General features: G+C 71.1%; 55 protein-coding genes. 18 read left to right on the top strand and 37 right to left on the bottom strand.

The window, feature by feature from the left end:
• Positions 1-127 precede the first annotated feature (127 nt).
• Positions 128-1,186, top strand: a complete 1,059-nt coding sequence (locus tag AB0K12_RS47545) for a hypothetical protein (protein ID WP_364575833.1) — start codon at positions 128-130, stop codon at positions 1,184-1,186.
• Here AB0K12_RS47545 and AB0K12_RS47540 read toward each other — a convergent pair.
• From AB0K12_RS47540 to AB0K12_RS47510, 7 genes are all read right to left on the bottom strand, one after another.
• Complete coding sequence (locus AB0K12_RS47540) at positions 1,134-3,266, bottom strand: hypothetical protein (protein WP_364575831.1); 2,133 nt, start codon at positions 3,264-3,266, stop codon at positions 1,134-1,136. The two genes, AB0K12_RS47545 and AB0K12_RS47540, sit on opposite strands and share 53 nt — an antisense overlap.
• Positions 3,267-3,461: 195 nt before the next feature.
• Complete coding sequence (locus AB0K12_RS47535) at positions 3,462-3,716, bottom strand: hypothetical protein (protein WP_364575829.1); 255 nt, start codon at positions 3,714-3,716, stop codon at positions 3,462-3,464.
• A 25-nt stretch (positions 3,717-3,741) separates the two neighbouring features.
• Positions 3,742-4,995: an SGNH/GDSL hydrolase family protein gene (locus AB0K12_RS47530; protein WP_364575827.1), complete on the bottom strand. Its 1,254-nt coding sequence runs from the start codon at positions 4,993-4,995 to the stop codon at positions 3,742-3,744.
• Between the two features lie 74 nt (positions 4,996-5,069).
• Positions 5,070-6,434 carry an amino acid adenylation domain-containing protein gene (locus tag AB0K12_RS47525; protein WP_364575825.1) on the bottom strand — a complete coding sequence of 455 codons (1,365 nt, stop codon included), beginning with the start codon at positions 6,432-6,434 and terminating at the stop codon, positions 5,070-5,072.
• Entirely contained in the window at positions 6,427-7,701 is a 1,275-nt protein-coding gene (locus tag AB0K12_RS47520) for a condensation domain-containing protein (RefSeq protein WP_364575823.1), read from the bottom strand. Before AB0K12_RS47520 ends, AB0K12_RS47525 begins: the two co-directional genes overlap by 8 nt.
• Positions 7,698-8,864: a cytochrome P450 gene (locus AB0K12_RS47515; protein WP_364575821.1), complete on the bottom strand. Its 1,167-nt coding sequence runs from the start codon at positions 8,862-8,864 to the stop codon at positions 7,698-7,700. Before AB0K12_RS47515 ends, AB0K12_RS47520 begins: the two co-directional genes overlap by 4 nt.
• Entirely contained in the window at positions 8,857-9,135 is a 279-nt protein-coding gene (locus tag AB0K12_RS47510; RefSeq protein WP_364575819.1) for a phosphopantetheine-binding protein, read from the bottom strand. The genes AB0K12_RS47515 and AB0K12_RS47510 overlap by 8 nt, the downstream gene beginning before the upstream one ends.
• Positions 9,136-9,327: 192 nt before the next feature.
• Between AB0K12_RS47510 and AB0K12_RS47505 the strand changes: the two genes are divergently transcribed.
• A complete protein-coding gene (locus tag AB0K12_RS47505) occupies positions 9,328-9,777 on the top strand; it encodes a hypothetical protein (protein WP_364575817.1) in 450 nt (149 codons plus the stop codon).
• Between the two features lie 123 nt (positions 9,778-9,900).
• On the opposite strand, the gene AB0K12_RS47500 is transcribed toward AB0K12_RS47505, so the two are convergent.
• Positions 9,901-10,059: a bL28 family ribosomal protein gene (locus AB0K12_RS47500; RefSeq protein ID WP_364575815.1), complete on the bottom strand. Its 159-nt coding sequence runs from the start codon at positions 10,057-10,059 to the stop codon at positions 9,901-9,903.
• A 70-nt stretch (positions 10,060-10,129) separates the two neighbouring features.
• Between AB0K12_RS47500 and AB0K12_RS47495 the strand changes: the two genes are divergently transcribed.
• Both AB0K12_RS47495 and rpsR read left to right on the top strand, forming a co-directional pair.
• On the top strand, positions 10,130-11,254 hold the full coding sequence (locus AB0K12_RS47495) for a GTP-binding protein (RefSeq protein WP_364575813.1): 1,125 nt from the start codon (positions 10,130-10,132) through the stop codon (positions 11,252-11,254).
• Positions 11,251-11,484: a 30S ribosomal protein S18 gene (rpsR, locus tag AB0K12_RS47490; protein WP_364575811.1), complete on the top strand. Its 234-nt coding sequence runs from the start codon at positions 11,251-11,253 to the stop codon at positions 11,482-11,484. Before AB0K12_RS47495 ends, rpsR begins: the two co-directional genes overlap by 4 nt.
• A 3-nt stretch (positions 11,485-11,487) precedes the next feature.
• Here the strand turns inward: rpsR and AB0K12_RS47485 are convergent, their stop codons facing one another.
• Entirely contained in the window at positions 11,488-12,282 is a 795-nt protein-coding gene (locus tag AB0K12_RS47485; RefSeq protein WP_364575809.1) for a methyltransferase domain-containing protein, read from the bottom strand.
• Between the two features lie 67 nt (positions 12,283-12,349).
• Here AB0K12_RS47485 and AB0K12_RS47480 point away from each other — a divergent pair, with 67 nt between their 5' ends.
• Positions 12,350-12,928 carry a PadR family transcriptional regulator gene (locus AB0K12_RS47480; protein WP_364575807.1) on the top strand — a complete coding sequence of 193 codons (579 nt, stop codon included), beginning with the start codon at positions 12,350-12,352 and terminating at the stop codon, positions 12,926-12,928.
• Positions 12,925-13,719 carry an SGNH/GDSL hydrolase family protein gene (locus AB0K12_RS47475; protein ID WP_364575805.1) on the top strand — a complete coding sequence of 265 codons (795 nt, stop codon included), beginning with the start codon at positions 12,925-12,927 and terminating at the stop codon, positions 13,717-13,719. The genes AB0K12_RS47480 and AB0K12_RS47475 overlap by 4 nt, the downstream gene beginning before the upstream one ends.
• 44 nt (positions 13,720-13,763) lie before the next feature.
• Here the strand turns inward: AB0K12_RS47475 and AB0K12_RS47470 are convergent, their stop codons facing one another.
• Positions 13,764-14,459 (bottom strand): NAD(P)-binding domain-containing protein, encoded by a 696-nt coding sequence (locus tag AB0K12_RS47470; RefSeq protein ID WP_364575803.1) that lies wholly within the window; start codon positions 14,457-14,459, stop codon positions 13,764-13,766.
• Between the two features lie 91 nt (positions 14,460-14,550).
• Here AB0K12_RS47470 and AB0K12_RS47465 point away from each other — a divergent pair, with 91 nt between their 5' ends.
• Positions 14,551-15,090 carry a helix-turn-helix domain-containing protein gene (locus AB0K12_RS47465; RefSeq protein WP_364575801.1) on the top strand — a complete coding sequence of 180 codons (540 nt, stop codon included), beginning with the start codon at positions 14,551-14,553 and terminating at the stop codon, positions 15,088-15,090.
• A gap of 4 nt (positions 15,091-15,094) precedes the next feature.
• Here AB0K12_RS47465 and AB0K12_RS47460 read toward each other — a convergent pair whose 3' ends face one another.
• Positions 15,095-15,412, bottom strand: coding sequence for a helix-turn-helix domain-containing protein (locus AB0K12_RS47460; protein ID WP_364575799.1), 318 nt, complete (start codon positions 15,410-15,412; stop codon positions 15,095-15,097).
• Between the two features lie 90 nt (positions 15,413-15,502).
• Here AB0K12_RS47460 and AB0K12_RS47455 point away from each other — a divergent pair, with 90 nt between their 5' ends.
• A complete protein-coding gene (locus AB0K12_RS47455; protein WP_364575797.1) occupies positions 15,503-16,579 on the top strand; it encodes an alkene reductase in 1,077 nt (358 codons plus the stop codon).
• A 74-nt stretch (positions 16,580-16,653) separates the two neighbouring features.
• Here the strand turns inward: AB0K12_RS47455 and AB0K12_RS47450 are convergent, their stop codons facing one another.
• The 19 genes from AB0K12_RS47450 to AB0K12_RS47360 all read right to left on the bottom strand — a co-directional run bounded on the left by AB0K12_RS47450 (position 16,654) and on the right by AB0K12_RS47360 (position 31,073).
• Complete coding sequence (locus tag AB0K12_RS47450; protein ID WP_364575795.1) at positions 16,654-17,595, bottom strand: acyltransferase domain-containing protein; 942 nt, start codon at positions 17,593-17,595, stop codon at positions 16,654-16,656.
• On the bottom strand, positions 17,592-18,272 hold the full coding sequence (locus AB0K12_RS47445; protein ID WP_364575793.1) for a malonate decarboxylase holo-ACP synthase: 681 nt from the start codon (positions 18,270-18,272) through the stop codon (positions 17,592-17,594). Before AB0K12_RS47445 ends, AB0K12_RS47450 begins: the two co-directional genes overlap by 4 nt.
• A complete protein-coding gene (mdcE, locus tag AB0K12_RS47440) occupies positions 18,269-19,075 on the bottom strand; it encodes a biotin-independent malonate decarboxylase subunit gamma (protein ID WP_364575791.1) in 807 nt (268 codons plus the stop codon). The genes AB0K12_RS47445 and mdcE overlap by 4 nt, the downstream gene beginning before the upstream one ends.
• Positions 19,072-19,947 carry a biotin-independent malonate decarboxylase subunit beta gene (locus tag AB0K12_RS47435; protein ID WP_364575789.1) on the bottom strand — a complete coding sequence of 292 codons (876 nt, stop codon included), beginning with the start codon at positions 19,945-19,947 and terminating at the stop codon, positions 19,072-19,074. Before AB0K12_RS47435 ends, mdcE begins: the two co-directional genes overlap by 4 nt.
• Positions 19,944-20,234 carry a malonate decarboxylase subunit delta gene (locus AB0K12_RS47430; RefSeq protein ID WP_364575787.1) on the bottom strand — a complete coding sequence of 97 codons (291 nt, stop codon included), beginning with the start codon at positions 20,232-20,234 and terminating at the stop codon, positions 19,944-19,946. The genes AB0K12_RS47435 and AB0K12_RS47430 overlap by 4 nt, the downstream gene beginning before the upstream one ends.
• Entirely contained in the window at positions 20,222-21,094 is an 873-nt protein-coding gene (locus tag AB0K12_RS47425) for a triphosphoribosyl-dephospho-CoA synthase (RefSeq protein WP_364575785.1), read from the bottom strand. Before AB0K12_RS47425 ends, AB0K12_RS47430 begins: the two co-directional genes overlap by 13 nt.
• 7 nt (positions 21,095-21,101) lie before the next feature.
• Positions 21,102-22,754, bottom strand: coding sequence for a malonate decarboxylase subunit alpha (gene mdcA / locus AB0K12_RS47420; protein WP_364575783.1), 1,653 nt, complete (start codon positions 22,752-22,754; stop codon positions 21,102-21,104).
• A gap of 200 nt (positions 22,755-22,954) precedes the next feature.
• Positions 22,955-23,281, bottom strand: coding sequence for a DUF1048 domain-containing protein (locus AB0K12_RS47415; protein WP_364575781.1), 327 nt, complete (start codon positions 23,279-23,281; stop codon positions 22,955-22,957).
• Position 23,282: 1 nt separating this feature from the next.
• Positions 23,283-23,639, bottom strand: coding sequence for a DUF1048 domain-containing protein (locus AB0K12_RS47410; RefSeq protein WP_364575779.1), 357 nt, complete (start codon positions 23,637-23,639; stop codon positions 23,283-23,285).
• Entirely contained in the window at positions 23,636-23,962 is a 327-nt protein-coding gene (locus tag AB0K12_RS47405) for a PadR family transcriptional regulator (protein WP_364575777.1), read from the bottom strand. Before AB0K12_RS47405 ends, AB0K12_RS47410 begins: the two co-directional genes overlap by 4 nt.
• Positions 23,963-24,202: 240 nt before the next feature.
• Positions 24,203-24,991: a sulfite exporter TauE/SafE family protein gene (locus AB0K12_RS47400; RefSeq protein WP_364575775.1), complete on the bottom strand. Its 789-nt coding sequence runs from the start codon at positions 24,989-24,991 to the stop codon at positions 24,203-24,205.
• A gap of 311 nt (positions 24,992-25,302) precedes the next feature.
• Entirely contained in the window at positions 25,303-25,593 is a 291-nt protein-coding gene (locus tag AB0K12_RS47395; protein WP_364575773.1) for a hypothetical protein, read from the bottom strand.
• Entirely contained in the window at positions 25,515-26,153 is a 639-nt protein-coding gene (locus AB0K12_RS47390) for an alcohol dehydrogenase catalytic domain-containing protein (protein WP_364575771.1), read from the bottom strand. The genes AB0K12_RS47395 and AB0K12_RS47390 overlap by 79 nt, the downstream gene beginning before the upstream one ends.
• Complete coding sequence (locus tag AB0K12_RS47385) at positions 26,150-26,767, bottom strand: VOC family protein (RefSeq protein ID WP_364575769.1); 618 nt, start codon at positions 26,765-26,767, stop codon at positions 26,150-26,152. Before AB0K12_RS47385 ends, AB0K12_RS47390 begins: the two co-directional genes overlap by 4 nt.
• A gap of 22 nt (positions 26,768-26,789) precedes the next feature.
• The gene (locus AB0K12_RS47380; RefSeq protein ID WP_364575767.1) at positions 26,790-27,155 is read right to left on the bottom strand and encodes an SgcJ/EcaC family oxidoreductase; all 366 of its coding nucleotides are present in this window, start codon (positions 27,153-27,155) and stop codon (positions 26,790-26,792) included.
• A complete protein-coding gene (locus tag AB0K12_RS47375) occupies positions 27,152-27,871 on the bottom strand; it encodes an SDR family oxidoreductase (RefSeq protein ID WP_364575765.1) in 720 nt (239 codons plus the stop codon). Before AB0K12_RS47375 ends, AB0K12_RS47380 begins: the two co-directional genes overlap by 4 nt.
• 165 nt (positions 27,872-28,036) lie before the next feature.
• Complete coding sequence (locus tag AB0K12_RS47370) at positions 28,037-28,948, bottom strand: LysR family transcriptional regulator (protein ID WP_364575763.1); 912 nt, start codon at positions 28,946-28,948, stop codon at positions 28,037-28,039.
• A gap of 52 nt (positions 28,949-29,000) precedes the next feature.
• Positions 29,001-29,621: a TetR/AcrR family transcriptional regulator gene (locus AB0K12_RS47365; protein ID WP_364575761.1), complete on the bottom strand. Its 621-nt coding sequence runs from the start codon at positions 29,619-29,621 to the stop codon at positions 29,001-29,003.
• A 69-nt stretch (positions 29,622-29,690) separates the two neighbouring features.
• Positions 29,691-31,073 carry a HAMP domain-containing sensor histidine kinase gene (locus tag AB0K12_RS47360; protein ID WP_364575759.1) on the bottom strand — a complete coding sequence of 461 codons (1,383 nt, stop codon included), beginning with the start codon at positions 31,071-31,073 and terminating at the stop codon, positions 29,691-29,693.
• Between the two features lie 378 nt (positions 31,074-31,451).
• On the opposite strand from AB0K12_RS47360, the gene AB0K12_RS47355 reads away from it, so the two are divergent.
• The 5 genes from AB0K12_RS47355 (at position 31,452) to AB0K12_RS47335 (ending at position 37,041) form a co-directional block, all read left to right on the top strand.
• Positions 31,452-32,303, top strand: coding sequence for an alpha/beta hydrolase (locus AB0K12_RS47355; protein WP_364575757.1), 852 nt, complete (start codon positions 31,452-31,454; stop codon positions 32,301-32,303).
• 275 nt (positions 32,304-32,578) lie between these two features.
• Positions 32,579-32,995, top strand: a complete 417-nt coding sequence (locus AB0K12_RS47350) for a phosphotransferase (RefSeq protein ID WP_364575755.1) — start codon at positions 32,579-32,581, stop codon at positions 32,993-32,995.
• Positions 32,949-34,415, top strand: coding sequence for an MATE family efflux transporter (locus AB0K12_RS47345; RefSeq protein ID WP_364575753.1), 1,467 nt, complete (start codon positions 32,949-32,951; stop codon positions 34,413-34,415). Before AB0K12_RS47350 ends, AB0K12_RS47345 begins: the two co-directional genes overlap by 47 nt.
• A 240-nt stretch (positions 34,416-34,655) precedes the next feature.
• Positions 34,656-36,389 carry a DUF1996 domain-containing protein gene (locus AB0K12_RS47340; protein ID WP_364575835.1) on the top strand — a complete coding sequence of 578 codons (1,734 nt, stop codon included), beginning with the start codon at positions 34,656-34,658 and terminating at the stop codon, positions 36,387-36,389.
• Positions 36,390-36,699: 310 nt separating this feature from the next.
• On the top strand, positions 36,700-37,041 hold the full coding sequence (locus AB0K12_RS47335; RefSeq protein WP_364575751.1) for a hypothetical protein: 342 nt from the start codon (positions 36,700-36,702) through the stop codon (positions 37,039-37,041).
• Between the two features lie 658 nt (positions 37,042-37,699).
• Here AB0K12_RS47335 and AB0K12_RS47330 read toward each other — a convergent pair.
• Together AB0K12_RS47330 and AB0K12_RS47325 are read right to left on the bottom strand one after the other, a co-directional pair.
• The gene (locus tag AB0K12_RS47330; RefSeq protein WP_364575749.1) at positions 37,700-38,590 is read right to left on the bottom strand and encodes an NAD(P)-binding domain-containing protein; all 891 of its coding nucleotides are present in this window, start codon (positions 38,588-38,590) and stop codon (positions 37,700-37,702) included.
• A gap of 108 nt (positions 38,591-38,698) precedes the next feature.
• Positions 38,699-39,298, bottom strand: coding sequence for a TetR/AcrR family transcriptional regulator (locus AB0K12_RS47325; RefSeq protein WP_364575747.1), 600 nt, complete (start codon positions 39,296-39,298; stop codon positions 38,699-38,701).
• 121 nt (positions 39,299-39,419) lie between these two features.
• On the opposite strand from AB0K12_RS47325, the gene AB0K12_RS47320 reads away from it, so the two are divergent.
• Positions 39,420-39,812 (top strand): ester cyclase, encoded by a 393-nt coding sequence (locus tag AB0K12_RS47320; RefSeq protein WP_364575745.1) that lies wholly within the window; start codon positions 39,420-39,422, stop codon positions 39,810-39,812.
• Positions 39,813-39,994: 182 nt separating this feature from the next.
• On the opposite strand, the gene AB0K12_RS47315 is transcribed toward AB0K12_RS47320, so the two are convergent.
• Genes AB0K12_RS47315 through AB0K12_RS47305 form a run of 3 tightly spaced genes read right to left on the bottom strand, consistent with a single transcriptional unit; the run spans position 39,995 to position 43,079 of the window.
• A complete protein-coding gene (locus AB0K12_RS47315) occupies positions 39,995-40,819 on the bottom strand; it encodes a carbohydrate ABC transporter permease (protein ID WP_364575743.1) in 825 nt (274 codons plus the stop codon).
• Entirely contained in the window at positions 40,816-41,709 is an 894-nt protein-coding gene (locus AB0K12_RS47310) for a sugar ABC transporter permease (protein ID WP_364575741.1), read from the bottom strand. The genes AB0K12_RS47315 and AB0K12_RS47310 overlap by 4 nt, the downstream gene beginning before the upstream one ends.
• Before the next feature lie 8 nt (positions 41,710-41,717).
• A complete protein-coding gene (locus AB0K12_RS47305; RefSeq protein ID WP_364575739.1) occupies positions 41,718-43,079 on the bottom strand; it encodes an extracellular solute-binding protein in 1,362 nt (453 codons plus the stop codon).
• 146 nt (positions 43,080-43,225) lie between these two features.
• Here AB0K12_RS47305 and AB0K12_RS47300 point away from each other — a divergent pair, with 146 nt between their 5' ends.
• Positions 43,226-44,311, top strand: a complete 1,086-nt coding sequence (locus AB0K12_RS47300; protein WP_364575737.1) for a LacI family DNA-binding transcriptional regulator — start codon at positions 43,226-43,228, stop codon at positions 44,309-44,311.
• Here AB0K12_RS47300 and AB0K12_RS47295 read toward each other — a convergent pair whose 3' ends face one another.
• Positions 44,312-44,977, bottom strand: a complete 666-nt coding sequence (locus AB0K12_RS47295) for a TetR family transcriptional regulator (RefSeq protein ID WP_364575735.1) — start codon at positions 44,975-44,977, stop codon at positions 44,312-44,314. It abuts the gene before it with no gap.
• 105 nt (positions 44,978-45,082) lie between these two features.
• On the opposite strand from AB0K12_RS47295, the gene AB0K12_RS47290 reads away from it, so the two are divergent.
• Positions 45,083-46,006, top strand: coding sequence for an SDR family NAD(P)-dependent oxidoreductase (locus tag AB0K12_RS47290; RefSeq protein ID WP_364575733.1), 924 nt, complete (start codon positions 45,083-45,085; stop codon positions 46,004-46,006).
• On the opposite strand, the gene AB0K12_RS47285 is transcribed toward AB0K12_RS47290, so the two are convergent.
• The gene (locus tag AB0K12_RS47285) at positions 45,987-46,367 is read right to left on the bottom strand and encodes a zinc ribbon domain-containing protein (RefSeq protein WP_364575731.1); all 381 of its coding nucleotides are present in this window, start codon (positions 46,365-46,367) and stop codon (positions 45,987-45,989) included. The genes AB0K12_RS47290 and AB0K12_RS47285 overlap by 20 nt on opposite strands.
• Before the next feature lie 308 nt (positions 46,368-46,675).
• Between AB0K12_RS47285 and AB0K12_RS47280 the strand changes: the two genes are divergently transcribed.
• Both AB0K12_RS47280 and AB0K12_RS47275 read left to right on the top strand, forming a co-directional pair.
• Positions 46,676-47,773, top strand: a complete 1,098-nt coding sequence (locus AB0K12_RS47280) for an FAD-binding oxidoreductase (RefSeq protein WP_364575729.1) — start codon at positions 46,676-46,678, stop codon at positions 47,771-47,773.
• 39 nt (positions 47,774-47,812) lie between these two features.
• Positions 47,813-49,429 (top strand): thiamine pyrophosphate-dependent enzyme, encoded by a 1,617-nt coding sequence (locus tag AB0K12_RS47275; protein WP_364575727.1) that lies wholly within the window; start codon positions 47,813-47,815, stop codon positions 49,427-49,429.
• The last annotated feature ends 307 nt before the right edge of the window (positions 49,430-49,736 follow it).

The raw sequence follows: 49,736 nt of genomic DNA, 5'->3' as shown, positions 1-49,736 counted from the left end.
CTCGCCGCCCGCGGGTTCGACCCGCTCGCCCCGCACCCCCCCCTTGTACACCCGGCCGTGCCCCGGCGCGGCCGGCCGGCCCCTTCGGGGCCCCGCACGGCCCTTGACGAGACCGGAGACACGCCTGTTGACCACAAGCCGTACGCGGCGCGCCCTCGCCGCGCTGGTCGCCTTGTCGGCCGCCGTCCTGGTGGGGCCGGCGGCCGTCCTGGTGGGGCCGTCGGCCCACGCCGACGTCACCTGGTCGGTCGTACCGGCGAACACCGGCGGCCCCGACGGCCGCACCGCCATCGACCTCGAACTCGCCGGCGGCCAGCAGGTGGTCGAGCACGTGGCGGTCATCAACCGCTCCACGGAGCCGGTCGTGTTCGGCATCGACGCGGGCGACGGCTACCTGACCTCGAAGGGCTACTTCGACATGCGGCCGTCTGGGGTCGAGCCGGTCGACGGCGGCTCCTGGATCACCGTCCCCGAGACGGTGACCGTCGCCGCCGGCGCCACCTCGGTCGTCCCGGTGACGGTGTCGGTCCCGACGAACGCGACCCCGGGCGACCACCCGGCCGGCGTGACCGCGTCCCTGGAGACGGTCTCCGGCCAGGTACGCGTCCAGAACCGGGTGGGCGTCCGCCTGAACATCCGCGTCACCGGCGACTACGTGGCCAAGCTGGCCGTGACCGACGTAAGAGCGGAGTACACAGGTTCCTGGAACCCCTTCACCGCGGGAACGGTCGAGGTGACCTACACCGTCGCCAACACCGGCAACGTCCGCGCGGTCACCGGCAACCAGGTCCTGACCTCCACCCTCTTCACCAAGAACACCTGGACCGACCCATCCACAGCCAGGGCCAGAGAACTGATGCCAGGCGGCCGCCGCACCTTCACCGCCCGCCTGCCCGGCACCTGGCCGCTGGGCCCGATCGGCACGACGATCGTGGCACTCCCCTCCCCCGCGACCGGCCCCCTCCCAGGCATCGCCACCCAGCAGGCGGCGGCCACCACGAGGGTGTGGGCGCTGCCCTGGCCACAACTGGCCCTGGCCGCCCTGCTCAGCCTCGCGGTCGTGGCCCTCCGCCTGAACGCCGCCCGCCGCCGCCGGCGCGACCTGGCCTGGCGGCAACGGGCGGCTGTCACGTCTAGTGAGCCAAGGCGTACAGACGGCGGTGCTCCTGGTAGCGCGTTGTCATGATCAGCTCGGCGGGGTCGCGCACGTTCCTGGCCTCCAGCAGGGAGGCCTCGGCCCGCAGCCGAGCCACGGAATCCTCCACCGCCGCGGTGATGCGGTAGTCGGCCGACCAGCGGGTGTCGCCCTCGTACGTGAGCTCGTCCTCCAGCTCGTCGGCCACCTTCCGCAACCGCGTGACGATCCTCCTGCGCTCGCTTCGGCGCTCCTCCCGCAGGAGCTCGAGCGTCGTGCCCAGAGCCTCGGCATCGAAGGTCTGCTGCTCCGACGCGGTGAGGCTCTCGCCGTGTCCGCCCCTGTCGCCCGCATCCACCGTGGCGAACGGCAGCAGGTTGCGGAAGGTGAGGTAGGAGGCGGCGGACTCGCCCGGTGTCGCGTCGGTGAGCGTGTCGAAGGCGGCCTGGAACATCGCCTTGAGCTGGCCGCCTTCCAGCTGGGCGAGCGGCAGGTACCTGTCGAGCGTCATCAGGTCGGATTTCAGGTCGGCCTCGAGCGCCTCTTCCAGCGCCTCCAGACCCTCGGGCTCGGTGCGTCTGCGCGCGAGCAGCTGCTTGACCGCCGTGCTCTGGATCACCCAGGCCGTGGTGTGGCAGCCCATGCCCGCCACTCCGGCGGGAGCGGGCGGACGGCCGTTGACGTCGGCGCCTCGGCCTGCGACGAACGTGACCACGAGCGGGTCACCGGTCTCGTCGACGACCCAGTCCTTGACGACCTTGTCGACGGCGGGCAGCTGCGGCAGCCGGTCGAGTGCCGTTTTCAGGTCGCTCAGCAGCTTGGCGCCCGCCTCGGTGTCGAGCCTGAGCTTCCTGCGCCGCTTCGCGATGTACGCCGTCAACGCGGCGATCGCGGCCTCGGACGGGGAGGGCGACAGGAAGCCCGACATGGACACGCTCAGGGGATAGGCGAGCGAGCACAGCCGCTGATGCTCGTGCAGCAGGTACGACATGATCGTGACGAAGCGGTCGGCGGAGTCGTCGGCCTTGGTCGTCTCGCCCTGCGTCTCCTCCTTGGCCAGCCTCAGATACTTGTTGACCTGCTGCTTGTAGTAGCCGAAGTCCTCCTGATCAGCGTGCCACAGGCCGCCGGCGATGTTCGAGATGGTCTGCGCGGCCTTGAACAGGTGCTGCTGCCCCTCCGCCGCGCGCAGCCGCTCGGTCATCTCCTTGGCCTGCTGGGCGATCCCGTCCACATCCAGCGAGAAGGAGGTGCGCCGGTCGAGGTGCTTCGTCAGCTGGACGCCCAGCTTCCCCAGCTTGCGGCTGTCCTCCTGCGGCTTCATCGCCGCCTCCGGGCTGAGCGCGTAGTCCAGGCCGGTCTCGCGCAGCGCGGCGTCGAAGGAGAACAGCCGCCACAGCGCCTCCTTGACCTCCTGCGCGTCGGGCTTCCACGGCTCCTCGAAATCCTCGGGCCGGAGGATGACCGTCCCGCCCCTGGTCATCGCCGGCTTGACCTCGTCGGTCTCCATCTTCGCGGACTGGGCCGCGTAATAGCGCTCGCACCGCAGGATGATCCTGCGGTAGTGCGCCTCGGCCGAACCGATGGAACGGTCCCTGAGGTTGCGTACCGTGGCGAACGGCGTGTAGTTGACGTAGGCCAGGTGATGGGCCAGCGCGGGCCCGAGCGCCGCGGCGATGTCCTGGGCCTTGCCGTTGACCAGGGCCTTCAGCGCCGCGTTGATGTGCGTGCGCGTACGGGCGTCGGAGTCCTCCAGTCGCGGCACGCGCTCCTCGACGTCGCTCAGCCACTCGAGCATCTTCCTCTGGGCGCTGGACGGGTCGGCCATCCACTTGGTGGCGTCGTGGTGGGCCTTCTCCAGCGCCGTGACGGCCTCGGCGATCGGCTTGCCGTGCAGCTCGGCCTTGAGCGCGTCCAGGTGAACCGTCCAGGCGATCGTGTGGTCCCCCATCCTGCTGCCGAACGGCGACGGCGTACGCGGGCTCGGGCTGATCTGCACCTTCCCGACGTTCCCCCCGTTCAGCAGCACTGCCGGTCGGAGGTGGACAGCGGGCAGCCCCTCGTGCTCGCGGGCCTTCAGGCCGGTGTCCTCTGCCTCCGAGACCGGGGTGTCGTTCCTGGATCGCTTCATTGCGTCCCTCCCCATGAGTGCGAGACTTCCCTTCTCCTCCCGCATGGGGCAGCACGCAAGATTTAACGTCGAAGTTCCTCAATACAGACACAGGATCGGCCCTTTACAACGTGGCCTTGTTGTCCGTGCGCAGTGAGAGTCACCTTCGACCGGCTGTCAGCGTCCGGTGCAGCCGCCGTGCCCGCAGGTCCTCGGCTAGTCGACGATGCGCACCGGCGACGACGGCGGCGCGAGCGCGAGGAGCGGCCCGGCGTGCCGCTCGGGCAGCGTCTCCATGCCTGACTGCGCCTCGCCCGCGCGCCACAGCTCGCTGCCGTCGCCGAGATAGGTCAGCTCGTAGGGGAACTCGCCCCGCTCTTCGATCGCGTCGGCGATCGCGTTGATCTGTGCCGCCGAGTAAGTCCGGTGGAAGTCCTCACCCGGCGACACCACATGTTGTTCCACACCCATGACGCCCGACCGTACCGGGCCCGGCTCAGGAGACGGTGATCGTGCCGTTCTGGTCGCGGGCGCACGTGACGCTCGCGCGCGGCCCCGCGGCGACGGCGCCGCTCAGGCACTGGCCGAGGACCGTGTGGCCGGCGGCGTTGGGGTGCCACGACTCCTGGCAGGTCTGGAAGTAGGTGACGCAGGTGTTCGCCGCCCGCTGGATGCGGATCTTGTCCCAGCCGGACAGGCTGGTGACGGGCGTACCGGTCGGCCCGTCCTGCACGCGGACCGGCGTCGCGAGCGCGCCGGATGGGCTGCCGGAGTTCTCGCAGAGGCGGGCCCCGTCGAAGGCGCGCTGGACGTCCAGGACCCGCACGTCGGCCGCCGGGCGTTCGGCCGCCAGCGTGGCGTGCGCGTTCTTGACCAGGGTGCCGAGGTTCTCGGAGAACACGTGCCCTGGCCCGAGGCTGGCGCGGTGGATCGGGCATCCGGCGGCGTAGCGCTCGGCGCCGAGTGCGCGGAACTTGTCGCGGGTGTCCTTGCGGCCGTCCTCCTCGTGGTATGGCGTGGCGAGTTCGGGCGGCAGCGGGTTGGTGTAGGTCTGCAGGATCACCTGGTGGACGCCGTCGGCGTCGACCTGGGCGAGGGTGTCGAGGATCTGCCGCAGAGCGGCGGTGGTCTCGGTGGTGGCGGCGGCGACCTCGGCGGCGGTGGCCAGGTCGGAGGCGGAGCAGGGCTGCTGCGGCACCTCGCCCTTCAGGTACGCCCAGAACTCCCACCAGCCGGTCCAGGCGTCGGCGATGAACCGGTTGGCGCATAACGTGGCGACGTCGCCGAAGGTGAACTGGCTGTTGTTGGAGCCGAGCCCGATGAGGACGACGTCGATGTCGTGCGTCTGGGCGACGGCGCGCAGCTGGTCGAGCTGGGCGGCGACGGTGCGGCCCTCGGGGCGGGCGCTGGCGGGTGCGGTGATGTCGGCGGGCTGGGCGCCGGAGCAGGCGAGGTTGAAGCGTTGCTGGATGCCCGGCAGCGACGCCTTGAACAGCGAGGCGTTCGCCGACCGGTGGCAGAAGTAGGCGTTGCTGTTGGCCGCCGACCAGCCGGGGAAACCCTGTGCGGTGCCGGAGGAGTCGGCGACGGGCTGGTAGTCCCCCGCGCCCTCGCCGCTGACGAAGCTGTCGCCGAGCGCGACGGCGGCGGTGGGGAGAGTCGCCTGCGCCGGTCCACTGTGCACGGCCTGGACGCCCGCCGCGCTCACGAAGAGCATGACGACCGTGGCGGCACGCTGGAGGAACCTCATGACCACCCATTTCCTACTGAATCAGTACGAAATTCGTGGGTTGATCACAACATGCCGCACCGGGCTCGTCAAGATCAGCCGTCGTCGAGCGCCGTGTAGTCGACCTTGCCGTTGGGCAGGCGCGGCAGGGCGTCCACCCGCTGGAACACCGCCGGCACGGCCACCACGGGCAGCCGGTCCAGCAGGTGGGCGCGCAACGCCCGGCGGTCGATCCGCTCCTGGTCCGTGACCAGGAAGCCCTTGAGCCGCGCCACGCCCCGCGTCACGCCGACCGCGGCCTCCCGTACGCCGGGGAAACCGGCCATGGCGTGCTCGATCTCCGCGCGTTCCACCCGGGCGCCGCTCAGCTTGAGCTGGTGGTCCGCGCGACCGTGGAACAGCAGCGCCCCGTCGCCGCGCAGGGAGACCAGGTCACCGGTACGGTAGGCGTCCCCGACACCCTCGGCCAGGCCGGGACCGGAGATCACCAGCTCGCCGACGCCGTCAGGGTTCGGCTCCGCGATGGACACCCGCGCGCCCGGGATGGGGTGGCCGATGGGCACCCGCGAAGAATGGGCGTCCTCGGGGACGCAGCGGTGGACCGTGCTCCAGACGGTGCACTCGGTGGGGCCGTACTCGTTGTAGAGGACCGCCCCGGGCAGCGCCGCGTAGTGCGCGCCGACCAGCGCGGGCGGGCAGGTCTCGCCGGCGACGATCACCGTGCCGAGCGATCCGAATGCGTCCGCCAGGCCGTTGCGGAGCGCGAGCCCGTACAGCGACGGCACCATGAGCAGGTGGGAGGGCCGGTGCTCGGCGGCGAAGCGCGCGGCGGCGGCCAGGTCGGAGGGGCGCTGGCTGGGGATGACCAGGGTGCCGCCGCTGGCCAGCGTCCAGTAGATGCCGGCGACAGAGCTGTCGAACGAGATGGACGAGCACAGCAGGAACCCGGTGACCGGCGACGGGTAGTAGGTCAGCCGGGCGGAGGTGGACCAGGCGAGGGCCGCCCGGGAGATCGTGACGGGCTTGGGCGGGCCCGCCGAGCCGCTGGTGTAGCAGGTGTAGGCGAGCCGGGCCGGGCCGGCGGGGACCGGGGCGCCTGCGAGCGTGGTCATGTCGATGCGGCAGGAAGGGCCGTTCAGCGGGACGATCATGTCCGGCTCGATGAGGGCGATCCGCGCCCCGCACGCCTGGGCGACGTCCTGCTGGCGCCCGACGGGGAAGGCGGCGTCGATGGCGACGTACCGGCCGCCGGCCCGCAGGACGGCGAGCATGCCGATCACCGCCCACCGCGACAGGTGGGCGTGGATCACCACGGGCTCGTCGGGTCGCAGGCCCGCCTCCAGCAGCGCCCGCGCGAGCCCGGCGCTGCGCCGGTCCAGCTCCCGGTAGGACAGCTCGCCTTCGCGGTCGGCGATCGCCGTGGCCGGGCTGGTCAGGTGCGTTTCGATGAGCTCAAGCATCGGCCAGCCGCTCCAGCACGCTCAGGAACCCGGCGATCTTCTCCTCCACCCACTCCTGGCCGAACATCTCGGCCTCGCAGGAGACGATGCCGACCACCTCCTCGTCCACCCGCATCGACCACAGCAGGTGCAGCGGCATCACGGGCGCGGGCTGCCGCTCCTCCGGCACGGGCGTCAGCAGCAGCGCCGGGTCGTCCGCGGTGGGCGCGAACGGCGACCTCGGGATGAGCTGGAACACCGGGAACGTGCGCTCCACGACCTCCGCCGGGTCGAAGATCAGCGCGGTGAGCTCCGGCGCCTCCGGCAGGACCCGCAGCAGCGGCACGTCGTGCCGGTAGGCCGCCCGGCACACCTCGTCGGCGCGGCGGCTCAGCTCGTCCAGGTCGCCGGGGTCGTCGGTGGTGATCCGCAGCCAGAGCAGGTTGAGCATGAAGCCGGCCGTGTACCACTCCGACGGCTTGCGCCCGGCGGTGATGATCGGCACGACGGCGTCGCGGCGTCCGGCCCAGACCGACGCGGTGAACGCCGTGAGCAGCAGCGTGAACGGCGTCGTCTTGCGCCGCCGCGCCACCCGGCCGAGCCGCCGCCACAGCTCGTCGGGCACGGTGAAGCGGCACGTCCGCTGCTCGCCGCGCCTGCCGGGCGTCGGCACGGGCAGGGCGAGGTCCGCCACGCCGTCCAGCCGGTCCTTCCAGTACGGCAGCGCGTCCGTGATCGTCTTCTCCCATGAGGGCGAGAAGTCGTCGGCGGCGACCTCGGCGTACCCCAGGACCTGCGAGCCGGGCGGCGGTCCGCCCCGCACGCGGGCGGTGTAGGCGTCGGCCAGGTCGCGCGTCAGCAGCGTCAGCGACCAGGCGTCGGAGACGAGGTGGTGGGTGACGATCACCAGCAGGCTGGTGCCGTCCGCGCACCGGCCGAGGTGCACCCACAGCAGCGGCGGCTCGTCCGGCGGGTACGCCGTGGTCGTCGCCATCGCGAGGAAGACGTCCTCGTCGTCCACGTCGTGCACCAGCAGCCGGCCCGGCACGCTGTCGTGCACGTGCGCTCTGATGCTCTGGCCGGCGTCGCGGACCACGGCCGTGCGCAGCGCGTCGTGCCGGGCCACGACGTCGTCCACGGCCGCGCGCAGCACGTCTTCGTCGATCTCGTGCGCGACGCGGTAGGCCGCGCGCACGATGAACGCCGGGTTGAGCACGCTGCCCGGCACGGCCAGCTCAAGCCCGAGCAGCAGCTGCTGGGCGTAGGTGAACGGGATCTCTGTCGTCATCTGCCTCTCCTGGGCACGCCCGTGATGATCAGCTTCTTGAAGCCGGTGAGGAAGGTCGATCGCACGCGGACCGGTTCCGCGGCGAGCGCGACGTCGGCGAAGGTCGCGAAGAGCGTCTGGAAGAACAGCCGCAGCGTGAGCCGGGCCAGGTGGGAGCCGATGCAGTAGTGGTGTCCGCTGCCGAAGGCGAGGTGCCGGTTCGGCGTACGGGCCGGGTCGAACGCGTCCGGGTCAGGGAAGATCTCGGGGTCCCTGTTGGCCGCGCCGATCCAGGCCACCACCGGCTCGCCCGCCGGGAGCTCCACGCCGGACAGGCGTACCGGGCGGGTGGTGTGCCGCATGAAGTGGCTGCCGGGCGACGCCCAGCGCAGCGCCTCCTCCACCCCGCTGCGCAGCAGATCGGGGCGTGCGGCCCAGGCGCGGTAGCCGCCGTCCCCGGCCAGCTCTGCGACGGTCGAGTTGACCACGTTCGGCACAGTCACGCTCGCGCCGAGCAGCAGGCTGTAGCAGTTGGAGACCACCGTGCCGGGGCCTTCCGGCAGCATCAGGCTGATGAGGTCGTCGCCGGGTTCGCGGGCGCGCTCGCGTACCAGGTGCAGGAAGTACGCGAACAGCTCGCGGTGCGCCCGCCGCAGCGTCGTGGCCGCGTCACCGGCGACCTGGTAGCCGGGGTCGTCCTCGGCGCTGGCCGCCATGACCAGCGTGAGCAGGCGCGGCCGGTCGGCGTGCGGCAGGTCGAGCAGCGGCCCGATCAGCGCGAGCGGTAGCCCGCGCACGGCCTCGGCCAGGTCGAACGGCCGCCCGTCCAGGCCGGGGGCGAGCAGCTCGGTGATCGCCGCGACGATGGCCGGCTCGTGGGCGGCGGCCGAGCGCATGCCCATGAGCTTCTGCAACGGGGCCCGCATCCGGTCGTGCGCGGGCGGGTCGGTGGCGGCGAGCTGCCGCCCGGCGGCCGGGTCGGGGCGGCCCAGCAGGTTGAGCAAGGTGCCGCGCTCGCTGGTGAAGCACGTGTGGTCGCGCAGGACGCGGTCCACGTCGGCGTACCGGGTGACCGACCAGAAACCCCGCTCGTGCCGGTGCACCGGGTCGTTCTCGCGCAGCCACCGCCAGGCCGCGTACTGGCCGCCCGCCTCGAACAGGCCGGGGTCGGACAGGTCACGCATGGCCGATCACGGCGGCCAGCTCGGCGATGGTCGGCGACAGGAACAGCGCCCAGGCGGGCACCTCGAAGCCGAACTCGCGGTCGATCGCGAACTGCACGTCGGCCGCCAGCAGGGAGTCGCCGCCCAGCTCGAAGAAGTCGTCCTCGACGCCGACGGGCGCGACGCCCAGCTTGTCCTCCCACAGGGCGGCCAGCCGGCGTTCCGTGTCGGTGCGCGGGGGTTCGTACGGCGAGTCGAGCTCGAGGTCGTCCCGTGAGGTGACAGTGGTCATGCCGGCTCCGTGATCAGGTTCCGTGGTCAGGTGAACGCGCAGGTCCCGGCCAGTGTGTCCGCGCCGGTGTCGAGTCCGCGTTGAGGATTCGTTGATCCCGGCGTGATGCCTTCACCGCGGGCCTGCCTCACCGAGCGGGCCGGCAAGTAAGATCGCGCAAGTCTGTGATCACCCGCGCGAAAGGCCCCCCCTTTGTCTCTGCGTAGCAAGCTGTCCGCCGTCCTGGCGGCGTGCGTCCTGACCATCCCGCTGTCGGCGGTGGCGGCGCAGCCCGCCCTCGCCACCGGCGGCAGCTGCGGATCCGGGTACAACTTCCTGTCGTCGTACCCCATGCGTTACGGCGACGCCGTCGGCGGCAGCCTGGACCTCTACTACAACCCCTCGAACGGCTACAACTGCGCCATCGCCCGGGCCAAGGCCGCGTGGGACGGCGTAGCGCACCACATCAAGGTCATGCTGAGCGACGGCGGCTCCCGCATCGTCAGGGACCCGGCGCTCAACAGCAGCGCCAACTACCGCTACTACGCGGGCCCGGTCAAGCTGTACCTGAAGGACAGGTGCGTCTACGCCGACGGGCAACTGACCTACAACGGCGACTGGTACCGCACGGGCGATGCCGCGTTCGGAGTCCACTGCGGCTGACGAAAGCCGCCGGTCACCGGCACCGGGGCGGCGGCGTGCTCGCCTGCTGCCCCGGCCATCATGGGAAAGGCCGCAGGGCTCGCGCCGAGCCCCGCGGCCTTTCGTCATCTCCATCGGCCGTCATCAGCCCGCGCCGGTACGCACGGACGAGGCGCCGCCGATCTTGTCGATCGTCTTGATCGCGCGGGCGCTGAGCCTGAGCCGGACGAACCGGTCCTCTGCCGCCAGCCGGTAGCGGCGCTGCTGGATGCCGGGGTCGGGACGCACCTCGTTTCTCGCCACAGCAGTTCCTTTCGGCGTGCGGTACTGTGCCAGCATAACGATAATGATTTTCATTCCGCCACTGGGAGGCATGGTGTCAACCCCCGTCGTCCTCGTCGCCGGCCTGCATGACACGGCCCGCACCGCCGCCGTCGACGAGCTGCTGGCCCGGCATCCGGGCTCCGTCGCCGTCCACCACGATCTGGGCGGCGTCGTCAACGGCCGCGTACGACGCACCGTCCGCGACGGCGTCCGCGTGCTGGACACGACCGACGTGCGCCTCGCCCACGGCTGCGTCACCTGCACCGTCCGCGAGGACCTGCTCCCCCAGCTCGTCCTGCTGGCGCCCGGCGCGTCCCTGCTGATCGTCGATCTGTGGGACACGGTCGAGCCGCGCTCGGTCGCCGAGGCCGTCGACTGCGACGAGGCCCGCGAGCTCCTGCGGCTCACCGCCGTGCTCACCGCCCTCGACGCCACGGCCCTGCCCGACGACATCACCCGCGGCGAGCCCCTCGGTACGCTCGGCAGATCCGCGGCCGCGGGCGACCAGCGCTATCTGGCCGAGGTCCTGGCCCGGCAGCTCGAATACGCCACGGGCCTGGTGCTGCACGGCGGGGACGACGACGACCGCGACCTGTCGCGGCGGGTGCTCGCCCACCTCGCCCCGGTCACCCCCGTGCACGCCGTGGCGGCTCTGCCTGCGGTCACCGGCCCCGCCCTGTGCACGTCCGAGCTGGCCGAACGCGTGGACCCCCGCACCGCGAGCCTGCCCGCCGACGCCACGACCGAGGAGATCGTCACCACGGTCTGGCGCAGCCGCCGCCCGCTGCATCCCGGCCGCTTCTTCGAGGCCGTGGACGAGCTGGTCACCGCGTCCGTACGCTCGCGCGGCCGCTTCTGGCTGGCCACCCGCCCCGGACAGCTGCTCGCGTGGGACGCGGTCGCCGGCGTCGTCTCGGTCGAGGACGCCGGCCCCTGGCTGGCCGCGCTGCCCGAGGCCGCGTGGGACCTCCTCTCCCCCGCCCGCCGGGTGGCGGCCGCCCTCGACTGGCATCCCGAGCACGGCGACCGCGTCCAGCACCTGGTCTTCACCGGCCCCGACCTCGACGCCGGGCGCCTGCACCGCCTGCTCGACTCATGCCTGCTGGCCGAAGGCGAGCTCCCCGGCCACGACGACCCCTTCACCGCCATCCTCGACCTCAAGGAGATCGCATGAAGCCCCGCCGCGCCCCGCGCAAGAAGCCCGACCCGCTGCTCGGCGTGGACCGCATCGACTACAAGGACACCGCTCTGCTGCGCACGTTCATCTCCGACCGGGGCAAGATCCGCAGCCGTCGCGTCACCGGCGTCACCGTCCAGCAGCAGCGCCGGATCGCCCAGGCCGTCAAGACCGCCCGCGAGATGGCCCTGCTCCCCTACGCCGCCCGCGCTGAGCACCTGTCCTGACGGCTATGCGGGGCGGCGCCCCCAGGCGGAGATCAGCGGGGCGAGGGTGAGGTCGAGCTCGCCGGCGTCCACGGCGGCCAGGTGGGCGTCGATCTCGCCCTCCTCGGCCAGCCCCGCTTCCAGCAGGTCGGCGCGGAGCATGCGGACCGTCGCGCTCTCCAGGCGGGCGCAGGCCGTCCCGCCGACCGGGAAGAACGCGGAGGCCGCGACGTCGGCCAGGCCGGCCGCGCGCAGGGCGTTCGGCAGCGTACGGCCGAAGCGCAGGTCGGTGCCGCGGCGGGCCATCAGCTCGCGGACGGCGCGCCGCATCCGGTTGGCGCGCCGCTGGGCGGAGCCGGTCTCATCCAGGCAGGCCAGCGGCTGCAGCTCGGTGTCGGCGTCCTCGACCAGCAGGAAGCCGCCGGGCCGCAGCGCCGCCACCATCGTCTCCAGCGCGCGGGCCCGGTCCGACACGTGGACGAGCACGAGCCGGGCGTGCACCACGTCGAACGTGCCCGGCGGCGGGTCCGTGGCGACGTCGTGCTGGAGCACCTCGTAGCCGGCGCCCTGGGCGAGCCAGGATGTGTTGATGTCGGTGGCGAGGACGTGACCGGCCGGTCCTACGGCCGTGGCGAGCGCCTCGGGGATGCCGGGGCCTCCGGCGCCCACCTCCCAGCAGCGCGCGCCCTCCCGCACGCCGAGCCGGTCGGCGTGCCCGAGCGTGACGCCGTCGAACAGCTCGGAGATCCAGGTGAACCGCTCGCCCGCCTCCGTCCGGGCGTTGTCGAGGAGGTAGCGATGAGGCTTCGATGCGTTCATGCTCCCCATCCTCGCGGCACTCGCCTATAGTCATGTTTATGACTACTCAAATCCATGAGCACTACTGATGGCTCTCCGGCATGCGGTGCTGGCGGCGCTGCTCGACGGCGAGTACAGCGGCTACCAGCTCACCAAGATCTTCGACATCGGCGTCTCCAACTTCTGGTACGCCGCCCCCCAGCAGCTCTACGCCGAGCTGACCAAGCTGGAGGCCGACGGCCTGGTCACCGGCCGGGAGGTTGTCCAGCGGGGCCGCCCCAACAAGCGCGTGTTCAAGGTGACCCAGGCCGGGCTGGCCGAGCTGGCCGCGTTCGCCGAGGCCCCGGCCAGGCCGCTGGTGCTGCGTGACGACCTGGCCGTCAAGGTGCACGCCGTCGACCTGCTCGACGCCGGGCCGGTGATCGAGCAGCTGCACGAGCGGGCGCGGCAGGAAGAGGCCAAGCTGGAGATCTTCGAACGGATCCTCGCCGGCCTGCGCGGCGACCTGGACGAGGCGACGTTCCTGCGCGAGGGCGACCCCGTGGGCCCGTACCTGTCCTGCCAGGCCGGCTGCCGGCTGGCCCGCGAGACGCGCGACTGGTGCCTGCGTACCGCGCGGACGCTGGAGGCGCGCGCCCGCGCGCACATCGGGAAGGAGACCTCATGACCGCCTACGCGCGTTACGTCGCGCTCGGAGACAGCCAGACCGAGGGGCTCGGCGACGGCGACGACGTCAACGGCCACCGCGGTTGGGCCGACCGCCTGGCCGAGCACCTGGCCCGCGTCAGCCCCGAGCTTCGTTACGCCAACCTGGCCGTGCGCGGCCGGGTGGCGGCGCAGATCCGCGACGAGCAGCTGGGCGCCGCGCTGGCGCTGCGGCCCGACCTGGTCACGGTCATGGCGGGGATGAACGACATCATCCGCCCCGGCTTCGACGCCGCCGCGGTGGCGGGCGCGGTGGAGGAGATGTTCGCCGCGCTCACCGGGGCGGGGGCGCACGTGGTCAGCGTGACGTTCCCCGACATCGGCAAGATCGCCCCCATGGCCCGGCCGCTGGTGCCCAGGGTGCTCGACCTCAACGACCACATCCGGTCCGCCGCCGCCCGCCACGGAGTCACACTGGTGGACACCTACGGGCTGGAGTTCGCCACGGACGCGCGGATGTGGAGCGTGGACCGGTTGCACGCGAGCCCGGTCGGGCACGCCCGCATCGCCGCCGCCATGGCGCACGCGCTGGGGCTGGCCGGCAGCGACGACTCGTGGATGCTGCCCTTCCCGCCGCTGCCTCCTGCGGCGAGGTGGCGAGTGGCGGCGGACGAGGTGCGCTGGTTCGCGACCTTCGCGGGCCCCTGGATGGCCCGCCGCCTGCGCGGCCGCTCCTCAGGCGACGGCCGCACGGCCAAACGCCCGGACCTCACCCCGTGGGCGCAGCCGATCTCCGGAAGGCCGGCGCGCTGATCGAGCTGGGATCGGTTCGTTCGCTCCTGCGACCTGGCGGCGGTTCAGGGGCGCCGAGCCGCGGCCAGCGCGGCGCGGATCTGCCCGGCGTTCGCCGGGCCGCCGGGGTCGTCCGCGGTCATCTCCTGCTGGTTCTTGAAGTACACCCCCACGTACGCCGGGGTGTCGCGCTGGAAGCGCCAGCTTTCCGCGAGGGTTCCCGCGTCGTAGGTGTCGTAGCCGAGCAGGTCGATCAGCTCGCTCGCGGCGGCCTTCGCCTCGGCCGAGTCGCCGGCGATGGGCAGGACCGTACGGCCGGGCGCGCCCGGCGGGCGGGCCAGGGACAGCAGGTGGTTGACCCAGATGTTGTTGAACGCCTTGACGACCTTGCTCTCGGGCAGGTGCCGCTGGAGCAGCTCGCTGGTCGTGACCTGCTCGGCGTCCAGCTCCGGGATCGACCCGTCGCGCTCGGGATAGTAGTTGGTCGTGTCGAGGACGACCTTGCCCGCCAGCGGCGCCACCGGGACCTGGTGATGGTGCTTGAGCGGGATGGAGACCACGACCCAGTCGCCGGCGGCGCCGGCTTCGGCGGGAGTGGCGGCACGGGCCAGGGGGCCCAGCTCTTTGACCAGGCCGGCCAGGGTGTCCGGGCCGCGGGAGTTGCTGAGGACGACGTTCAGGCCGGCGTTGACGGCGAACCTGGCGATGGCGCCGCCGATGTTCCCGCTGCCGATGATTCCCAGGGTGCGCTGGTTCGACATGTGAGGACCTCCTAGAATCGGGATGGGCATCCCGCTTATTGCCGAACTATACGGGATGGCCATCCCGGTTGTCGACGGAGAGGTGCGGATCATGGCGGACGAGCGCTTGCGGGCCGACGCGCGGCGTAACAGGGCACGCGTGCTGGAGGTGGCGGCCGAGGTGTTCGCCACCGAGGGGTTCTCCGTACCGGTGGCCGAGATCGCACGGCGTGCCGGGGTGGGCACGGGCACGGTGAGCCGACATTTCCCGACAAAGGAGGATCTGGTGGCGGCGATCGTGGGCAGCCGGCTGGCCGAGCTCACCGTCAAGGCCGACGAGCTGGCCCGCCGCGAGAATCCCGGCACCGCCTTCTTCGCCCTTTTCACCGCCTTCGTACGAGCGGGCGCGGAGGACTGCGGCCTGGCCGAGGTGGCCGGGGACGATCGCCGGCTGGACGAGCTGGGCGAGCGCGCGGGCGCCGACCTGTGCGGCCGGCTGCAGGAGTTGCTCGCCGCCGCCCAGAAAGCCGGCGCCGTACGCCCCGACGTCTCTTACGCGGACGTCAGGGCGTTGATGTCGGCGTGCATGACGAGGAAGGACGGGCTGGAGCCGATCCTCGGCGTCGTCACCACCGGATTGAGCACGAACTGACGGCTCACCGGCCCTCGCGCGCCGCCCACGAGGCGACCGCGTGCACGGCCTGGATCAGGGAGCGGCCGCTGTCGGTGAGGTGGTAGAGCACCTGCACGGGCATCGAGGGCACCACCTCGCGGCGCATCAGCCCGTGCTCCTCCAGCTCCCGGAGCCGCAGCGTCAGCATGCGGTCGGAGATGCCGCCGACCATGCGCCGGTAGTCGCCGAAGCGGCGTGCGCCCCTCGCTCCGGCGAGCATGATCGCCGACGTCCACCGGCGGCTCATGAACACCATCATGTCGCTCGCGCCCTCGCACCGCGCGGCGTCGATCACGGGCACCTTCACTTCTGTAGAACTAGTCACTCCAGAAAATAAAGCAGCTAACCGGCGCTTTGGCAAGACACATCCGGTGCACCGAGGCTGGACGTCATGACAGACACCGACCTCTTCCGCCCGCTCAAGGTGGGCGTGACCACGATCGCCAACCGTCTCGCCATGGCGCCGATGACCCGCAGCCGCGCCACCGCCGACGGCCTGGCCACGGACGCCATGGCCGCGTACTACCGGCAGCGCGCCGGCGCCGGACTGATCGTCACCGAGGCGACGCAGACCAGCCTGCGGGCGCAGTCGTACCCGACCACTCCAGGTATCCACAGTGCGGAGCAGGCCGAGAGCTGGCGCCGGGTCACCGAGGCCGTCCACGACGAGGGCGGGGCCATCTACCTGCAGCTCTTCCACGGCGGACGGACCGGAGACCCGAGCATGCGGGGCGGGCTGGACGCGCACGCGCCCTCGGCGGTCGCCGCGCCCGGCCAGACGTACACGCCGGACGGCCTGGTGGACAACCCGGTGCCCCAGGCCATGACCGGCGACGACATCCGCGCCACCCTGCGCGAGTTCGCCGACGCCGCGCGGCTGGCGATCAGCGCCGGGTTCGACGGCGTCCAGCTGCACGGCGCGAACGGCTACCTGCCGCAGCAGTTCCTGTGCCGGCAGGCCAACGTGCGCACCGACGAGTGGGGCGGCGACACGCGGGGGCGGATCCGGTTCACGGTGGAGGCGATGCGGGCCATCGCCGAGGCCGTCGGAGCGGAGCGCGCCTCGCTGCGCATCTCGCCCGCGACCACCGTCCAGGGCATCGACGAGGCGGACACCGAGCAGCTGTACTCCGCCATGCTCGCCGAGCTCGCCGGCGACGGGTACGCGTTCCTGGACGTCATCGAGCAGCCGGGCCGGAGGGAGCTGACGGCGCTGCTGCGCGAGCTGTGGCCGGGCGTGTTCGTGCTCAACCCGCACCGGGACGCCGAGCCGCTGCCGCCGCACGAGGCGGTCGCGGACGGCCTGTCCTCGGGTGCCGACGTCGTCGCGCTCGGCGCGGCCTGGCTCGCCAACCCCGATCTGCTGCGACGGATCGCCCGGGGCGGCCCGTACAACGAGCCCGACGGCAGCACGTACTACGGCGGGGACGAGCGCGGCTACCTCGACTATCCGCCGCTGGAGGGCTGATGGCCGCGTGAAGCAGGCCCCGCGCGCTGCTCGCCACGACGCAGGCGTGACTGTGGCTCTTCCCGGTTCCGTCGTCATGCTTCTGCCGGACGGTGCGGCGCGGCGCGGCGGGCCAGTTCCACCGCGTCGGCGAGGGCCGTTCCGGCCAGGGTGATGGCGCGGGCGCCGGGGTTCGCGGCGCCCGCGAGCCGCGCGACCACGTTCCCGGGCGGAGCCTGGACGAACAGCGTCGTGCCGAGCTCGCCGAGCAGGGCGACGACGTCCCGCCAGCGCAGTGTGGCGGCGACGCCGCGGGCCAGGTCGTCGAGGACGGCGTCCGCGTCCTGGAGTGCGCGGCCGGTACGGCCGCCGAGGTAGGGGACGGTGAGGGGGCGCCTGGGCACCGTGCCGAGGTGGCCGGCCATGGCGTCGGCGACGCCGGCGAGCAGCGGGCAGTGCGAGGGGACGGCGATGGGCAGCCGGTGCACGCGCCGCGCGCCGGCCTGCTCCGCCGCCGCTTCGAGGCGGTTCAGCGCGCGGACGCTGCCGGCGGCCACGACCTGCTGGTCGGCGTCGATGACGGCCAGGTAAGCCGGGTCGTCATCGATCGTGATCGACTCGATCAGGGCGCGGGCCCTGGGCACGCCGAGCCCGAGCACGGCGGCCATGCCGTACCCGGACGGGTAGGCGTCGCGCATGAGCTCGGCGCGGTGGCGCACGGCCGCGAGGGCTTCGGCGAAGGTCAGGACCCCGGCGGTGACGGCGGCCGGGAACGCGCCGGCGGAGTGGCCGGCCACGGCGTCGGGCGCCGCGCCTTCGGCGGCGAGCGCCCTGGTGGCGGCCACTCCGGCGACGCAGAGCGCGATCTGCGTGGTGACGGTCGAGGCCAGTGCCCGCGCGTCGTCCTGCCTGGACGAGCCGGGCAGGATGTCTTCGGCTTCCGCGAGGGTCGCGGCGACGGCCGGGTGGCCGGGCAGGTCGTGCAGCATCCCAGGCCGCTGGGTGCCCTGGCCGGGGTAGAGGAAGGCGACCGTCATGGGCGTGCCCAGGGGTCGTCGACCAGCTCGGGGCCGTGCGCGGTGCGGGCCAGGACCGGTCCGCCGGTACGGGCCCACTCGGCCAGAGCGACCCCGCCGCGCGGGGTCTCCAGCTGGCAGTCCACCCTGCTGGGAAGGGCGGCGAAGGCGATCACCAGCCGTGCGGCCGTGGCCGGGGGCAGCCGGTGTGGTGTGCGTACGAGCAGGTCGAGGTCGCTCGCGGGATGGGTGACCTGCTGTCCGGTGGCCAGCTCGAAGCCCACGCTGCCGACCGGGCCCCAGACGGCCTCGCACCCCAGCTCCTCGGCCAGCCGCAGACCGACGGCGGACAGGGTGTCCCAGAGAGCGGCAGGCAGCGCAGCGGAAGCGGGCACGGACATGGCAGCGCGTCGAGCGATGGGCAGGGCGGTGGGCGGGTCGGGTTCGTGCGGGGGCCGGTGGGTCAGCTCCTCCGGGCGCACGCGGCCGATCACCTCCCCTCGCGGCACGAAGGCGGCGTGGCGCTGCGACCGCTGGGGCCCGCGTACGCCGATGGGGATCAGCCCGGGCGGGTGCGGCGCCCGCCGCACGACGGCCCAGCCGCAGGCCGACAGCGACGCGGCGGCCCAGCCGGGCAGTCCGGCGCCGGCCGGTGCGCCGTCCGCGAGCCGCAGCAGGTCGTGCGGGCGCGCCGTCATCCCCATTGCCTCGCCAGTTCCTCGTGGATGCGGCGGGAGGCCGCCCTGGTCTTCATGGCGCCCGGCGCGTCGAGGCGGTTGCTCAGGTCGCGGGGGCCCTGGCGGGCGCGTACGACGGCGGCGGCCAGCGCGTGGCGCACCTTCGTGGCGTCCCCCTCTGCCGGTTCGCCGGCGTTCTCCACGCGCAGGAGCTCGTCGCACAGGCCGAGCCTCGCCCAGTCGCCGACGTCGTACGACAGCGGCGGGAACCGCCTGGCCAGTTCGTCGAGCTCGGCCACCGTACGGCGGGTCACTCTGGCCGCCGCCTGCTTGTGCATGGCGTGGATCACCACGCCGGGATCGTCGAGCGCCAGGATCTGGTTCGCCTGCAGGCCGTGCGCGAGCAGCCCGCCGGACAGGGCGTTTCCGACGATGAGCGAGATGACGGGATGCCCGGCCGTCCGGGCGGTGGCGTAGGCGTCCACGGCGGCGGCCAGCGCGTGGTGGATGCCGAGCAGTTCCTCGACGCGGCCGTAGGCCTGGCTGGGCAGGTCGACCACGGCGACGATCGGGCGGCGGCGGCCGTCGGGCAGGTGCTCGTCCGCGGCGATCACGCCGGTCACCGCCTCGGCGATGGCGAGCCCTTCCCGCAGCCCGACCTCGCCCTCGCGAGCTCGGTGGTAGGGGCTTTCCGGGTCGGGCACGACGGTGACGAGGCGGGCGGTGTCGTCGCCCAGCGTGCAGTCGGCCGTGATCACGGACGGCACGACGTCGTTCACGGCCCCGTCCGCGAGCGCGTGCGTCCAGTTCCGCCCGCGGCTCATGACGGGTCTCCCTTCGGCGGCGCGGATCTCCCCCAGACGTCCGCGAGCGCGGACGGCGCGGGCGGATGCTCAGGGTCGACGGCTTCCAGTCGGGCCCGCAGCTCGCCGACCCGCCGCGAGCGGTGCTGCGCTGGCACGCCCAGCCGCACGGCCTCGACCACCGCGGTACGCAGCGCGGCGACGTCGTCGAGGACCAGCGCGTCGGCCAAGCCGGTCCTGACGCGCTGCGTTCCGCCGTCGATCGACCAGATCAGCGGGTGGTCGGAGGCGTCGAACTCGGCGATCCCGGCCTCGGACTCGATCACCTCGGGACCGTCGAGCCCGAGCCGGCCTTCGGCGGTCGTGATCAGCTTCGTGCACAGGCCGGCGGCGATGCTCATGCCGCCGAAGCAGCCCAGCGCCCCGGCGATGACGCCGACGACGGGCTGGAGGGCGCGCAGCTCCAGTACGGCCGCGCACACCTCGGCGACCGTGGCCAGGCCCAGGTTGGCCTCCTGCAGGCGGACGCCGCCGGTCTCCAGCAGCAGCACCGCGGCGGTCGGAGTGCCGTCGCGGCTGTCGCGTGCCGCCAGGGACAGCGCGGCGGTGATCTTCGCGCCGGAGACCTCGCCGATGCCGCCGCCCTGGAAGGCCTGTTCGATGCCGACCACGACCGCGTGCCGCCCGTCCAGGCCGCCCTTGACAACGACCACGCCGTCGTCGGACTGCGGGACGACGCCCTGCGGCTCCAGCCATGGCGACTCGATGCGGTCGAAGGGGCCGCACAGTTCGCGGGCCGTGCCCTCGTCCAGCAGGGCTTCGGCCCGTTCCCGGGCGTTCAGCTCGATGAAGCTGGTGCGGTCGAGCAACGACTCCCACCCGGTGTCCGTCATGCGTTGCCCTCCTCGATGGCCTGCCGCAGGCGCAGGGTCACCACGCCCGGTGTCGCGCCGAAGTCGTTGAGCTCGAAGGCGGCGGCTATGCGGTGCCGGGCGAAGAACCGCTCCAGCACGGTCCGCCACACCGTGTCGAACCCCTCGACGCTGGTCCGCACCCGCACGCGGGCGGTGCCGTTCGCCGGGGTCATCAGGACCTCCAGGTCCCCCGAGCCCACGACCCCGACGTGGCTGGGCCGGGCGGCCGGACGGTCGGCGGGGAACTCGTACCTCAGCGTCTGCATGCGAGCACCTCCTGCTCACGGCGTTCCGGCCAGGGCACCATGTCGAGGAAGAGCGCGGCGGCCAGCAGGTCGCCGCTCCCGCCGGGTGACAGGCGCCGCTCGCGGAGCGCGTCGTCCAGTTCCATGAGCGCGGCACGGCCGGAGGCGGTGCCCGCGCCTCCCTCGGCCAGGACCCGCCGGGCGCCGAGCCGTACGGCGCGCAGGCCGTCGGGGCCGCCGCGGTGCAGGACGCAGGTGTCGTCGAGCAGGCTCATCACCGCCAGCAACGCGTCGAGCCGGGCCGTCTCCTCGCCGAGACCGGCCGCCCTGCCGTCTCGCAGGCGCGGCAGCGCGACCTCCGTGACGTGCGGAAAGGCGTTCTCCGCCTCCCCGCGGGCGCCGCCCGCCCCATACCGCCGCCGGGCCCGCTCGCCGTGGGACGGCTCCCCCTCCGGGACCCGCCGGTCGGGCAGGCCGGCCAGCCGGGCGGCGGCGCGGGCGGCCGCGCGTTCGCCGGCCGCGCCACCGGCGACGGCGGCGACCAGCAGCCCGAGTGCCCACAGGGCTCCGCGATGGGTGTTGATCCCGCCGGTGGCCCGCACCATGGCCTGCTCGCCCCGGCGGCCGAGCACGCCCAGCTCCTCCCGGAGCGCGACGCCGGCGGGAGTCCGCCCGGCGGCCTGCGCGATCTGTGCGAACGTGGGGTGCAGCGCTTGCGCGGAGGCCAGCATGAGCGGCAGGTCCATGTCGTCGTGGCCGCCGCCGCCGCGGCGGTCGACCAGCCCGGGTTTGGGGCTGAGCCGGGCCTCGGCGCCCAGCGACCGGACCGCCGCGTCGGCGAGCAGGGCCGCGGACGGCCTGGCGGGCTCGATCATGGTCATCGGCGGATCACCAGGTCCTGAACCGGGCGGGCGGGTCGTAGAGCCCGCCGGACCAGGCCACGAGATCCTCGATGCTGCGGGCCGCCAGCAGGGACCGTTTGGCCTTGCGGACGTCCACCTTGAGGTCCGCCGGCAGCGCGACCAGCCCGTCCCTGCGCAGCTCCTCGACGCGCCGCTCGTCGATCTCCCGGCCGATCGACGTGGCGCCCGCGACCGCGGCCACCGCCTCGCGCCGTTCGGCCGGCCCGGACGCCTTGTAGAGGTAGGCGACGCCCTCCTCGGTCACCACGTGGCTGACGTCGTCCCCGTAGATCATGATCGGCGGGACGGGCATGGACGCGTCCTTGCCCACCGGGACCGCGTCGAGCGTCTCCACGAACGCCGGATCGCCGCCCGAGCGGAAGGTCTGCGTGATCTGCGCGACGAGTTTGCGTCCCCGCAGCGCCGGGGCCTGCCCCGTCAGCAGGCTCAGCCAGGCGGGAGAGGCGTGCCTGCGACCGTGCGGGTCGTGTCCCATGTTGGGCGCTCCGCCGAAACCGCTCAGCCGGCCCTCCGTGACCGTCGAGGAGTTCGCGCTGCCGTCGATCTGCAGCGACGACCCGATGAACAGGTCCACCGCGTACTGGCCGGCGAGCTGGCACAGCACCCGGTTCGAGCGCAGCGAGCCGTCACGACCGGTGAAGAACACGTCAGGGCGGGCGGCGACATAGCGTTCCGTGCCCGGCTCCCCGCCGAAGCAGTGCACCGACTCGACCCAGCCGCTCTCGATGGCGGGAATGAGGGTCGGATGGGGGTTGAGCGCCCAGTGCCGGCAGATCTTCCCGCGCAGCCCCAGCTCTTCGCCGTAGGTGGGCAGGAGGAGCTCGATCGCCGCGGTGTCGTAGCCGATCCCGTGGTTCAGGGTGGTCACCCCGTGCCGCTCGTAGATGCCGCGCAGCGTCATCATCGCCATCAGGATCTCCACCTGGCCGATGTGGCGAGGGTCACGGGTGAACAGCGGCTCCAGCGCGAACGGCCGCGGGCTGCGCACGATCAGGTCCACCCAGTCGCCGGGGATGTCCACCCGCGGCACCTCGTCCACGATCTCGTTGACCTGGACGACGGTCACGCCGTCGGAGAAGGCCACCGCCTCGGCGATGGTCGGGGTGTCCTCGGTGCCGGGGCCGGTGAAGAGGTTCCCGTCGCGGTCGGCCTGCTCGGCGCAGAGCAGCGCGACGTTCGGAGTGAGGTCGATGAACATCCGCGCGTACAGCTCGACGTAGGTGTGGATCGCCCCGACCTCGACCTTGCCGTCGGCCAGCAGCTGCGCCATGCGCACGCTCTGCGGACCGGCGTAGGCGAAGTCGAGACGGCGGGCCACCCCGCGCTCGAAGACGTCGAGGTGCTCCCGGAGGCTGATCGAGGAGATCAGCAGGTGCAGGTCGTGCACCACTTCCGGATCGCACCCGGCGAGCGCCTCGGCCAGGAAGTCCGCCTGCTTCTGGTTGTCGCCTTCCAGCGCCACTCGGTCCCCGGGGCGCAGCAACGCCTCCAGGGCCGCACGCATCCGCCCGGCGTCCAGCACCCTGCCGGTGACGAAGGGACGGACCTTCTCCAAGCGGTCCCGTTTGGCGGTCCGCCGCCGTGTCCAGTCCTGAGGGGCCACCTTGCTGCGTACCATCACTCGCCCCCATCCAGCGTTGACCCGGATGAGCTGCACGCAAAGAGTCCGCGACTAACCAAAGGCGCGATAAAACCTCGTCCCTCACTGATCGCCGGACAGCAGCTCGGGACGGGTCCTTCCCGTGCAGGTCCGAGCCGCCGCGTCCGGGGAGGAGGCCGCGTCCGGACGGGCCGGTGCGGATCTCCTCGGCCAGGGTGTCACTTCTCGGCCGTGCCGAGCCTCCTGCCGACGGACTCCTGATGGATCTCCGCGAAGGTGCGCGAGTCCTTGATCAGGTCGTCGGCGAAGGCGGCGACGTCCTCGCCGATGAGTTCCAGGACGCCCTTGCCGTCCGCGACGCCCCCCTCGAAGAAGTCGAGGAGGTCTGCGAGCAGCGACCCGTTGAGCAGGTCGATCGGTCCGACCTTGAAGTAGTACTTCTGAATCTCCTTGTAGACGATCTCGTAGTCGGGAGGGAGCGCCTTGACCCGTGCCATGTGCGCCCGCCACTGCTTCTTGCCCTCGATGATGTCCCGCACGCCCACGTCAGCCTCCCAGCCGGCCCAGTTTCCTGGCGACGTTCCTGTTCAGCTGCTCCCGCCACCGGTCGCGGAAGTTTCCAGCCCCTTCTTCGCCCGCCAGCGCCGCGCAGAAGCCGGCGATGTCGTCACCCAGTACGTCGTGAATGCTCTGCCCGTCGGCCGCCGTCTCCTCCAGCAGGCCCAGGGCGCCGTCGAGAATCGGCATCAGGTTGCGGCCGGTGAAGTCCCCGTAGAGGAACAGGTGGCCCTTCATCTGTTCCCATGCCGCCCGGTGATCGGCCGGCAGGACCGCCGCCCTGGCTTCGAACGCCTTCCATTCTCTGGTGAGATCGCTGCCCGTGATGGTCTCCCAGAAGCTCATCTTCCGCCCTCCTTGAGCTTGTCGATACGCGTGGTGACGTACTCCCACTTCGCCCAGAACGTCGCCAGCTCCTCGCGGCCCGCGTCGTTGAGCGCGTAGAACTTCCGCGGCGGACCCTGCTCGGACGGTCGCTTCGTCACCTGAACGAGACCCTTCTTCTCCAGGCGCAGCACGATGGTGTAGACCGTCCCCTCGACGACCTCTGCGAAGCCGAGCTCGTTCAGCCGGCGCGTGATGGCGTACCCGTAGGTCTCCTCACTGCCGATGATGTCGAGCACGCAGCCTTCGAGCGTGCCCTTCAGCATCTCTGTCAGGTCGTCCATCGAGGAAGGCCCTCCTCGGTACTCTGTAGCGCCGAGTACCACTATAAAGTATCACAAAGTAGTGGTCCAACCTTATCCGGATCCCCCGCCCGGCTGTGTCATGGGCTTCGGTGGTCACTCCGGCGTAGTCCGCGAGCTGCCCGATCGTGAGCACCTGGTCTGGCAGAAGGGCGAGGAGCTGCGCCGACATGTGGTTGAGCTCGGCGATGCGCATGAGAGAGGCAGCCGGTGCCGGAGATGTCAGCTGTGACGGGCCATCTTGCAGGCTGAGATCAGCAAGACGACGGCCAAGATGGGGATGAGCACCAGGTCCGGGATGACACCCAGCAGCAAGCCACCGAGCAGAGCGCTGGCGATGGAGCCGACGACCATGACGGCGACGAAGCGCAGATTGGCGCCCAGGACGGCGACCCCGCCGTCGCGGCTGTAGCGGGTGAAAGCGACCAGCATGGTCGGCAGCGAGACCAGGAGCGAGAGGCTTCCGGCGGTCCTGATGTCGACGGAGTAGAGCACAACGATGGTGGGGATCAGCAGTTCGCCGCCGGCCACTCCCATGATGGCCGCCACCACGCCGATGCCGAACCCGGCCGCGACCCCGGCGATGGCCTGCGCCGGGTCGGGCAGGGCCGGCGAGCCCAAGGCGGTGGTGTGGGTGAGGACCAGGGCGGCGGCCATGACCACCATCAGCGCCGCGAGCACCCTGTAGAGGGTGGCGGTGCGCATCCGGACCGCCCAGGAGGCGCCTGCCCAGGCCCCGAGCAGGCTTCCGGCCAGCAGGTTGGCCGCGACGCTCCAGTGCGCGGCCAGCTCGGCGAAGGAGGCGACGGCCAGACGTGCGGGCAGCGCGGTGACCACCACGATCAGGCTCATCGCCTTGTTCAAGATGACCGCCGCCAGAGCGGCGAACCCGAACAGGCCGATCAGCAGCGGGAGCCGGAACTCGGCGCCGCCCAGGCCGATCATGCCGCCCAACACGCCGACCGCCGCGCCGGCGACGAATGCTAGCGGCAGCGAGCGTGTCACAGTCACGCGCGCGAGGACGGCAGCGCCTTCTTGGGTCACGCTGATCAGCTTAGGTTGGGGGTGAACCGGTGTGGTCCTGGCCAGGCGCTGAACGCAGCCCCACCGCCGCGTCGGCGCATTCGGGATTGGTGATGTCGGCCGTGACCGCGACCGCTTGGCCACCCCGCTTCGCGATGTCGTTCCCGATCTGGAACAGGCGGTCGCGGCGGCCGGCGATCAGGGCGACCGCCGCGCCCTCGCGAGCCAGACGGCGCGCGGTGGCGGGCCGATGCCGCCTGCTGGGCCCGTGACGAACGCCATGGCTCCATCCAGCGGCTTCATGACTGCTCCATTCCGAGGACGACGCGGAAGCGGGCGTCGCCGTTGAGCATGCGCTGGTACGCCTTGGGCGCCTCGCTCAGCGGGAACACTTCGTTGCGGGAGCGGATGCCGAGGGCGAGGGCGAAGCGCAGGTTGTCCTCGTTCTCGATCGCGGTGCCGGTCAGGCTGCCCCGCACCGTCCGGCCGCCGAAGATGAGGTCGCTCGTCGTCACCTGGATCGGGTCGGGGGCGGCTCCGACGACGACCAACTGGCCTCGTGGGCCGAGTCCCTGGACCAGCGGCGACATCGATGCCCCGGAGGCGGCGGTGGCGATGATGACCGCTGCCCCGCCGAGTCGTCGCAGGGCGGCTCCGGGGTGTACATGGTGAGGCCCGCGCACAGCAGAGGTGCGTCGGCGAGTGGGTCGAGGCCGGGCGGGATCCGCACCAGGCCGGTCGCCCGCGCGTAGGTCACTTCGGCGTAGCCGCCGTCCACGGCGGTGCCGGTCTGCGGCTGGCCGGAACAGTTGACGTAGTCGCCGCGCCGGCACGACTCGCACGTGTTGTCCTGCCCGCCGAGGAATCCGACGCCGACACGGTCGCCGACCTGCCAGGCCGGGCCGGCGCCCTCGCCGATGGCCTCGATCACGCCGATGATCTCGTGACCGGGCACGATCGGCGCCGACGGGTCCGGCCGCAGCCCTTCCACGGCGAGGACGTCGGTGTGGCAGATGCCGCAGGCTTCGACCCGGATCCGCACCTGTCCGGGCTGTGGGGGACGCCGCACGCGTTCGACCAGCTCGAACCGCTGCCGGCCGGTGACGGTGAAGGCCCGGTAGGTGGAGGCGTGGTGGGCGGGGTTGTTCATATCGGGAGATCGCTTCCGGTTCGTTCGCGTACCAGGTAGTCGGCGTACCAGTCGGGCCAGTCGGGGTCCTCGGCGCCGGTGCGGGCCTCGTGCTCGCCGTGTGCGGCTGCGGCGCGGCGTAGCGCCGCGGCGAGGTCCGAGGCTGAGGCGAAGGTGGTGACGGAGGGGTCCAGTCGCCCGGGGAGCCGGGTGGTGACCTCCTGCAGCACCCAGCCGTTGCCGTCGGGGTCGTTGAACGACAGGAAGGAACCGTAGCTGCGGCGCTGCGGGTCCGGGCCGGGGATGCGGGCGTCGGTGCCGGCGTGGTGGAAGATGCCGCCGGCGTCGTGGAAGACCTCGCTGGGGTTCGCGCCGAGGCGTTCGAGCTCGTCATGGGCGGCGGCGATGTCGTCGACGATCAGGTGCAGGCCCTGTGCCGAGCCCGGGGTCTGGGACGTGACCGAGGTGCCGAAGATGACCGAGGCGGATGAGCCGGGCGGGGTCACCTGCACCACCCGGAAGTCCTCGCCGGTGGCGAGGTCGGCGTCCAGCCGCCATCCCAGCCCTGTGTAGAAGCTCTTGGCCAGGTCGACGTCCGTGACCGGCACGACGATCACTTCGAGTCTCATGTCCATGCGCGTCTCCTGTTCTTGGTTCTCAGTCGAGGTGGGAGACCTGGTAGTGGGTGATCTGCCAGCCCTCTTCTGTTCCTTTCACGAGCACGCTGAGCCACACGTGGAGGGTGGGCCGGTCGGTGAAGGTGAAGTCGACGGCGAGGTAGCCGAGGATGAGGTCGTCGGCGACGGTCCGGGTCTCGACGATGCGATAGTGGGCGGCCAGGCCGGGCGGCTGGGAGTCGTAGTAGGCGGCGATGGCGGGCCGGCCGACGCTGTAGGGGCGCAGCCCCTGGAAGATCGCGTCTTCGGTGAACAGGTCGGCGATCTGCTGCGGCCGGTGTGCGTCGATGCCGGCTTTCCACCGGTCCAGGATGTCCTGGAGCGCTGCCTCGGTGCCGGTGTTCATGATCGGTGTCCGGCGCTCATGCCGCCGTCGACGTGCAGGATTTCGCCGGTGATGAAGGGCGCGTTCTCCAGGAACAGGACGGCGTCGGTGATGTCGCTCAGCTCGCCCATCCGGCCGATGGGGTGCAGCTCGGCCAGCGTCTCGTGGTTCTCCTGCGGGTGCATCGGGGTCTTGATGGTGCCGGGTGAGACGGCGTTGATCCGGATGCCGCGGGTGGCGTATTCGACGGCCAGGGACTTGGTGGCCGATTGCAGGCCGCCCTTGGTCAGCGAGGCCAGCACGGATGGGACGCGCGTGTCGGCGTTGTCGACCAGGCTGGTGGTGATCGTGACGATGTGGCCGCCGCCTTGCTCCAGCATCTGGGCGATGGCCAGTTGGGTGATGTGGAAGAAGCCGTCGAGGTTCACTCCGCGTGCGGCGGTGTAGTCGTCGAGCGTGTAGTCGGTGAACGGCTTGGCGATGAAGATTCCCGCGTTGTTGATGAGGCTGTCCAGGCGGCCGAACCGCTCCACGGCCGCGGTGACCGCGCGTTCGGCGGTGGCCCGGTCGGCCACATCGCCCTGGACGGTCACGATGTGGGGATCGGTGGAGGGGGCGATGGTGCGGGAGACCGCGACGACCGCGTAACCCAGCTTGCGGTAGCCCTCCACCACTCCGGCACCGATGCCCTGCGACGCACCCGTCACCACAGCGACCCTCTGCTGCTGCATGCTCATGATGAACCCTTCTCCTACGGCCGATCATCGGAGATAGACGATCGGTCGTCTATTCGTGTACCGACGTAGGCTGCTAACGCAGGGAAGACCAAGCCTCATGCCCGTGGAGCCAGGACCGGCGTCCTCTCAGCTGAGAGGTTCAGGCTCCTACAGGGGTCAGGCCAGTCAGCGCCGGTGCGGGTCGTCCTCGGGCAGCCAGGCGCCAGGGTCGTGAATGCCGAAGTGGCCGTCGGCGCGCAGGGCCTCCACGACGTCGAGCACCGAGGTGCGATCCTCTCCTCGCCGCCACACCAGCGACCACGTCCAGTAGACCTCCGGCGCGACGATCTGCCGCCGCACCAGATCCGGCGGCAGCGGCGCGGTCTGGCCCTTGGGCGAGTTGATCACCGGGTGGCGGCAGCGGCGTACGTGGTCGAAGAAGGCCGGACCGGTGATCCCGCCGTCGGAGATGCGTACGGCGCGCGCTCCGGTCCGGGCGGCCAGTTCCGCGGCGTAGACGTTCCACGACGACCAGGAGGTGGCGTCGTCATCGAGCAGGATCGCGGTCTCCCGGGCGGAGACGTCGCCGGTGTCGTGACCGGTGGCCACCGCATACAGCCGATCGGCGCCGATGAGTTGCGCACGCAGCCCGCGTTCCGCCAGGTCGGCGGCGCGCACCCAGCAAACCGCCAGATCAAGACCACCGTCGGCGACACGGGCCGCCTGCGTGTGGGACGGCGCCACCCACGCGTCGAGGTGCACCTGCGCCACCGCCGCGGTGCGGGCGCCCAGGTCCGGCGGCAGCCAGTTCACGTAGCCGAGCCGGACCGGCTCGGAGCCGGACAGCCGCCGGGCCCGGTGACGCAGCTCGTCGGCACGCTCCAGCAGAGCCCGCGCGTCCGCGAGCAGCGTGGCCCCGGCCGGGGTGAGTGACACCGAACGACGATCCCGGTCGAACAGGCGCACACCCAGATCTCGTTCCAGCGCCTTGATCTGCTGGGACAGCGAAGGCCCGGCGATCAGCAGCCGCCCGGCGGCGCGGCCGAAATTCAGCTCCTCGGCGACCGCGACGAAGTATCGCAGCTGACGCAGCTCCACTCCGTCATGCTACTGGGCCAGCTGGGAGGCTGCGCCTACCAGCGAACGCGCGTCAGAGCCCGACGGCCGCCTCGCCGGGCGCGCCGGCGCCGAGCAGCGCCAGGCAGCCGGCCCACAGGGCGCCCATCCGCTGCGGGTCGTTGTACAGCTTGGCGAACATGACCTGTCCCTCCAGCTGCGCCACCACCGACCGTGCGGCCTGCCGGGCATCGGACACACCGGCCTCCCCCCGCGCGACGGCCTCGGCGATGACCGCCTCGATCATCTCGACCTGCACGGCGAAGATCTCCTGGAGCCGTACGCGGATGGCCTCTGTCTGGTTGCTCAGCTCCAGCGTCAGGTTGCCGAACAGGCACCCGGCGACGCTGCCGCAGCTGCGCTGCCCGGTACGCATGGTGGCCTCCGTCGCCTCGAACAGCTGCCGCAACCGCTGCAACGGCGGCGCCTGACCGCTCAGGATCCGCTTCCAGTCGCGTTCCTGGGCGGCCCAGTGCTCGTCGATGACCGCCAGGGCGAGGGCCTCCTTGGACGCGAAGAAGTAGTAGAAGCTGCCCTTGGGCACGCCGGCCGCCTTGCAGATCTCCGCTACGCCCAGGGCGGAGTAGCCGCGCAGTTCGATGAGCGTGCGCGCGGCGTCGAGGATCTTCTCCCTGGCATCGCTGGTCCGTCCCATGTCACCAGCGTACGACCCGACGGCTCCCGAATACCTGACCGGTCGGCTAGCAGGTGGCGCATGAGTGTCTCACGCCATGGGCAGGCGCAGGACGATGCGCGCGCCCTGAGCGCTGTCCTCTATGCCCAGAGAGCCGCCGTGCTGCTCAGCGATCTGCCGTGCTATGGGCAGGCCGAGACCGGTTCCCCCGGCGAGCCTGCCACGGGCGCTGTCCAGCCGGGCGAAGCGCTGGAAGACGAGTTCGCGCTTGTCCGCATCGATGCCGGGTCCGTCGTCGATCACCTCCAGGATCGCGACCCCGCGCGGGAATCGCTGCAGGTCGCGCTTGGAGCTGGGGGCCTGCCGTACCTGGATGGTGATGGCGCGGTCGGCGTGCCGCTCGGCGTTGTCGAGCAGGTTCGACAACAGCCGCGCCAGCCGCTGCCGGTTGCCCATGACCATGACCATGACAGAGGGTTCGAGGATGATCTCGACGCTCTTGTCGGTTTCCGCGCGCCGTTCGTGTTCCGTGGTCACGAGTTGGGCGAGGTCGATCTGCTGGGGTTCGCGCTGAACGTCTTCCTGGTGCTGCCGGGCCAGGGTCAGCAGATCTGCCACGATGCGCTCAAGCCGGTCAACGCTGGGCAAGATGGCGTTGCCCACGTTGCTGACGCTGGTGTCCTCGGGCGCGTACAGCGCGTCCTCGACCTCGGCGCGAATCGCGGCGATAGGGGTGCGCAACTCGTGAGAGGCGTCGGTGGTGAAGGTGCGCTGCTGCTCCATCGCGGCCTGGAGACGAGCGAGCGTCTGGTTGACGCTGCCGGCCAGGTCACAGATCTCGTCCTGGCTCTGCGGCATGGCGACACGTCGCTCGGGACAGGTCTCCGTGATCTTGTCGAGCTCCGCCCTGACGGCGCTGACCGGCCTGAGCGACGCGATGACGATCCCCCGTCCGAGCCCGATGATGGCCAGCGCCAGCAACGCCGCTCCCCCGACCACCGTTGCGGCCAGCCACGGCTCGACGTACCAGGGAACCGACGGCCGGGATGTATAGATCGCCCAATTCTGCCCGTCTCGGTAGGCCGGCTGCGCCACCACCTGCTGGCACCGGCCGGGAGGAAATACGCCGCCGCAGACTTCGCCGATGGCGATCTCCATGCGCTCGGGGATGAAGGCTGCCATGACCGGCTTGCCCGCGAGCGTCGGCGTCGACGTGGCGACCGAACCCGTGGGGGTGACCACCTGGACGTTACGGCCCTCATGCTCGACCAGCGGTTCGGACCATCCGTCGTTCTCGACCTTGTACGCCATCTTGCCGCCGGCTGCGGCCAGTTCCGCCACGAGATGCTCGGTGGCGTACCGATGGATGGCGATCATCACCGTGACGGCCAGAAGCGCGCACAACAACGCCGCCGCGGTCGCCGTGAACAAGGTGACGCGCGTGGTGATCGAGAAGTGGTTCCAGGCGCTCATGATCGTCCCCCTATCAGATAAACACACCCGCCAGGAGGGCCCCGGACCCGACAAGCATCCATTCGGTATGCGGCGTCCAAAGGTATCCCTGATGACGGACCACGGGTGGCCCGAAACACCCGTACCCCTGACGGTGACGTGCGCCGACACCGGCGATCCCGGCTGATGCTCGTCGGTTCACTCCATGTGACCTCGGTTCACTTGAAGTTACCGACGGCCGGCGTGTACTCAGTAGTCGGTCGCTGAGACCGACGGCGAGCCCTGCTCCAAGCCGTCGCGCGCCGCCGTCATCGGCGCGCATGACGAGCAGACCCACCCTCGCGGCGAAGACGTGCACCGGTCACGCCTGTTGCCATGACTGTCGAAAGGATGAAACCCATGATGTCTTCCTCCAGCCTCCGCTCCGACCGGCGTCCCCGGCTGAGGACGGCGGCGTTGGCGGGACTTGTGGCCGTGGGCGCGCTCGGTGCGCTCGCGCTGAGCGGGCCCGCCGCCGGTGCGAGCGCACCGGCGGGTGCGAAGCCGACCGTCGTGCTGGAGCATGGCGCGTTCGCCGAGACCTCCAGCTGGAACCGTGTGATCGAGCGCTTGCGCAAGGACGGTTACCGGGTGATCGCCGCTGCCAACCCGCTGCGCGGGCCCGCCGCCGACGCGGCGGCACTGCGCAGCCTCCTGGACCATGTGGACGGCCCGGTGGTCCTCGTGGGTCACTCCTACGGAGGATCGGTCATCAGCACCGCGGCCGCGGGTGACACAAAGGTCAAGGCGCTGGTGTACGTCGCCGCGTTCCTGCCGGACGTCGGGGAGTCCGCACTGGAGCTGACCGGCAAGTTCCCCGGCAGCACCCTGCCCGACACGCTCGACCCCGTCCCGTACCGGCTGCCGGACGGCACCACCGGCACCGACCTCTACATCAAGGCCGGCAAGTACCACCACCAGTTCGCGGCGGACGTACCCGCGAGCGCCGCCGCCCTGATGGCCGCCACGCAACGGCCCATCGCTCAGGCAGCGCTGGAGGAGAGGGCCGCCGTCGCGGCCTGGAAGGCCATTCCGAGCTGGGCGGTGATCGCGACCGAGGACCTCAACATCCCGCCCGCGGCGCAGCGCTTCATGGCCAAGCGCGCGCATTCACGCATCACCGAGGTGCGCGCCTCGCACTCGGTCGCCGTCTCCCACCCCGACGTCGTAGCCCGCGTCATCGAACAGGCCGCCCTCCGTTCGCGATCCTGAGCCGCCACCGGCAGGCTTCAACTCCTCGCCGTCTGCACGATCGCGTGCTTCGCCGCTCCTGCCGCGGCCGCCCTGATCCCCACCAGCCGCTCCTTCTCCCGCCGTTCACGAGATCCCCGGCCGACGTGATGCTCCCACCGGGCACGCGCATGGACGAATCACCGCTGCATGCGCCTGGCACCGCCAGATTCCGTCGCCTATGTCGGCTTTCTGTAGAATCCCCCGGCGGGCGATCGAGCCGAGGCACGGCAAGGGGCGGCCGGACGGGAGTTGCGATGGAGAGCATCACGAAGAACCGGCAGCCGCTCGAGACGCTCCAGGCGATGATCGAGCGAGCCTATGGGAGCACCCAGGTGCCCGGCGGCGACGACTTCGCCGAGGAGATCACGCACGGCTGGTTCAACGTGATCTACCGGATCCGGCTCCGGGACGGGCGCCAGGTCGTGCTGAAGATCGCCCCTCCCGGTCATGTGGCGGTGCTGACCCGCGAGCAGGACATGATGCGCACCGAGCTCGCCGCGATGGCCCTGGTGCGCCGGCCCACCGCGGTTCCGGTGCCGCGGGTCGATCACGCGGATCTGTCGCGGGAGCTCATCGACGCCGGCTACTTCTTCATGGACTACGTCGACGCCGACAACTTCGGCCGTGCGCAGCTGGACCCGCTGGTGGCGCGGTTCGGCCGCACCCGGTGACAGGCTGATGGGCCGGCGCGGCCCGGCAGTGCGTGATCACGCGCAGTCGCTGGGCAGCCGCCCGATCGGGCCGCTGCTGTGGTGGACCTGCTCCCAGACGACGCTCTCGGTGGGCGTCTACGGCATCTACGCGCTCACCAACGCCTGGTTCGTCGCCCGAGGCGTCGGCGAGACGGCCCTGGCGGCGGTCAACCTCGTCGCGCCGATCCTCCTGATCCTGGGCGCGGTCTCGACGACCGTCGGCGTCGGCGGCGCGTCGGTGGTCTCGCGCAGCCTCGGCGCCGGCCGGCCCGATCAGGCCGCACGCGCCGCGGGGAACGCGTTCGTCGTGTTCTGGCTCGTGGCGTCGTCCGTCACCGTGGCAGGTCTGCTCGCGCTCGACCCGCTGCTGGCCGTACTGGGCGGATCCGGCCCGACGTCGGCGTACGCGCGGCCCTACGCGGCAGTGATCATCGCAGGGTCGATCTTCTCGACCGGGTTCTCGGCTCTGGTGCGCGCGGAAGGACGGCTGCGCTTCTCCACGATGTTGTGGGTGCTGCCGGTGCTGGCGCAGATCGTTCTGGATCCGCTGCTGATCTTCGTCTGCGGCCTGGGGGTCACCGGCGCGGCTCTGGGCACGGTCGGCGGCCAGGCGGTGTCGGCCGGCATGGCGCTGTGGTTCTTCTTCGTCCAGCGCGAGCGTCCGTACCGGATCCGGCCGGCCGATCTGCGCCCGCACCCGGCGACGATCGCGGCGGTGCTCGCGGTGGGCGCCCCCTCCTTCCTCGCCGGCTTCGGCGCCACGCTGCTGGCGGCGCTGATCAACACGACTCTGGCCGCGACCGGCGCGGTCGCGCTTACCGCGTACGCGGTGTGCGCGCGGGTGCAGACCTTCGTGTTCACCCCGCAGATCGGCATCACCCAGGGGATCCAGCCGATCGTCGGCTTCAACGCCGGCCGGGGCCTGACCGGCCGCGTCCAGCGCACCCTCACGCTGGCCCTGCGAGCCACCGTCCTGTACGGAGCGACCACCGCGGCACTCGCCGCCCTGCTCGCGCGGCCGCTCACAGGGCTGTTCGTCAGCGATCCGGCGACCACGGCCGTCACGGTCGATGCGATGCGGGTCATCGCGATCGCGTTCGTCTTCGCCGGTGTCCCGCCTCTCATCTCCGCCTACTTCCAGTCCCTCGGCAGAGCCGCGCCGTCGTACCTGATCTCGATCGGCACGCTCGTGATCATCAAGGCGCCGCTCGTCCTGGCGCTCGGGACGCGCGGCCCGTCAGGACTCTGGCTCAGCCTGCCGATCGGTGAGGCGATCTCGGCCCTGGCCGCCGCCGGCCTGCTGTGGAGGTTCGGCCGGCCCAGGACGCGGCCGGCGTCGGGAGCCCGGCCGGGGCAACCGCCGTGGTGCCGGATCTCCGCCCGAGCACGCGCCCGCTGACCTGCGATCCTGGGCCGTCGCGGCACCCAGTGGTGCGGAGCGGAGCAAGTGACATCGAACCTAAGCCGCCGTGCCCCCGTATCCCGTGATGACGATCGGCCGCAACCCTTCCGTTCTGGTGCCTGATGCGTGCGCAGGCCGGGCCGCAGCTACAGAGGGGAGAGAGGGATTGTGATGAGAGTTCGACATAGGTCCCGGATCCGCCGCCGAACCGCGGGCATGCTCACGGCCTTGGCCGTCGTGGGCGGCAGTCTGGCGGTCGGCGCCACGGGCGCGGCGGCGAACGCGACATCCGGCGCGGCCTTCGCGCCGGCCGTCTCCTGCCCCGCCGTGGCCGACAGGGTGGGTGACGTTCCCGCTCGGGCCCAGGCGGAGGTGCAGCGCAACCTGCAGCAGCTGGAGACCCAGATCGCCGAGGCGAACCGGCGGCTGGCGTCCTCTCAGGGACAGGGCGGGCCCAACTTCGTACGGAACGCGATTCTCAGCCCGCTGAAGGACAAACGAACGGCCGCGCTGCAGCGGATCGAGATCGCCTTCCGGCGCGCCGGCGCCCAGGCCCCGAACGGCCTGGACGCTCTGGCCACCTGCTCCGTGCGGGACGACGGCACCGGCAATGGCAACGACGACGGCAACGGCACCGGAAACGACAACGGCCAGCAGGACGACGGCCAGCAGGACGACGGCCAGGACAACGGCGGCGAGACCGGCGCTACCGGTGGGATCACCTGTCCCTCCGTGGCGGACCGGCTGGGTCAGATTCCCGCCCGTGCCCGGGCGGAGGTGCAGCGCAACCTGCGCCAGCTGGAGACCCAGATCGCCGAGGCGAACCGGCGGCTGGAGCGCGCGGCAGGACAAGGCGGCCCCAACTTCGTCCGCAACGCCATCCTCGGACCGCTGAAGGGCAAGCGGACGGCCACCCTTCAGCGCATCGCGCTCGCCTTCCAGCGAGCCGGTGCCCGTGCGCCGGCCGATCTGCGCACCCTGGCGACCTGCGAGGTGGGCAACCCGGGAAATGGCGGCAACAACGGAAACGACGGTAACAACGGAAACGACGGAAACGACGGAAACGACGGAGGTGATGGCGACAACAACGGCGGGCAGGCCAGAGGGCCCGTTGCCGAGGACTTCGTCGACATCCGTTCGGTACGCCCCAACGTGAGAACCCCCCGCACCCAGCGAAACGGCTCCCGAGGCACCTTCAGCGTCGACTGCGGCCGTAACGAGGGGCGGATCTTCAACTCCGACAACGTCATCGTGGCACCGGGCGTGTCCAACGGCGCCCAGCACACCCACGACTACGTGGGCAACGAGTCCACCAACAACCAGTCCACCAACGAGAGCCTGCTCGCCGCCGGCACCACCTGCCGCAACGGCGACAAGTCCACGCACTACTGGCCTGTGCTGAGGGCCCTGGGCCAGGAGGAGTTCGACGCCGACCAGCGCGGCGGCGGTCTCGACCTGAACGTCGGCAAGATCCTCACCCCGGTCCAGGTGCAGATCACGTTCAAGGGCAACCCGGCCGCGAAGGTGGTGCCGGCGCCGCAGTTCCTGCGCATCATCACCGGCAACGCCCGGGTCAACGGAGCCGAGCACAACGCCGGATGGACCTGCACCGGGTTCGAGAACCGCCAGCTGACCGACAAGTACCCGCTCTGCCCGCGCGGCAGCAGGCTCGTCCGGGTCTTCGACTTCCAGAGCTGCTGGGACGGCCAGAACATCGACAGCGCCAACCACCGTACCCACGTCACCTTCCCCGAGGCGGACGGGAGCTGCCCGCAGGGCTTCCAGCCGATCCCGGCGCTGGAGCACCGGCTCGTCTACAACGTGCCGCGCGGCCCCAACTTCGCCGTCGACGGCTTCCCGGAAGAGCTGCACAAACCGATCACCGACCACAGCGACTTCATCAACCTGATGAACGAGCAGCAGATGCAGCGAGTCGTCACCTGCATCAACAGCGGCAGGCGCTGCCGCTGATCCTCGCCGGCAGCGACCGGCGGCCAGGAGCGGGGCGCGGTGTGGCCAGGCGAGCGGCCACACCGGCCTCGTCGCTCCGCGTAGGACCGCGATCAGCGCGAGAAAGGTCAAGAGCATGATGGACGTCCCCCGCCCGCGAGACGTGCGAGATGCCGCGCCGGCGGACACGGTGCGGGCGACCGGCATCGCCAGGAGGCCTCGCCGTGCCGGCACCGTCCTGTCCCTGGCCGTTGCCTCGGCGCTCATGCTCGCCGGGTGCGGCGGTCAAGCCGAGACGGGCAAAGGTACCGGGCCGGCACCCGGGAAGGAGGTGTCACGCACGTACACCATCGAGCAACTGGCCGCCGCGGTCGGCTGCACCGCCACGATCACCCTCAAGGCCATGGACTACCGGCAGGGCGAATGCACCAGCGACGGAATCCCGTACGTGTTCCTCGACTTCGCCACGGCCACGGGCCAGCGCGAGTGGCTCGACTACGCCGAGATGTACGGCGGCCTCTACCTCAGAGGTGATCGATGGGTGCTGTCGGCCAAGTCCAAGTCCTTCATGCGGGAGCTGAGCGGAAAGCTCGGAGGCACGGTCGAGGAGAACGGCGGCCACAGCGGCCACAGCGGCCACGGCGCCTCCGCCTCGCCGTCCAGCACTCACTGATCCGGCCGCCTGGGCCCGCGACAACGCCTGATGAGAGCGAGCCCGCCCTGCCGACCAGGCCGGGCCGGTTCGCGTGATGGACGTGGACGTGCCGTCCAGGGTTAGCGTGGGGGCGAGGGTCCCGCCGAAGCCGGCGTCCGGCTGGGAGCGGGTCTGGGATGCCGCCGCCTCGCGTGCCGCGCGGCCTGCGGTGACCTCGATGAAGGTGCCCGCGGCCCGGGGGGAGCGCGCCTCCCCCCGGCACGCCCGGCCACCGCGACGGGGTCGAGCTCACCCGCCGCGGCCCGCTCGCCGATGGCGACTCCGTCGTCGGTCGAGGTGGCCCTGATCGGGGCCTGTGACGTCAACGTGGACCATCCTCGGTTCGGGCTGTGCGGCTCACGGCTTCAGCAAAACAGCAGGGCGCCTGGTGATGGAATGGAGGAAGTCACAAGGAGTCACGGCGTCATCGGGCTGGTGACGGGCATCGCCAGGGCCGTCGTCCCGGCGGAGTGCAAGTGGCGGAGCCGGACGGCACCAGTCTCCTGGCGATGATCTCGGGCACGGCAGGCGCGCGGCCGGCCCGGCTGCCGTGCTCCTGATCAGGTGATGCGGCGATCCCTGCTGAAGAAGTCTTGGCGACTTCCGCAAGATTCCCTATGGGGGTGTCCGGCCCCTCTCACGCACTGGTCCGGTTGGTCATCGTGGCGATCGTGGCGGTCAGCCCTTCGCCATCACGCCCCTGTGCGAGGAGCGCTTCGATTCTGGCCGCCACCACCGGCAGTCCGCCGTCGCCGAGCGTTTGGCCGCCGCGCAGTTTGATGAGGTGGCGGATGACGGTGAGGTGCTCGGCGAGGGTGGCGGGCCCTGCCGGATAGGTGGCCTGCAGCAGTTCCGAGGCCGTGCCAGGAGCCTCCGTGACCACGTGCCCGAGCTGTTTGACCGCGGTGTCGACGAACTCTGTGACGTCGATGCCCGTTTCCCGCACGGTGTCGAGGGCTCGCAACAAGCCGAGTTGGGCGTCGTACCAGAGACCGAACAGGGTGAGATCCCAGATCGCGGCCGCTTGTGGTGCATCTCCGACGAAGCGCGGCGTGCTCAGCAGCCCGAGGACCGCGCGGTGTCGCTGGAACGCCGACCGAGAGCCGCTGTACAGGATGGTCGCCGCGTCGGTGCCGATCATCTCGGGTGAGGTCTGGATGCCCGCATCAAGATAGGACGCCCCCAAATCAGCCACCCGCTGGGCGGCATGGTGCGCGTCGTCGGCGGTGCCGGTGCACATCGCGATGATCGTTCGCCCGGACAGGTCTCCGTCCAGTTCGGCAAGGCACTGCTGGACGGCGACGTAGTCGGTAAGGGTGAGCAGGACCAGCGTGGCGGAGGATGCCGCTTCCTTGACCGATCCCGCTGGCAGTGCCCCGGCCTTGACCAACGCGGCGGTGCGGCCGGCGGTACGGTTCCACACCACCACGTCATGGTCGTCCGCGAGCAGACGACGTGCTACGGCAGCGCCAATGGCGCCTGCGCCGATCACGGCAATCCGGTGCTCAGAAGCCTTGATTTTCGTCACGTGGCGATCCTGCAATCTCAACCTCACTTGAGGTCAAGACGCCGGTTGCACCCCTACCCGCTTTGCCCCATGCCGCAGCGCGCCCTACGTGTTTCGGGGCCTGTGTCGTCAGGCGGGTGGCCAGTTCCGCAAGGCTGCATCGGCCACCTGCTGGAGGTCCTCGCATGCCGCGCCGCCGGCTGCCTGTACGGCAATGCCGTTCGCGATCGTCATGACATAGCGGGCGATTTTCTCCGGGTCTGCGCTGTCGGGCAGGTCGCCCGTCTGGACGGCCTGCCGGAACCTGTCCCGGAGCAGTGTCTGGCCGTGGGCGCGCCACTCGGTCAGGATGTCGCGGGCGGTCCGTCCGGCCCCGCCGGCGGCCAGTGCGCCTTGGACGCCCATGCAGCCGGCGGGGAGTCCTGGCATGGTGCCGGAGCGGGCGGCGCCGGCGAGGAAGGCCGCGGCGACCTCTCGAGCGGTGGGTTGCCGCAGCGCCTCGGCGACGTAGGCGCCGGGGCCTTCCGCATAGCGCCGCAACGCCTTGCGGAAGAGGTCCTCCTTGTTGCCGTAGGCCGCGTACAGGCTCTTACGGGAGATGCCCATGGCCTCGGTCAGGTCGGTGAGGCTGGCACCTTCGTAGCCCTGCGCCCAGAAGACCGTCATCGCCTTCTCGAGCGCCGCCTCGGCGTCGAATGCCCGGGGACGGCCGATCTGTGACGCGTGCACCTTCCGATCCTACCGTTTTGACACCGTCCGGTGCCGAACTGGTACCGTCCTATTATGCACCGATCGGTGCGGAAATTTCTGCAGCTCACCGCTCCTTGCGGCACAAGAGAAGAGGATCGCCATGTCCGAGAGTGATCTGCGTGACTGGTACATGCGCTACGCCGAGGCGCTCAACGCCCACGAGTTCGACCGCATGGACGAGTTCATCAACGACCAGGTACTGCTCGGCGGTCAGCCCGGCACCCGCGAGGACGTCGTCACGGTCCTGAAGGGGATCGCCGACGCCGTCCCGGACATCCACTGGGACGTCGATGAACTGCTGATCGACCGGGACGGCATCGCCGTCCGCGCCATCAACACCGGCACCCCGGTGAAGGAATGGCTCGGCGTCCCGCCCACCGGCGCCTCGTTCGAGATCGTCGAGTACGCCATCTACAAGGTCCAGGACGGCCGGTTCGCCCAGATGACGAACCTGCACGACTCCGCCGAGATGCTCCGGCAACTGACCGCATGACCAACGAGAGGCTCTGATCGGCCGCCAGCCGTTGTGAGCCGTCCAGTCCCGCTGGTTGTCCACCAGTTCCCCGCAGAAGCGCGCACACCGCCGACCAACCCTTCGGGCAGGTTCCGGGCTTCTTCCTGCGCTCGGTCACCCGTCGTGGACCATGACGCCGGTGGCAGCGCGACGCTCATCGGTCAGCCCTTCAGGGAGCCCTGGAGCAGGGCCTTGACGAAGTGACGCTGGAAGACGAGGAAGATCACGAGCGTGGGCGTCAGGATCAGCAGCGATCCCGCGCACAGCAGCGGGATGTCGGTGCCCCACTGCCCCTGGAAGGCGCCGAGCGCGCCGGACATCGTGCGCTTGGCCGGGTCGTCGACCAGGACGATGGCCAGCAGGAACTGGTTCCAGGTCCACAGGAACAGCAGGATGGCCAGGGACGAGATCGCCGGCATGGCCAGGGGCACGTGGATGCGCCGGAACAACTGCCACACGTTGGCGCCGTCCATGCGGGCGCTTTCCGACAGCTCCCCCGGCATGTTGACGAAGTGCGCCCGCATCCAGAAGACGGAGAACGGCATGAACAGGCCGATGAGCGGCAGGATGATGGCCCAGCGGGTGTTCAGCAGTCCCATGTCGCGGATCTGGTAGTACAGCGGCGTGATGATGCCCTCGAAGGGGAGGGTCAGGCCGAGCACGAACAGCAGGAAGACGATGCGTCCGCCGATCACGCGCAGGTGACCGATGGCGAAGCCGGCCATGGTGCCCAGCAGGATCGAGATCGGCACCACGCCCAGCACGATGAGGACGCTCGACTTCAGCAGCTCGGCCATGTTCGCTGCCTCGAAGGCCCGCAGGAAGTTGCTCCACTGCGGGTCCTGCGGCCACGCCAGCCCGGCCGGATAGGTGCCCGAGGGGTGCAGGGCGGTGACGAACAGGCTGAGGAACGGCAGGAGCGTGACCGCCATCATGGCGATGAGCAGCAGCCGGCCGGTCCAGGCCTCCCGGCCCGCGATGATCATCGGTTGTCGTCCTTTGTGAACCACTGGATGGGAAGGGCGCAGGCGATCACGAGAAGCATGAGCACGACGGCCAGGGCCGAGGCGGTGCCCACCTCGCGTTCGGTGAAGGCGAGGTAGAAGATCTGCAGGCCCGGCACCATGGTCGTGTTGCCGGGACCGCCCTGAGTCGCGATGTAGACGATGTCGAAGCTGGCCAGGGCGGCGATCACGGTCACGGTGACGCAGACCGCGATCTCCTGTCGCAGGCTGGGCACCGTGATGGAGACGAACTCCCGCCACGCCCCGGCTCCGTCGAGGCGCGCGGCCTCGTACAGCGCCGGGTCGATCTTGCTCATGCCGGCCAGGAGCAGCAGCGTGCAGAGGCCGAGCAGCACCCACGCGCCGATCATGCCGACCGCCGGCAGGGCGGTGGCGAAGTCGCCCAGCCAGGCCCTGGTCACCCCGCCGAGGCCGACGAGCGAGAGCAGCTGGTTGACCACTCCGGTGGAGGCCAGCAGCCAGCTCCACGCGATGCCCGCGGCCACCAGCGGGATGACCTGTGGCAGGAACAGCACGGTCCGCGCCACGAGGGCGAGCCTGCTCGCGGCGATCCGGCGGATCGTGGCGGCGATCGCGAGGCCCAGCACGACCGGGATCACGCTGAAGAACACGATCAGCTGGAAGGCGTTGATCAGCGAGTCGAGCAGGTCGGGGTCGGTGAAGACCGTGCCGTAGTTCGCCAGCCCCACCCAGGTGGAGGCGCCGATGCCGTTCCACTCGTACAGCGAGTACTGGACGGTCAGGGCGATCGGGCGCAGGACGAACACCGCGTAGAAGGCGAGCGCCGGGACGACGAACAGCCAGCCGGCCACGCCGCGGGCGCCGCGCGGCCGGCGCGCGGGCCGGGCCATCAATGTGATCAGTTCCCTTCGAGCTGGCCGGCGTAGTCGGCCTGGACCGTCTTCAGCAGGTCCTGCGGCGTCTGCTGGCCGGCCACCAGCTTCTGCAGGTTCGGCGTCCAGCTCTTGGCGTAGATGGCGCCGGTGGCGTTGGCGATGAAGTCCATCGCGCCGTCGTCCTCGGCGATGTCCGCCCCGGCCGCCAGGGTCGCGGCGGTGACCTTGTCCTCGCTGACGGCCGGCATGTACGCGTCGGCGGGCCCCATCGGGCGCGACCCCCCGACCTCGACGCCGATGTCGCGGGCGCGCTTGTCGGTGGCCACCCAGTTGAGGAAGAAGGCGGCGCAGTCGGCGTTCTTCGCGCCGGCGGCGATGCCGAAGGTGAGCGGGGCCGACATGGCGGCGCGCTTGCCGCCCTCCTCGGCCGGCGGCATCAGGGTGAAGCCGACGTCGCCCGCCATCTGCTTGTCGAGGTTGCCCGACTCCCAGTCGCCGTTGAACATGAACAGGCCCTGGCCGTCGATGAAGCGGCTCATCATGGTCGCGTAGTCGACCGCGTTGACGTCCTTCTGGAAGTAGCCGGCCTTGATCCAGCGCTCCAGGTGCTGGACGGCCTGGAGGTTGGACGGGGTGTCGATCGTGGCGCCCGGCTTCTGATAGATCCAGTCGTTGATCGGCGCCGCGGGGCCGTAGGAGGCCATGAGGTTCTGCAGCGGGAAGGCCAGGCCGCCGGTGGCGCCGCCGTTGAACTGCACGATGGGCGTGATGCCGGCGTCCTTGGCCTTCTTCAGCGCCTGGTCGAGCTCCGCCAGGGTGGCGGGCGGCGTGGACATGCCGATCTGGGCGGCGAGCTTCTTGTTGTAGAAGAGCCCGGTCATGCTCATGTTGAGCCCGAGTGCGTACAGCGAGCCCTCGCCGCGCGGTCGCCCGCCGGGTCCGAGGCGCAGTTGTTCGAGCTGCGAGGCCGGCCAGGTGTCCCAGCCGAACGCGGTGGCGTAGCCGTCGAGGTTCTTCAGCAGGTCGTCCTTGACCAGCTCGGAGACCTGGGGCAGGCGCATCAGGTCGGGCGGGTTGTCCGCGAGCACCCGGGGCGCGTTCTGCGTGATGACCGCGAACTGGTCCTCGCGGATGTTCCACGTGACGTTCGGATGTTGCTTGGTGAACTCCGTGGTCAGCGCCTTCGGCAGCGGGAAACCCGTCTCGAAGTAGGCGTTCAGCGTGATCGGCGCGGTGCCGCAGGTGGGCGCGGCGGACTGCGGCGCCGCGCTGGTGGCCGCGGGCCGCGGGCTGTCGCTGCCGGGGGCCGCGCAGGCGGCGGCGAGCGTCCCCATGGCGATCACCAGCGCGGCGCCGGCCCTGCCGGGGCGAACTCGACGAGCCATGTGCATCTCCTTGGCCGCTGGGGACGACGGCACCCCGGCCGGCCTCCGGAGTCCGTTGCTAAATCGGGTTAGCGCCCGATAGTCTCACCACGCGCGTCGTAGCATGTCAACCCCTCGTCACACACTCTTGACGATCGGAGATCTGGGTGAGCCCACGACGGGTCACGCTGGCCGATGTGGCCAAGGCTGCGGGCGTCTCCCGCACGACCGCCTCGCTCGTGCTGTCCGGCCGCGGCCGCGAGCTGCGGATCTCCCAGGACGTCGAGCAGCGCGTGCTGCGCGCCGCCGAGGAGTTGCAGTACCGGCCCAACATCGTCTCCGTGGGCCTGCGCACGGGCATCAGCAGGACGATCGGTTTCGTCTCCGACACCGTCGCCACCTCACGGCTGGCGGGCGACATGATCAAAGGAGCCCTCGAGGCCGCCCGCGAGCGCGGCTTCATGCTGTTCATCGGCGAGACCGAGGGCGACGCCGAGCTCGAACGCCTCCTGCTGCAGGCCATGCAGGACCGCCAGGTCGACGGGCTCGTCCTGGCCTCGATGTTCACGCGCACCATCACGGTGCCGAAGGCCGTCACCGCCGCGCCCACCCCCCTGCCCGCCGTCCTGCTCAACGCGCTGCCCGACCGGCCCACTCCCCTGCCCGCCGTCCTGCCCGACGAGATCGAGGCCGGCCGCCACGCCGCCCGCGTCCTGCTGGACGCCGGTCACCGCGACGGCGTCTACCTGATCGGCGCCGGCCCCGGCCCGGGCGACGTCCCCCAGCAGAGCGTCGCGGCGGCGGAGCGGCTGGCCGGCATCCACGAGGCGCTCGGCGAGGCCGGGGTCAAGGTGGCGGGCGCGCGTACCTGCCCCGACTGGCTGCCGGAGTACGGGCTCGCCGCGACGCGCGACCTGCTGCGGACGGTCCGGCCGCGCGCCCTGATCTGCTTCAACGACCGGATCGCGATGGGCGCCTACCAGGCGCTCGACGACTTCGGGCTCAAGGTGCCCGCTGACGTCTCCGTCGTCTCCTTCGACGACCATCCCATCGCCTCCTGGGTGCGGCCCCAGCTGACGACCGTGGCGCTGCCCCACTACGAGCTGGGCCGCAAGGCGGTGGACGTGCTGTTCGCCGAGATCGAGCGCGACCGCGCGGACGCCGGGCGGCCGGGCCGGGTGCATCGGGTGCCGATGCCCGTCCGCGCGCGCGAGTCCGTCGCCCGGCCGCCCGCCGCAGAGCCCCTCGGCTGATCAGGGGCGGGGCAGCACGCCGAGGAGTGTCGCGGTGAGGGCCATGTTCAGGGCGTCGCGCAGCTGCGGGTGGAAGCGGGCCAGGTCGGGCTCGGCCTGGTAGGCGGCCTGCAGGCTGGGCGGGGGCGTGTCGTACGGCGACAGCGCGCCCGCCAGCACCATGGCCTGCAGGCTGAACAGGGTCGCGTTCGCGCCCAGCTCCGGCAGGTGTCTCCGGGCGAGGGCGGTCAAGGTCTCCAGGCGCTGCAGGGAGGCGCGCTTGTAGCGGGTGACGACCTCGACGGAGACGTTGCGTTCCAGGACGCTGCCCTGCGCGCCGAACAGGTCGCACAGCACCGTGCGGCTCGCGAGCGAGCGGCTGAGGATGCCGGCCACCGCCGTCGCCCGCTCGGGCATGGGCAGGTCGTCGCCGACCCCGGCGGCCAGCTCGCCCTCCAGCTCCACCAGCCATTCCCGCAGGAAACGGTCGAGGAGTTCGAGCAGCACGGCCTCGCGGGACTCGAAGTAGCGCAGCACGTTGGGCTTGGCCAGGCCCGCGCGGCGGCTCAGCTCGTTGAGGGTGACGTCGGCGACGGGCATCTCGTCGAGCATCGCCGACGCCGCGTCGAGGATCGCCCGCCGGCGGATCTCCCGCTGCTCTTCCGTCCGGGCCCGCTGGAAACTCACGTTCGCCAGCCTAACTTAAGTACCGTTGGTACGTTGACACCGTACCAACGGTACTTTACCGTCATGTGCGGAAGATACCTTCGGTACGTTAGATGGGAGCCCGGCATGGGCGCGAAATGGACGACGGCTGACATCCCCGACCAGCACGGGCGCGTCGCCGTGGTGACCGGAGCCAACACCGGACTGGGCTACGAGACCGCCAAGGCACTGGCCGAGCGCGGGGCTTCGGTGGTCCTCGCCGTACGCGACACCGCCAAGGGCGCGCAGGCGGCGGCTCGTATGCGCGGAGACGTGACCGTCCAGGAGCTGGACCTGACCTCGCTCGACTCCGTACGCACCGCCGCCGCCGCGCTGAGGTCCCGGCTCGGCCACATCGACCTGCTGATCAACAACGCGGGCGTCATGTACACCCCTCGCCGGACCACCCGCGACGGCTTCGAGCTGCAGTTCGGCACGAACCACCTCGGCCACTTCGCGCTCACCGGGCTGCTGCTCGACCTGATGCTGCCGGTGCCCGGCTCCCGCGTGGTGACGGTCAGCAGCACCGGTCACCGCATCAGGGCCGCGATCCACTTCGACGACCTGCAGTGGGAGCGCTCGTACAGCAGGGTCGGGGCCTACGGCCAGTCCAAGCTGGCCAACCTGCTGTTCACGTACGAGCTGCAGCGCCGGCTCGCCCCGCACGGCACCACCGTCGCGGTGGCCGCGCACCCCGGCGCGTCCAGCACCGAACTCGCCCGCAACACTCCCGCACTTCTCCGGCCCGTGATCGACGGGCTCGCACCGCTGGTCCTCCAGAGCCCCGCGATGGGCGCCCTGCCGACCCTGCGCGCCGCCACCGACCCCGCCGTGCTCGGCGGCCAGTACTACGGCCCCGGCGGACGCAACCAGATCATGGGCCACCCCCGCCTCGTCACCTCCAGCCCGCAGTCCTACGACATGCCGCTCCAGCAGCGGCTGTGGGCCGTCTCCGAGGATCTCACCGGAGTGACGTTCGGTTCGGAGAACCTCAGTGATTCTCTTGCCTGATTCGCTGGCATCTGCCCGGCCGGAGCCTGGTCTTACATCGCCTCCACAGGCGTTCAGCGTCTCCGGGGAACTGCCCGGCGACGTGGAACCAGGCCGCTTCCTGCTCGAGCGTCATCGCATTGAGCAGGTTGCGGGCCGCATTGACGTCCCGGTCGTGCTCGCGACCGCACCCGCACGTCCACACCCGGTCCGCCAAGGTCACAGCCTGCGGTGTGACGACACGCCCCGCCTGCCGCTCGAGGTCCGCCTTCTGGCCGGCGCTCGAGACCCGGCAGCACGCCACGGCCCGCCCGCCCCTGCCGGCGGGCTGCTCGAGCACCAGGTATCGGCCGGTCGCGGTCTTGACGACCCCGACCGGCATCGTCCCGTCCCGAGCCCACTTCCAGGCGGTCCGGTAACGGACGCCGTTCCGCCGGGCCCATTCGGAGAGCCTCACACGCTGATCATCACAGACGAGAACAGAGGAACACTGATGATTGCGCTATCAGCTGGCCGCCCCATGCTCATCGGCTCCCCCGCCACCGCCTCCCCCTCGCGCAGCCGCAGAAAACAACTGCTCTGGGCCGGGTCAAGCCTTGGTCCCGGGCGGGCTGGGAAGCTCCGACACCGGGTACGAGAGCGGTCGGGCCCCCGATCGCAAGCAGACACGATCATTCAGGGGCTGGCGCGATGGACGTGCGGGAGCTCACCAACCTGCCGACACCGGACTTCACCTACGATCCGAGCGTGCCCGGGGCGTGCGTCACCGGGGTGCGGCCGTATCGCAAGGGAACCTTCCGGCTGAACTCCGAGCAGGTGTCCGGCCGGTTCGTCGTGCACAACTACGGCCACGGCGGCGCGGGCATCTCGTTGAGCTGGGGTTGTGCGGCCAAGGTGAAGGACATTGTCCGCCGGTTCCTTGCCGGCTCGCCCCAGACGGAGGTCGCGGTGCTCGGCGCAGGCGTCATGGGCCTGACCGCCGCCACGATGCTGCTCGACCTGGGGCTCAAGGTCACGATCTACGCGGATCGCAAGCCGGTGAAGACCACGTCGTTCAAGGCAGGCGGCCAGTGGGCCGTCTCCGTCGTCGAGACCGCCATGAACCAGCAGGACCTGAAGGCGATCATCAAGACGTCCTACACGACCTTCAAGGACAGCATCGGCAAGGGCTTCGGCGTCTCGGAGCGGCCCAACTACTGCCCCAAGCCGGCTGAGGGCCTGGACATGGTGCTGGAGCTCCTGCCCGGCCTGCTGCCGGCCCGCCAGAGACTGAGCCGCCTGCCGTTCCAGAATCACACCCAGCCGGGATTCCTGTATCAGACGCTGCTGGTCGAGCCGCCCATCTTTCTCCCGCGGCTGGAGTGCGACCTGAGGGCGCGCGACGTCACGTTCGTGGACAAGACGTTCACCAGCAAGGCCGACATCTTCGCGACGGCGCCACAGAAGATCATCGTCAACTGCACCGGGATGGGCGCGAAGAAGCTGTGGAACGACACGAAGATGGTCGGGGTCAGAGGCTACCTCGCGATGTTGCCGGCGCAGCCGGCCCTGGAATACCTCTACAGCCGTAACGGCTACATGTTCCCGCGCTCCGACCACGTCGTCATGGGCGGCACGCCCGACTGGGACGAGGAGGACGAGGACCTCAACCCGGCCGAGTGCAAGGAGCTGGTGAACATCATCGCCGCCGCATTCGGTCGAGCGGCGCCCGTGCCGATGCCCATGAACCACATCGACCACCCCTGCAACAGGCGGCTGGTCGACCCCAGGCTCTCTGTCTCCGACTGACCGATCCCCGCCCCGGCGGGCCTGCACTGGAGCGCCATCGTGGCTTTCACCGTCGCCGACTACGTGCTCAAGAGGCTGACCCAGCAGCGCGTCGACACGCTGTTCGGCGTGCCCGCCGCCTACGGCGCGGGCCTGTTCGACGCGGCCGGCCGCAACGGCGTCACGTCGATCGTCACCGCGAGCGACCTCGAGGCCGGGTACGCGGCCGACGGCTACGCCCGGGCCAAGGGGCTCGGCGCGGTCGCGGTCGCCAACGGCGTCGGCACGCTCAGCATGGTCAACGCCATCGCCGGCGCCTTCGTCGAGCGCAGCCCGGTCGTCGTCGTCAACGGCGGCCCCAACGCGACGAACCTCGCCAACCTCAAGGACTTCGACGTCCTGTTCTCGCACTCGACCGGGCAGCCCGACCACGACCTGAGCACGTACCGGATGGTCACCGCGAGCGCGGCGCGTGCCGGGACGGCCGCCGCGGTGCCGGGCGTGGTCGACGCCGCGATCGCCACCGCCGTCAAGCGCAAGCGGCCGGTCTACATCGAGATCAACAGGGACATCTGGACGGCGTCCTGCCCGGCCCCGTCCGGGTCCCTGCCGGTCACCGAGCCGCCGGCGGGCACCGAGGAGCAGCTCGCCGGCACGATCGCCGGCCTGGTGCGCGCCGCGACGAAGCCGCTGATCCTGGTCGGCATCGAGGTCCAGCGCTACGGGCTCGCCGACAAGGTCGCCGACCTGATCGCCAAGCTCGGTGTGCGCTGGTCGGTCCAGTTGCCGGCCAAGGGAGTGCTGCCCGAGCAGGGCGCCGGCTGGGTCGGCGTCTACGCCCCGCCGCACTCGCAGCCCGCCGTGAACGCCGTCGCGCAGGCCGACCTGCTCGTGATGCTCGGCTGCGTGTTCCCGAGCAGCTACGCCACGCTGATTCGTACCGGCACGAACCGCATCATCACCGCCTACGACGGCAAGGTGAAGATCAAGAACGGCGCCAAGCAGAACGCGCAGCTCGGCGCCCTGGTCACCGCACTCGCCGCCGAGGCCGCTACGGCGGCGCCGCGACCGGTGCCGGCCGGCGTCGACCCGGTCACGCCCGCGTCCGCGAGCCCCCTGACCTATCGCCGCGTGTTCGAGCGCATCGGCGCCGCGCTGGACCCGTCCTGGCTGGTGATCCCCGACACCTTCCTCGGCATCCACTCGGCCGCCCACCTGCCGATCAAGGGCCGGGACGGCTTCCTGAGCGGGGCCGTGTGGGCCTCGATCGGGCACTCGGTCGCGGCGGCGGTCGGGGCGTCGTTCGGCTCGGCCCGCCGCCCGCTGGTCATCTGCGGCGACGGCGGCTTCCACATGACCGCCCAGGCGCTGTCCACCATGGTCCGCTACGAACGCAACCCGGTCGTGGTCGTGATCGACAACGGCATCTACGCCTTCGAGCAGTTCCTGCTCGACGCCGACTACTTCAGCGACCCCGCCACCCGGCCGAAGCCGTACGTCGTCCTCAACCGCTGGGACTTCGTCAAGTTCGCCAACGGCCTCGGCGTCCAGACCGCCCAGGCCGTCACCACCGCGGCGGCCCTCGACGAGGCGCTCGCCACAGCGAAGGCGTCCAACGCGCCTGCCCTGATCGTCGCGAAGATCGACTCACGCGACCTGCCCGCGGAACTCGACTGACACCGATCGCCTCCAGCCGCGGCCCGTCAGCTGGACGCGACGGAAAGAGTCCAGGGTGCTGGTGATGGGCTGGACGGGGAGCATCCTGCTGTCGCAGGATCTTCGTCACATGGGAAATGAAGGCGATGACCGCGCCCAGCGAGACCAGGCCGAGCCCGAATCCTGCCAGCAGGGCGAGATCCGGCAGCGGGCGGTCCTTGTTCGGAACGCAGCTAGTGCTGTGACCGGAAACGATCACCGGGTTGGCGTGTAAGACAGTCCTGCCGGTTGGATGATGCTGATCACGCGCGATCGGCATTCAGGAGGC

This window comes from Nonomuraea sp. NPDC049419 (assembly GCF_040676995.1).
GTDB lineage: Bacteria > Actinomycetota > Actinomycetes > Streptosporangiales > Streptosporangiaceae > Nonomuraea > Nonomuraea salmonea.
Note: the sequence above shows the minus strand (reverse complement) of the source record. Positions and strands in the feature narration are given on the sequence as shown.

Coding starts and splice junctions, on each gene's coding strand:
- AB0K12_RS47540 (WP_364575831.1), bottom strand. CDS start 3,266: ATGAAGCGATCCAGGAACGACACCCCGGTCTCGGAGGCAGAGGACACC.
- AB0K12_RS47535 (WP_364575829.1), bottom strand. CDS start 3,716: ATGGGTGTGGAACAACATGTGGTGTCGCCGGGTGAGGACTTCCACCGG.
- AB0K12_RS47530 (WP_364575827.1), bottom strand. CDS start 4,995: ATGAGGTTCCTCCAGCGTGCCGCCACGGTCGTCATGCTCTTCGTGAGC.
- AB0K12_RS47525 (WP_364575825.1), bottom strand. CDS start 6,434: ATGCTTGAGCTCATCGAAACGCACCTGACCAGCCCGGCCACGGCGATC.
- AB0K12_RS47520 (WP_364575823.1), bottom strand. CDS start 7,701: ATGACGACAGAGATCCCGTTCACCTACGCCCAGCAGCTGCTGCTCGGG.
- AB0K12_RS47515 (WP_364575821.1), bottom strand. CDS start 8,864: ATGCGTGACCTGTCCGACCCCGGCCTGTTCGAGGCGGGCGGCCAGTAC.
- AB0K12_RS47510 (WP_364575819.1), bottom strand. CDS start 9,135: ATGACCACTGTCACCTCACGGGACGACCTCGAGCTCGACTCGCCGTAC.
- AB0K12_RS47495 (WP_364575813.1), top strand. CDS start 10,130: ATGGTGTCAACCCCCGTCGTCCTCGTCGCCGGCCTGCATGACACGGCC.
- rpsR (WP_364575811.1), top strand. CDS start 11,251: ATGAAGCCCCGCCGCGCCCCGCGCAAGAAGCCCGACCCGCTGCTCGGC.
- AB0K12_RS47485 (WP_364575809.1), bottom strand. CDS start 12,282: ATGAACGCATCGAAGCCTCATCGCTACCTCCTCGACAACGCCCGGACG.
- AB0K12_RS47480 (WP_364575807.1), top strand. CDS start 12,350: ATGGCTCTCCGGCATGCGGTGCTGGCGGCGCTGCTCGACGGCGAGTAC.
- AB0K12_RS47475 (WP_364575805.1), top strand. CDS start 12,925: ATGACCGCCTACGCGCGTTACGTCGCGCTCGGAGACAGCCAGACCGAG.
- AB0K12_RS47470 (WP_364575803.1), bottom strand. CDS start 14,459: ATGTCGAACCAGCGCACCCTGGGAATCATCGGCAGCGGGAACATCGGC.
- AB0K12_RS47465 (WP_364575801.1), top strand. CDS start 14,551: ATGGCGGACGAGCGCTTGCGGGCCGACGCGCGGCGTAACAGGGCACGC.
- AB0K12_RS47455 (WP_364575797.1), top strand. CDS start 15,503: ATGACAGACACCGACCTCTTCCGCCCGCTCAAGGTGGGCGTGACCACG.
- AB0K12_RS47450 (WP_364575795.1), bottom strand. CDS start 17,595: ATGACGGTCGCCTTCCTCTACCCCGGCCAGGGCACCCAGCGGCCTGGG.
- AB0K12_RS47445 (WP_364575793.1), bottom strand. CDS start 18,272: ATGACGGCGCGCCCGCACGACCTGCTGCGGCTCGCGGACGGCGCACCG.
- mdcE (WP_364575791.1), bottom strand. CDS start 19,075: ATGAGCCGCGGGCGGAACTGGACGCACGCGCTCGCGGACGGGGCCGTG.
- AB0K12_RS47435 (WP_364575789.1), bottom strand. CDS start 19,947: ATGACGGACACCGGGTGGGAGTCGTTGCTCGACCGCACCAGCTTCATC.
- AB0K12_RS47430 (WP_364575787.1), bottom strand. CDS start 20,234: ATGCAGACGCTGAGGTACGAGTTCCCCGCCGACCGTCCGGCCGCCCGG.
- AB0K12_RS47425 (WP_364575785.1), bottom strand. CDS start 21,094: ATGACCATGATCGAGCCCGCCAGGCCGTCCGCGGCCCTGCTCGCCGAC.
- mdcA (WP_364575783.1), bottom strand. CDS start 22,754: ATGGTACGCAGCAAGGTGGCCCCTCAGGACTGGACACGGCGGCGGACC.
- AB0K12_RS47410 (WP_364575779.1), bottom strand. CDS start 23,639: ATGAGCTTCTGGGAGACCATCACGGGCAGCGATCTCACCAGAGAATGG.
- AB0K12_RS47405 (WP_364575777.1), bottom strand. CDS start 23,962: ATGGACGACCTGACAGAGATGCTGAAGGGCACGCTCGAAGGCTGCGTG.
- AB0K12_RS47395 (WP_364575773.1), bottom strand. CDS start 25,593: ATGTCGCCGCTGGTCCAGGGACTCGGCCCACGAGGCCAGTTGGTCGTC.
- AB0K12_RS47390 (WP_364575771.1), bottom strand. CDS start 26,153: ATGAACAACCCCGCCCACCACGCCTCCACCTACCGGGCCTTCACCGTC.
- AB0K12_RS47385 (WP_364575769.1), bottom strand. CDS start 26,767: ATGGACATGAGACTCGAAGTGATCGTCGTGCCGGTCACGGACGTCGAC.
- AB0K12_RS47380 (WP_364575767.1), bottom strand. CDS start 27,155: ATGAACACCGGCACCGAGGCAGCGCTCCAGGACATCCTGGACCGGTGG.
- AB0K12_RS47375 (WP_364575765.1), bottom strand. CDS start 27,871: ATGAGCATGCAGCAGCAGAGGGTCGCTGTGGTGACGGGTGCGTCGCAG.
- AB0K12_RS47365 (WP_364575761.1), bottom strand. CDS start 29,621: ATGGGACGGACCAGCGATGCCAGGGAGAAGATCCTCGACGCCGCGCGC.
- AB0K12_RS47360 (WP_364575759.1), bottom strand. CDS start 31,073: ATGAGCGCCTGGAACCACTTCTCGATCACCACGCGCGTCACCTTGTTC.
- AB0K12_RS47355 (WP_364575757.1), top strand. CDS start 31,452: ATGATGTCTTCCTCCAGCCTCCGCTCCGACCGGCGTCCCCGGCTGAGG.
- AB0K12_RS47350 (WP_364575755.1), top strand. CDS start 32,579: ATGGAGAGCATCACGAAGAACCGGCAGCCGCTCGAGACGCTCCAGGCG.
- AB0K12_RS47320 (WP_364575745.1), top strand. CDS start 39,420: ATGTCCGAGAGTGATCTGCGTGACTGGTACATGCGCTACGCCGAGGCG.
- AB0K12_RS47315 (WP_364575743.1), bottom strand. CDS start 40,819: ATGATCATCGCGGGCCGGGAGGCCTGGACCGGCCGGCTGCTGCTCATC.
- AB0K12_RS47310 (WP_364575741.1), bottom strand. CDS start 41,709: ATGGCCCGGCCCGCGCGCCGGCCGCGCGGCGCCCGCGGCGTGGCCGGC.
- AB0K12_RS47305 (WP_364575739.1), bottom strand. CDS start 43,079: ATGGCTCGTCGAGTTCGCCCCGGCAGGGCCGGCGCCGCGCTGGTGATC.
- AB0K12_RS47290 (WP_364575733.1), top strand. CDS start 45,083: ATGGGCGCGAAATGGACGACGGCTGACATCCCCGACCAGCACGGGCGC.
- AB0K12_RS47285 (WP_364575731.1), bottom strand. CDS start 46,367: ATGCCGGTCGGGGTCGTCAAGACCGCGACCGGCCGATACCTGGTGCTC.
- AB0K12_RS47280 (WP_364575729.1), top strand. CDS start 46,676: ATGGACGTGCGGGAGCTCACCAACCTGCCGACACCGGACTTCACCTAC.